This is a genomic window from Pseudomonas sp. IPO3749 (genome assembly GCF_013386605.1).
GTDB classification, from domain to species: Bacteria; Pseudomonadota; Gammaproteobacteria; order Pseudomonadales; family Pseudomonadaceae; genus Aquipseudomonas; species Aquipseudomonas azotoformans_A.
Genome location: NZ_JACARN010000009.1, coordinates 1 through 57,671, shown reverse-complemented (window position 1 = coordinate 57,671; position 57,671 = coordinate 1). Strand labels below are relative to the sequence as shown.

Annotated in this window: 47 protein-coding genes (1 of these 47 running past the window's edge); 29 read left to right on the top strand and 18 right to left on the bottom strand. The window is 59.7% G+C overall.

From position 1 onward, the window contains the following. Nucleotides 1-311, top strand: partial view of a DUF2442 domain-containing protein gene (locus HX812_RS03815; RefSeq protein WP_033897885.1) — the 3' portion only. 160 nt of this gene lie to the left of the window's left edge; 311 of the gene's 471 nt are visible here — the last part of the coding sequence; its start codon lies off the left edge, out of view; the stop codon is at nt 309-311. Here HX812_RS03815 and trmA read toward each other — a convergent pair. Continuing rightward, on the bottom strand, nt 294-1,373 hold the full coding sequence (gene trmA / locus HX812_RS03810; RefSeq protein WP_038847591.1) for a tRNA (uridine(54)-C5)-methyltransferase TrmA: 1,080 nt from the start codon (nt 1,371-1,373) through the stop codon (nt 294-296). The two genes, HX812_RS03815 and trmA, sit on opposite strands and share 18 nt — an antisense overlap. Next, nucleotides 1,370-2,665, bottom strand: coding sequence for an NCS2 family permease (locus tag HX812_RS03805; RefSeq protein WP_038847593.1), 1,296 nt, complete (start codon nt 2,663-2,665; stop codon nt 1,370-1,372). Before HX812_RS03805 ends, trmA begins: the two co-directional genes overlap by 4 nt. 173 nt (nt 2,666-2,838) lie before the next feature. Here HX812_RS03805 and HX812_RS03800 point away from each other — a divergent pair, with 173 nt between their 5' ends. The 4 genes from HX812_RS03800 to HX812_RS03785 all read left to right on the top strand — a co-directional run bounded on the left by HX812_RS03800 (nt 2,839) and on the right by HX812_RS03785 (nt 7,054). Then, on the top strand, nt 2,839-3,285 hold the full coding sequence (locus tag HX812_RS03800) for a DUF4879 domain-containing protein (RefSeq protein ID WP_038847595.1): 447 nt from the start codon (nt 2,839-2,841) through the stop codon (nt 3,283-3,285). 96 nt (nt 3,286-3,381) lie between these two features. After that, nucleotides 3,382-3,888: a (2Fe-2S)-binding protein gene (locus HX812_RS03795; protein WP_038847596.1), complete on the top strand. Its 507-nt coding sequence runs from the start codon at nt 3,382-3,384 to the stop codon at nt 3,886-3,888. Next, nucleotides 3,885-4,874, top strand: a complete 990-nt coding sequence (locus HX812_RS03790; protein ID WP_038847597.1) for a xanthine dehydrogenase family protein subunit M — start codon at nt 3,885-3,887, stop codon at nt 4,872-4,874. The genes HX812_RS03795 and HX812_RS03790 overlap by 4 nt, the downstream gene beginning before the upstream one ends. Then, nucleotides 4,871-7,054, top strand: coding sequence for a xanthine dehydrogenase family protein molybdopterin-binding subunit (locus HX812_RS03785; protein WP_038847598.1), 2,184 nt, complete (start codon nt 4,871-4,873; stop codon nt 7,052-7,054). The genes HX812_RS03790 and HX812_RS03785 overlap by 4 nt, the downstream gene beginning before the upstream one ends. On the opposite strand, the gene HX812_RS03780 is transcribed toward HX812_RS03785, so the two are convergent. Further along, nucleotides 7,051-8,292 carry an MFS transporter gene (locus HX812_RS03780; RefSeq protein WP_038847599.1) on the bottom strand — a complete coding sequence of 414 codons (1,242 nt, stop codon included), beginning with the start codon at nt 8,290-8,292 and terminating at the stop codon, nt 7,051-7,053. The two genes, HX812_RS03785 and HX812_RS03780, sit on opposite strands and share 4 nt — an antisense overlap. A gap of 318 nt (nt 8,293-8,610) precedes the next feature. Here HX812_RS03780 and HX812_RS03775 point away from each other — a divergent pair, with 318 nt between their 5' ends. The 3 genes from HX812_RS03775 to HX812_RS03765 are packed head-to-tail and all read left to right on the top strand — an operon-like array spanning nt 8,611 to nt 11,239. Then, nucleotides 8,611-10,050 (top strand): cytochrome ubiquinol oxidase subunit I, encoded by a 1,440-nt coding sequence (locus HX812_RS03775; protein WP_038847600.1) that lies wholly within the window; start codon nt 8,611-8,613, stop codon nt 10,048-10,050. 1 nt (nt 10,051) lies between these two features. Continuing rightward, nucleotides 10,052-11,059: a cytochrome d ubiquinol oxidase subunit II gene (cydB, locus tag HX812_RS03770; protein ID WP_015885994.1), complete on the top strand. Its 1,008-nt coding sequence runs from the start codon at nt 10,052-10,054 to the stop codon at nt 11,057-11,059. 12 nt (nt 11,060-11,071) lie between these two features. Continuing rightward, nucleotides 11,072-11,239, top strand: a complete 168-nt coding sequence (locus tag HX812_RS03765; RefSeq protein ID WP_010206690.1) for a DUF2474 domain-containing protein — start codon at nt 11,072-11,074, stop codon at nt 11,237-11,239. 78 nt (nt 11,240-11,317) lie between these two features. Here the strand turns inward: HX812_RS03765 and HX812_RS03760 are convergent, their stop codons facing one another. Further along, nucleotides 11,318-12,442 (bottom strand): class I SAM-dependent methyltransferase, encoded by a 1,125-nt coding sequence (locus HX812_RS03760; protein ID WP_038847602.1) that lies wholly within the window; start codon nt 12,440-12,442, stop codon nt 11,318-11,320. Between the two features lie 160 nt (nt 12,443-12,602). Further along, nucleotides 12,603-13,313: a LuxR family transcriptional regulator gene (locus HX812_RS03755; RefSeq protein ID WP_038847604.1), complete on the bottom strand. Its 711-nt coding sequence runs from the start codon at nt 13,311-13,313 to the stop codon at nt 12,603-12,605. A 382-nt stretch (nt 13,314-13,695) separates the two neighbouring features. Here HX812_RS03755 and HX812_RS03750 point away from each other — a divergent pair, with 382 nt between their 5' ends. After that, nucleotides 13,696-14,472 (top strand): ferredoxin--NADP reductase, encoded by a 777-nt coding sequence (locus HX812_RS03750; protein ID WP_038847606.1) that lies wholly within the window; start codon nt 13,696-13,698, stop codon nt 14,470-14,472. A gap of 45 nt (nt 14,473-14,517) precedes the next feature. On the opposite strand, the gene mscL is transcribed toward HX812_RS03750, so the two are convergent. Then, a complete protein-coding gene (gene mscL, locus HX812_RS03745) occupies nt 14,518-14,937 on the bottom strand; it encodes a large-conductance mechanosensitive channel protein MscL (protein ID WP_010206685.1) in 420 nt (139 codons plus the stop codon). 287 nt (nt 14,938-15,224) lie between these two features. Here mscL and katB point away from each other — a divergent pair, with 287 nt between their 5' ends. Genes katB through radA form a run of 3 tightly spaced genes read left to right on the top strand, consistent with a single transcriptional unit; the run spans nt 15,225 to nt 18,767 of the window. After that, complete coding sequence (katB, locus tag HX812_RS03740; protein WP_038847608.1) at nt 15,225-16,766, top strand: catalase KatB; 1,542 nt, start codon at nt 15,225-15,227, stop codon at nt 16,764-16,766. A gap of 58 nt (nt 16,767-16,824) precedes the next feature. Continuing rightward, nucleotides 16,825-17,364: an ankyrin repeat domain-containing protein gene (locus HX812_RS03735; protein WP_038847609.1), complete on the top strand. Its 540-nt coding sequence runs from the start codon at nt 16,825-16,827 to the stop codon at nt 17,362-17,364. 35 nt (nt 17,365-17,399) lie between these two features. After that, nucleotides 17,400-18,767: a DNA repair protein RadA gene (gene radA, locus HX812_RS03730; protein ID WP_016976768.1), complete on the top strand. Its 1,368-nt coding sequence runs from the start codon at nt 17,400-17,402 to the stop codon at nt 18,765-18,767. On the opposite strand, the gene HX812_RS03725 is transcribed toward radA, so the two are convergent. Then, nucleotides 18,756-19,121 carry a PilZ domain-containing protein gene (locus HX812_RS03725; RefSeq protein WP_016976769.1) on the bottom strand — a complete coding sequence of 122 codons (366 nt, stop codon included), beginning with the start codon at nt 19,119-19,121 and terminating at the stop codon, nt 18,756-18,758. The genes radA and HX812_RS03725 overlap by 12 nt on opposite strands. 174 nt (nt 19,122-19,295) lie before the next feature. On the opposite strand from HX812_RS03725, the gene HX812_RS03720 reads away from it, so the two are divergent. The 3 genes from HX812_RS03720 to yjiA all read left to right on the top strand — a co-directional run bounded on the left by HX812_RS03720 (nt 19,296) and on the right by yjiA (nt 22,613). Continuing rightward, a complete protein-coding gene (locus HX812_RS03720) occupies nt 19,296-21,362 on the top strand; it encodes a carbon starvation CstA family protein (RefSeq protein WP_038847612.1) in 2,067 nt (688 codons plus the stop codon). 15 nt (nt 21,363-21,377) lie between these two features. Further along, nucleotides 21,378-21,575 (top strand): YbdD/YjiX family protein, encoded by a 198-nt coding sequence (locus tag HX812_RS03715; protein WP_033901562.1) that lies wholly within the window; start codon nt 21,378-21,380, stop codon nt 21,573-21,575. Nucleotides 21,576-21,653: 78 nt separating this feature from the next. Continuing rightward, nucleotides 21,654-22,613 carry a GTPase gene (gene yjiA / locus HX812_RS03710; protein WP_038847614.1) on the top strand — a complete coding sequence of 320 codons (960 nt, stop codon included), beginning with the start codon at nt 21,654-21,656 and terminating at the stop codon, nt 22,611-22,613. A gap of 45 nt (nt 22,614-22,658) precedes the next feature. Here the strand turns inward: yjiA and glyA are convergent, their stop codons facing one another. From glyA to HX812_RS03695, 3 genes are all read right to left on the bottom strand, one after another. Next, entirely contained in the window at nt 22,659-23,912 is a 1,254-nt protein-coding gene (gene glyA / locus HX812_RS03705; RefSeq protein WP_038847616.1) for a serine hydroxymethyltransferase, read from the bottom strand. 248 nt (nt 23,913-24,160) lie between these two features. Next, entirely contained in the window at nt 24,161-28,012 is a 3,852-nt protein-coding gene (locus HX812_RS03700; RefSeq protein ID WP_177128143.1) for a bifunctional diguanylate cyclase/phosphodiesterase, read from the bottom strand. A 116-nt stretch (nt 28,013-28,128) separates the two neighbouring features. Then, nucleotides 28,129-28,740 carry a LysE family translocator gene (locus tag HX812_RS03695; RefSeq protein WP_038847620.1) on the bottom strand — a complete coding sequence of 204 codons (612 nt, stop codon included), beginning with the start codon at nt 28,738-28,740 and terminating at the stop codon, nt 28,129-28,131. 159 nt (nt 28,741-28,899) lie between these two features. On the opposite strand from HX812_RS03695, the gene ettA reads away from it, so the two are divergent. Both ettA and gdhA read left to right on the top strand, forming a co-directional pair. Then, nucleotides 28,900-30,564 carry an energy-dependent translational throttle protein EttA gene (ettA, locus tag HX812_RS03690; protein WP_033901566.1) on the top strand — a complete coding sequence of 555 codons (1,665 nt, stop codon included), beginning with the start codon at nt 28,900-28,902 and terminating at the stop codon, nt 30,562-30,564. Nucleotides 30,565-30,810: 246 nt separating this feature from the next. After that, the gene (gene gdhA, locus HX812_RS03685) at nt 30,811-32,148 is read left to right on the top strand and encodes an NADP-specific glutamate dehydrogenase (protein WP_038847622.1); all 1,338 of its coding nucleotides are present in this window, start codon (nt 30,811-30,813) and stop codon (nt 32,146-32,148) included. Here gdhA and HX812_RS03680 read toward each other — a convergent pair. The 4 genes from HX812_RS03680 to HX812_RS03665 all read right to left on the bottom strand — a co-directional run bounded on the left by HX812_RS03680 (nt 32,145) and on the right by HX812_RS03665 (nt 35,734). Then, nucleotides 32,145-32,633, bottom strand: a complete 489-nt coding sequence (locus tag HX812_RS03680) for a GreA/GreB family elongation factor (RefSeq protein WP_038847624.1) — start codon at nt 32,631-32,633, stop codon at nt 32,145-32,147. The genes gdhA and HX812_RS03680 overlap by 4 nt on opposite strands. A 70-nt stretch (nt 32,634-32,703) precedes the next feature. Next, entirely contained in the window at nt 32,704-33,060 is a 357-nt protein-coding gene (locus tag HX812_RS03675) for a hypothetical protein (RefSeq protein ID WP_038847626.1), read from the bottom strand. Nucleotides 33,061-33,298: 238 nt separating this feature from the next. Then, entirely contained in the window at nt 33,299-35,152 is a 1,854-nt protein-coding gene (locus HX812_RS03670) for a DUF4105 domain-containing protein (RefSeq protein ID WP_038847628.1), read from the bottom strand. 93 nt (nt 35,153-35,245) lie between these two features. Further along, on the bottom strand, nt 35,246-35,734 hold the full coding sequence (locus HX812_RS03665; RefSeq protein ID WP_015885974.1) for a DUF3015 domain-containing protein: 489 nt from the start codon (nt 35,732-35,734) through the stop codon (nt 35,246-35,248). A gap of 267 nt (nt 35,735-36,001) precedes the next feature. Here HX812_RS03665 and HX812_RS03660 point away from each other — a divergent pair, with 267 nt between their 5' ends. Next, on the top strand, nt 36,002-38,440 hold the full coding sequence (locus HX812_RS03660; RefSeq protein ID WP_010206665.1) for a Lon protease family protein: 2,439 nt from the start codon (nt 36,002-36,004) through the stop codon (nt 38,438-38,440). Between the two features lie 342 nt (nt 38,441-38,782). Next, on the top strand, nt 38,783-39,091 hold the full coding sequence (locus HX812_RS03655) for a hypothetical protein (RefSeq protein ID WP_033901571.1): 309 nt from the start codon (nt 38,783-38,785) through the stop codon (nt 39,089-39,091). A gap of 3 nt (nt 39,092-39,094) precedes the next feature. Here HX812_RS03655 and HX812_RS03650 read toward each other — a convergent pair whose 3' ends face one another. After that, on the bottom strand, nt 39,095-40,918 hold the full coding sequence (locus tag HX812_RS03650) for a hypothetical protein (RefSeq protein ID WP_080642400.1): 1,824 nt from the start codon (nt 40,916-40,918) through the stop codon (nt 39,095-39,097). A gap of 165 nt (nt 40,919-41,083) precedes the next feature. Between HX812_RS03650 and HX812_RS03645 the strand changes: the two genes are divergently transcribed. Next, nucleotides 41,084-41,572, top strand: coding sequence for a TIGR00645 family protein (locus HX812_RS03645; protein WP_005791582.1), 489 nt, complete (start codon nt 41,084-41,086; stop codon nt 41,570-41,572). A gap of 15 nt (nt 41,573-41,587) precedes the next feature. Here the strand turns inward: HX812_RS03645 and HX812_RS03640 are convergent, their stop codons facing one another. Both HX812_RS03640 and HX812_RS03635 read right to left on the bottom strand, forming a co-directional pair. Further along, complete coding sequence (locus HX812_RS03640; RefSeq protein ID WP_038847630.1) at nt 41,588-43,021, bottom strand: glycosyltransferase family 39 protein; 1,434 nt, start codon at nt 43,019-43,021, stop codon at nt 41,588-41,590. Nucleotides 43,022-43,145: 124 nt separating this feature from the next. Next, entirely contained in the window at nt 43,146-44,171 is a 1,026-nt protein-coding gene (locus tag HX812_RS03635; protein ID WP_038847633.1) for a hypothetical protein, read from the bottom strand. A gap of 166 nt (nt 44,172-44,337) precedes the next feature. Here HX812_RS03635 and HX812_RS03630 point away from each other — a divergent pair, with 166 nt between their 5' ends. The 4 genes from HX812_RS03630 (at nt 44,338) to HX812_RS03615 (ending at nt 50,100) form a co-directional block, all read left to right on the top strand. Beyond that, on the top strand, nt 44,338-44,847 hold the full coding sequence (locus HX812_RS03630) for a sigma-70 family RNA polymerase sigma factor (RefSeq protein ID WP_038847635.1): 510 nt from the start codon (nt 44,338-44,340) through the stop codon (nt 44,845-44,847). Then, the gene (locus HX812_RS03625) at nt 44,844-45,812 is read left to right on the top strand and encodes a DUF4880 domain-containing protein (protein ID WP_038847636.1); all 969 of its coding nucleotides are present in this window, start codon (nt 44,844-44,846) and stop codon (nt 45,810-45,812) included. Before HX812_RS03630 ends, HX812_RS03625 begins: the two co-directional genes overlap by 4 nt. A gap of 109 nt (nt 45,813-45,921) precedes the next feature. After that, nucleotides 45,922-48,330 (top strand): TonB-dependent siderophore receptor, encoded by a 2,409-nt coding sequence (locus HX812_RS03620; protein ID WP_038847638.1) that lies wholly within the window; start codon nt 45,922-45,924, stop codon nt 48,328-48,330. Nucleotides 48,331-48,630: 300 nt separating this feature from the next. Continuing rightward, a complete protein-coding gene (locus tag HX812_RS03615; protein ID WP_038847642.1) occupies nt 48,631-50,100 on the top strand; it encodes a hypothetical protein in 1,470 nt (489 codons plus the stop codon). A gap of 54 nt (nt 50,101-50,154) precedes the next feature. On the opposite strand, the gene HX812_RS03610 is transcribed toward HX812_RS03615, so the two are convergent. After that, the gene (locus HX812_RS03610; protein ID WP_038847644.1) at nt 50,155-51,030 is read right to left on the bottom strand and encodes a WYL domain-containing protein; all 876 of its coding nucleotides are present in this window, start codon (nt 51,028-51,030) and stop codon (nt 50,155-50,157) included. A gap of 119 nt (nt 51,031-51,149) precedes the next feature. Here HX812_RS03610 and HX812_RS03605 point away from each other — a divergent pair, with 119 nt between their 5' ends. The 5 genes from HX812_RS03605 to HX812_RS03585 all read left to right on the top strand — a co-directional run bounded on the left by HX812_RS03605 (nt 51,150) and on the right by HX812_RS03585 (nt 56,759). Further along, nucleotides 51,150-51,407: a hypothetical protein gene (locus HX812_RS03605; protein WP_038847645.1), complete on the top strand. Its 258-nt coding sequence runs from the start codon at nt 51,150-51,152 to the stop codon at nt 51,405-51,407. 32 nt (nt 51,408-51,439) lie between these two features. Beyond that, complete coding sequence (locus tag HX812_RS03600) at nt 51,440-51,634, top strand: hypothetical protein (RefSeq protein WP_038847648.1); 195 nt, start codon at nt 51,440-51,442, stop codon at nt 51,632-51,634. A gap of 94 nt (nt 51,635-51,728) precedes the next feature. Continuing rightward, nucleotides 51,729-51,998 (top strand): hypothetical protein, encoded by a 270-nt coding sequence (locus HX812_RS03595; RefSeq protein WP_038847650.1) that lies wholly within the window; start codon nt 51,729-51,731, stop codon nt 51,996-51,998. Nucleotides 51,999-52,020: 22 nt separating this feature from the next. Next, on the top strand, nt 52,021-55,056 hold the full coding sequence (locus HX812_RS03590; RefSeq protein ID WP_038847652.1) for a DUF726 domain-containing protein: 3,036 nt from the start codon (nt 52,021-52,023) through the stop codon (nt 55,054-55,056). Beyond that, complete coding sequence (locus HX812_RS03585; RefSeq protein WP_038847654.1) at nt 55,056-56,759, top strand: LeoA/HP0731 family dynamin-like GTPase; 1,704 nt, start codon at nt 55,056-55,058, stop codon at nt 56,757-56,759. The genes HX812_RS03590 and HX812_RS03585 overlap by 1 nt, the downstream gene beginning before the upstream one ends. Nucleotides 56,760-57,671 lie beyond the last annotated feature (912 nt).

Genomic DNA, 57,671 nt, shown 5'->3' with positions numbered 1-57,671 from the left:
GCAGTCGTGTTGTACTGCCAGTGGCTGGTCTGCCCGAGTTCGAGGGGTTTTCCCTGGAGGACTTTGCGCAACTGGAAGTTGGCTTTGGCGGCAAGGCGCTGTGCTGTGAGGCCCAGGACCTGGACGTTTCAGTCACGGGCCTGATCGCCACCAGCAAACCGCTGATGGACCTGGCCACCAGCCTGGTGGCCTCGCGCAACGGCCGCAAAAGCAGCGCCGCCAAAGCAGCCGCCGCCCGTGCCAATGGCAAGAAGGGCGGGCGGCCGCGCAAGAAGGAACCGGAAGACGTTGAGTTACCGCCGGGTCAATAACACCCCGGACTCCATATGGTGCGTCCACGGGAACTGGTCAAACATCGCACACTGGGTGATCTTGTGCGTGTCATGCAGTTGCGCAATGTTCGCCGCCAACGTCTCCGGGTTGCAGGAGATGTACAGGATGTTGTCGAAGCGCCGGGTCAACTCGCAGGTGTCCGGGTCCATGCCGGCGCGCGGCGGGTCGACGAAGACGCTGCCGAATTCATAGCTTTTCAGGTCGATGCCGTGCAGGCGACGGAACGGACGCACTTCGTTCAGCGCTTCGGTGAGTTCTTCGGCTGAGAGGCGCACCAGGGTGACGTTATCCACCGCGTTTTCATCGAGGTTGCTCAGCGCCGCATTCACCGAGGTCTTGCTGATTTCGGTGGCCAGTACTTTGCGTACACGCGTAGCCAGCGGCAGGGTGAAGTTGCCGTTGCCGCAATACAGCTCCAGCAGATCATCCGGGCGATCACCCAGGGCTTCATAAGCCCAGTTGAGCATCTTCTGGTTCACCGTGCCGTTGGGCTGGGTGAAGGCGCCTTCGGGTTGGCGATAGCTGAAGGTGCGGCCGCCCACGTCGAGTTTTTCCACCACGTAGTCATGGCCGATCACATCGCGCTTGCCCTTGGAGCGGCCGATGATGCTGACATTCAAGTCAGCCGCCAGTTGGTTGGCGGCGGTGTGCCAATGCTCGTCCAGCGGGCGGTGATAGCACAGGGTGATCATCGCATCGCCGGCCAAGGTGGTGAGGAACTCCACCTGGAACAGCTTGTGGCTCAGGGCTGCACTGGCTTGCCAGGCGGCCTTGAGTTGCGGCATCAACTGGTTGATGCGCAGGCTGGCGATGGGGAATTCTTCGATCAGGATCGGCGTGCGCTTGTCGTCCTGGGAAAACATCGCGTAGTGGCGCTCACCGCCCTCGCGCCACAGGCGGAACTCCGCGCGCAGACGGAAGTGCTGCAGCGGCGAGTCGAAGACCTGCGGCGCTGGCGCGTCGAACGGGGCCAGCAGGTCACGCAAGCGCGTGACCTTGTCTTGCAGTTGAGCGGTGTAGCTTGCGGCGTCAAAAGTCATGCGTTGAACCAGCCCAGCTTGATCACAAACAGAATCGACAGAATCACCAGTGCCGGGTTCAGCTCACGGTAGCGGCCCGAAAGCAGCTTGATGGCGGTCCAGGCGATGAAACCGAAGGCGATGCCGTTGGCGATGGAATAGGTGAAAGGCATCGCCAGGGCGGTGATCACCACCGGCGCTGCAACGGTAATGTCGTCCCAGTCGATTTCAGCCAGGCCCTGTGTCATCAGCACCGCCACGAACAGCAGTGCCGGCGCAGTGGCGAAGGCCGGCACGCTGGCGGCCAGCGGCGAGAAGAACAGTGCCAGCAGGAACAGGATCGCGACCACGATGGCAGTCAAGCCGGTACGGCCACCGGCGCTCACGCCCGCAGCCGATTCGATGTAGCTGGTGGTGGTCGACGTACCCAGCAGCGAGCCGGCCATGGCGGCGGTACTGTCGGCAATCAGCGCACGGCCCATTTTTGGCATATGGCCGTCCTTGCCCATCAGGCCCGCACGCTTGGCCACGCCGATCAGGGTGCCGGAGTTGTCGAACAGGTCAACGAACAGGAAGGCGAAGATCACGCTGACCAGGCCGATGTCCAGCGCGCCTTTGATATCCAGCTGCAGGAAGGTCGGGGCCAGGGAAGGCGGCATCGAGACAACGCCGCCGAAGGGGGTGACGCCCAGCAGGATCGAGACGATGGTCACCGCCAGGATGCCGATCAGTACGGCACCGCGTACCGCCAGGGCTTCCAGGGCGACGATCAGGATAAAGCCGAACGTAGCCAGGATCGGCGCGGGTTTTTTCAGGTCGCCCAGGCCCACCAGGGTGTTGGGGTTGCCGACCACGATGCCGGCGTTGTGCAGGGCGATCAACGCCAGGAACAGGCCGATACCGGCGGCAATCGCCGAACGCAGCGGCAGTGGGATGGCGTTGATGATCCATTCACGAATACGGAAGATCGACAGCAGGAAAAACAGCACCGCCGAGATAAACACCGCACCCAGCGCCACCTGCCAGGTGTGGCCCATGTGCAGGACCACGGTGTAGGTAAAGAAGGCGTTGAGGCCCATGCCCGGCGCGAGGGCGATCGGGTAGTTGGCGATCAGGCCCATCACGGTCGAACCGATGGCAGCGGCCAGGCAGGTCGCGACGAACACCGCGCCCTTGTCCATGCCGGTCTCGCCGAGGATGCTCGGGTTCACGAACAGAATGTAGGCCATGGCCAGGAATGTCGTGATGCCCGCGAGAATCTCGGTGCGCACGTTGGTGTTGTGTGCCTTGAGTTGAAACAGCTTTTCCAGCATGCCGGCTCCCTGTGACGCTCTGTGGCGTCGTGATTTGTTGACCTCTAAGTCAAAGCACAAACTGCGCCAAGCGCCTGTGGTTTCAGAGAGGATCGGAAAAAGCGGCGCATCATACCAGCAGCCGAGGCCTTGAGGCATACTGCGCCGACGTTTAAACGAAGGTCACTTGCCGCATGAAAAACCCCAGCCCGTGGAGTCTAGCCCTGATCCCCTGTATCGGCCTGTTGCTCGGCGCAGCACCGGCCTGGGGCGCGACTGCACCGCCGTTGAGCGAAGTGCGTGTGTTCCAGGTCGAGTCGTCAGCGTGTAAGGAAAGCATCCCCGAGCGCGCGCAGAGCACACAGATGTGTACGCACCGTGGGCCTACCAAGGTTTCCGTGATGGAGGTGGGCCTGGGTAACAACCCCATGGGCCGCTTCGATGGCGCCGAATTGAATGGGCAACGCACGGCGGTTTGTCAGGTCGGCAACATCAGCGAAGTGTGCAACGGCGTGGGCACACTGATGGGCTACATCTATGTGTTTGACCTGAATGTCGAGGCCCAAGGCTGGTTCCAGTACAGCAATTCCTCGATCAACCCGCCGCAAAATACCCTGACCACGCAGCTCAATATCCGCTGATCAATCAGCTTGAACGCTCAATACCCTGGGAAGTCGTACCCCTTAAGACGGCGACTTTCCTAACGCCGCGGATGTACACCAACCCGTGAGGTGTTTATGAGCGCGACCCCAAATGGCGCGACGGCCCAGCCGTTCGTCAGCCACTCGATACGCCTGCGCCTCAACGGCCAGGACCGCCAGCTGGATGTGTTGCCCTGGACCACGCTGCTTGACCTGTTGCGTGAACAGCTCGACCTGGTCGGCAGCAAAAAAGGCTGCGACCACGGCCAATGCGGTGCCTGCACGGTGCTGCGCGACGGCAAGCGCATCAATGCCTGCCTGACCCTGGCGGTGATGTGCGACGGCGCCGAGCTGACCACCATCGAAGGCCTGGCCGACGGCGACCAACTGCACCCGATGCAGCAAGCCTTCATCACACACGACGCCTTCCAATGCGGTTACTGCACCCCCGGCCAGATCTGCTCGGCGGTCGGCTTGGCCAATGAAGGCCGCGCCCACGACCCTGCCCAGATCCAGGAGCTGATGAGCGGCAACCTGTGTCGCTGCGGCGCCTACAGCAATATCCGCGATGCCATTGCAGACGTCGTGGGAGGTGAGCGATGAATCCCTTCCACTACAGCAAGCCGGCCGATGTGCAGGAAGCGGTGCACCTGAGCAGTGCCGCCTCGCGTTTTATCGCTGGTGGTACCAACCTGCTGGACCTGATGAAAGAAAACATCAGCCGCCCCGAGCATCTCATCGACATCACAGGGCTGCCGTTAAATGAGGTTCAGGCAACTGCCGAGGGCGGACTGCTGATCGGCGCCCTGGTGAGCAACGCCGACCTGGCCTGGCACCCGCTGATCGAACAGCGTTACCCGCTGCTGTCCCAGGCCATCCTCGCTGGCGCCTCGCCGCAGCTGCGCAATATGGCCAGTACCGGCGGCAATCTGTTGCAGCGCACCCGCTGCTACTACTTTTATGACGCCACTGTGCCGTGCAATAAGCGCGAGCCCGGCAGCGGCTGCCCGGCACGCACGGGGTTGAATCGCATTCATGCCATCCTCGGCGCCAGTGAACAGTGCGTCGCGACCCATCCTTCCGATATGTGCGTGGCGTTGGCGGCGTTGGAAGCGCGGGTGCATGTCGAAGGTCGTGCAGGCGCTCGTGTTATCGAGTTTGCCGACTTCCATCGCCTGCCCGGCGATGCGCCGCAGCGTGACAACCAGTTGGCTGACGATGAGCTGATCACCGCCATCGAACTGCCCGCCGACAACCTGGCGAGCCACAGCAACTACCTGAAAATCCGCGACCGCGCCTCCTATGCGTTCGCCCTGGTGTCCGTTGCTGCTGCCCTTGAATTGGACGGCGAGCGCATCGTCGACGCGCGCCTGGCCTTGGGGGGCGTGGCCCATAAACCCTGGCGGGACCGCGCAGTGGAAGCCGCGTTGATCGGCCAACTCGTCAGCCGCGAAACCTTCAGCCACGCCGCCGACGCGCTGCTGCAAGACGCAGAACCCCTGGAACACAACGGCTTCAAGATCAAGCTGGCACGCCGGGGGATTATTCGTGCCCTGAGTGATGCGGCTGTCGCAGGAGAGCGCCCATGACCGCTATCGGCAAACCCTTGGACCGGGTCGACGGTCTGCTCAAGGTCACAGGTAAAGCGCGTTATGCCGGTGAGTTTCCCGAGGAAGGCCTGCTGCACGGCAGCGTGGTCTCCAGTACCGTCGCCAAAGGTCGTGTGCTGCGCATCGATGCCTCCAAGGCGCTGGCGCTGCCGGGCGTGGTGGAAGTGATCCATCACCTCAATCGCCCCACAATCGCCAGCTACGATGACGCGTTCCAGGATGCCGACGCCGCCGACGGCTCGCCGTTTCGTCCGCTCTACAACGATCGCGTGCTGTACAGCGGCCAGCCTCTGGCCCTAGTTATCGCCGACAACCTTGAACTGGCGCGGCATGCGGGTTCACTGGTGGACATCGAGTACGAAACCGAAGCCTTCGAAACCGACCTGCTGGCCATGCAGGATCAAGCTCACGCCTCGCCGCAAACCCCGCCCGAACCGCGTGGCAACTTCCAGGCCGAATGGACCGCTGCCGCCGTCAGCCTGGATGTGCACTACAGCACGCCCATCGAACACCACAACCCAATGGAGCCCCACGCCAGTACGGTGCTGTATCAGCCGGACGGCACCCTGCATATCCATGACAAGACCCAGGGCCCGCAGAATTGCCAGGCGTATGTGCAAAAAGTCTTCGGCCTGGATAAAAGCCAGGTGCGCATCTTCGCCGCGTTCGTCGGCGGCGCGTTTGGTTCCGGGCTGCGTCCGCAGTACCAATTGCCGCTGGCTGTGATGGCCTCGTTGGCGCTCAAGCGTTCGGTGCGGGTCACGCTGACGCGCCAGCAGATGTTCACGTTCGGCTATCGCCCGCGCACCTTGCAGCGCCTGCAACTGGGCGCCGCCGCCAACGGGCGCTTGCTGGCGTTGGGGCACACCGCCATTGGTCAGACTTCGCGCTTCGAAGACTTCAGCGAACACGTCGTGGAATGGAGCGGCATGCTCTACCACTGCGACAACGTGCAGCTTACTTATAAGTTGGTGCCCTTGGACGTGTTCACGCCGCTGGACATGCGTGCGCCCGGCGCAGCGCTCGGCGTGATCGGCCTGGAGTGCGCCATGGATGAACTGGCCTGCGCGCTAGGCATCGACCCGGTGCAACTGCGGCTGATCAACTACGCCGAGCGCAACCAGAACGAAGACAAGCCCTGGTCGAGCAAAGCCCTGCGCGAGTGTTACCGCGAAGGCGCCGAGCGTTTTGGCTGGAGCCAGCGCAACCCGGAACCACGCAGCATGCGCGACGGCCGCCAGTTGATCGGTTGGGGCATGGCCGGCGGCGTGTGGGAAGCCATGCAGATGAAGGCCAGCGCCAAGGCGCGCCTCGATGCGCAGGGCAAGCTGACCGTCAGCAGCGCCACCACCGATATCGGCACCGGTACCTACACGGTGATGACCCAGATTGCGGCCCAGGCCAGCGGTGTGGCGGTCGAAGACGTGACGTTTCTGCTGGGTGATTCATCATTGCCCACCGCGCCGTTGCAGGGCGGTTCATTCACCGTGTCCTCCGTCGGCACTGCCGTGCAGCAAGCCTGCGAGGCCTTGAATGCCAAGCTGCTGAACATCGCCCGGCAGACTTACCCGGTGTTCAAGAACGCCGAAGCCGTGCGCTTCGAAGAGGGCCAACTGCATACCGGCGACGTGAGTGTGTCGCTGGCACAGTTGGTCAAGGACAGCGGCGAAGACGCGCTGCAAGTGCAGGTCGACAGTGAGCCCGACAAAAAACGCGAGGGCTACAGCACCGCCACCCACTCAGCGGTCTTCGTCGAAGTGCAGGTGGATGAAGACCTGGGCACCATCAAGGTTCGTCGGGTAGTCAGCGCGATTGCCGCCGGGCGAGTGGTCAACCCGAAGATGGCCCGCAGCCAGATCCTCGGCGGGGTGGTGTGGGGCATCGGCATGGCATTGCATGAAGAAACCCAGATCGACCATCAGTTGGGGCGCTATATGAACCATAGCCTGGCGGAGTACCATATTCCGGTTAACGCCGATATCGGCGACATTGATGTGGTGTTTGTCGAAGAACACGACGAGATCGTCAACGCCCTGGGGTCCAAGGGCGTCGGTGAGATTGGTATCGTCGGGGTCGCAGCGGCGGTGGCCAATGCGATTTATCACGCCACCGGCAAGCGGGTGCGGGAATTTCCCATCACCCTCGACAAGGTGCTCTAGACCTTCGCAGGTTCCTCCACGGGCACATGCATGCGGTCACGGTTGGCCAGGGTCGGGAACAGCTTGATCCAGACCCCGGTCACCACCAGCGTACCGATCCCGCCCATGACCACGGCGGGCACGGTGCCGAACCAGTGGGCGGTAATCCCGGATTCGAACTCGCCCAACTGGTTGGACGCGCCGATAAACAGGCCGTTGACCGCACTGACCCGCCCGCGCATTTCATCCGGCGTCTCCAACTGAACGAAGGACGCGCGGATCACCATGCTGATCATGTCCGCCGCGCCCAGCACCACCAGCACCGCCAGTGAGAACCAGAACGAGGTCGATAGGCCAAAGGCGATGGTCGCCACGCCGAACACGCCGACGGCGGTGAACATCACACGGCCCACATGGCGGTCCACTGAAAAGCGCGCGAGCCACAGTGACATCAACAACGCGCCCACCGCCGGGGCCGAACGCAGCAGGCCCAGGCCCCAGGCGCCCGTCAGCAGGATGTCTTTGGCAAACACCGGCAGCAACGCGGTGGCGCCACCCAGCAGCACGGCGAACAGGTCAAGGGAGATGGCGCCGAGGATGTCCGGGCGGCTGCGGATGAAGCGGATGCCGGCGAGCAGGGAGTCCAGGGTCGCCTTGCCTTTGTTGAGTGGCGTCTGGCGGGCGGGCAAATTCAGGGTCAGCACGCAGGCGATAAGGTACAGCACCACCGTGGGGCCATAGACCCACACGCTGCCAAACGCGTAGAGCAATCCGCCGAGGGCCGGGGCGACGATGGTTGCCAGTTGCTGGGCCGACTGCGACGAGGCCACCGCTCGCGGGAATAGTGCGCTGGGCACGATGCTGGGCAGCATCGCCTGGGTGGTCGGCATTTCAAACGAACGCGCGGCACCGAGCAGGAAGGCGAGGATGAAGATCATCTCGCGGGTCACATTGCCGGTCAGCCCGCCGATGGCCAGGCTTAGGGCGATCAACGCCTGCACAGTCTGGCAGATGGCGGCGACCTTGCGCCGTTCATAGCGGTCGGCCACATGCCCGGTGTGCAGCATGAACAATACACGCGGCACGAATTCCACCAGGCCGACCAGGCCCAGGTCCAGCACATTGCCGGTCAGTTGATAGAGGTTCCAACCGATGGCCACGGTAAGCATCTGAAAGCCGCTGGCGGTGAAGATACGCGCCAGCCAGAACGCGATGAAAGGGCGGTGGTGACGCAACAGCAACGCGGGTTCACTAGGCATCGGGGGTTCAGGTCAGGGCCGGAGGGAACGCCGAGATTATCATCAAGTTGTAACAGATAGTTGCAAGAACTGATCTGAGGCAGTCTGTCACGCGGCAAAAGACCACGCCGTCCTACATCGAAAATGGGACTACTCTTTCACCAATGCTTGATCCAGATCAATGTCCGCCCGGGCATCGACCTGGCGGCCGCAAGGCCAGATTCCCTACGCGTGTGGTTAAAAAAAGAAACGAATTGAAATTCGCCAGACTCCATATCCGTGGGGGCAGTGGGTGCAGGCTCCCGCCAGCAGCCGGTATTACCTGACAGAGGAAGACTTATGTTCGGTTTGGAGGCGCTAGATCTCGCCCGAATTCAATTTGCGTTCACCATCTCTTTCCACATCCTGTTCCCGGCGATCACCATCGGCCTGGCCAGTTACCTCGCGGTGCTGGAAGGCTTGTGGCTCAAGACGCACAACGACACTTACCGTGACCTCTACCACTTCTGGTCGAAGATCTTTGCCGTCAACTTCGGCATGGGCGTGGTCTCCGGGTTGGTCATGGCCTACCAGTTCGGCACCAACTGGAGCCGCTTCTCGGACTTCGCCGGCGCCGTCACCGGGCCGCTTCTGACGTACGAAGTGCTCACGGCCTTCTTCCTCGAGGCCGGTTTCCTGGGCGTGATGCTGTTCGGCTGGAACAAGGTGGGGCGCAACCTGCACTTCTTCTCCACCGTGATGGTGGCTGTGGGCACCTTGATTTCCACGTTCTGGATCCTCTCGTCCAACAGCTGGATGCAGACGCCCCAGGGCTTTGAAATCATTGATGGCCGCGTGATCCCGACCGATTGGTTCGCCGTGGTCTTCAACCCCTCGTTCCCTTATCGCCTGGCGCACATGGCCACGGCGGCGTTCGTAGCAACTGCGTTCTTCGTCGGCTCCTCGGCGGCCTGGCACTTGTTGCGCGGCAAGGACAACCCGGCGATCCGCAAAATGCTTTCGATGGCGATGTGGATGGCGCTGATCGTCGCGCCTATCCAGGCCGTGATCGGTGACTTCCACGGCCTGAATACGTTGAAGCACCAGCCGGCGAAAATCGCCGCGATTGAAGGTCACTGGGAAAACATCGGCAACGAACCGACGCCGTTGATCCTGTTCGGCTGGCCAGACATGAAAGAGGAAAGGACCAAGTACGCCGTCGAGATCCCGTACCTGGGCAGCCTGATCCTCACTCACTCCCTGGACAAACAGGTGCCGGCGCTCAAGGAGTTCCCGCCTGAGGACCGCCCCAATTCGACTATCGTGTTCTGGTCATTCCGGGTCATGGTCGGCCTCGGCTTCCTGATGATCTTCACCGGCCTGTTCAGCCTCTGGCTGCGCCGGGGCGACAAGATGTATACGTCCAAACCGTTCCTGTACCTGGCGTTGTGGATGGGGCCTTCGGGCTTGATCGCGATTCTTGCTGGCTGGTTCACCACCGAGATTGGCCGTCAGCCGTGGGTGGTCTACGGCTTGATGCGCACGGCGGATGCGTCTTCCGGGCATAGCCTGGCGCAGATGACGATCACCCTGGTGTTGTTCGTGGTGGTGTACTTCGCGCTGTTCGGCGCAGGCCTGGGCTACATGATGCGCCTGGTGCGCAAAGGCCCTGTGACCCACGAAAGCACCGAGCCAACCCACGGTGGCCCTGGCCAGAAACGCACACCGGCCCGTCCGTTGTCCGCTGCCGATGATGGCACCGACAACGAGCACGACGACATCCAGCACAAGGGGAATTGAGATGGGTATTGATCTTCCGCTGATCTGGGCCGTGATCATCATCTTCGGCATCATGATGTACGTGGTCATGGACGGCTTCGACCTGGGTATCGGCATCCTGTTTCCGTTTATCCCCGGCAAGACCGACCGTGACGTGATGATGAACACCGTGGCCCCGGTCTGGGACGGTAACGAAACCTGGCTGGTACTAGGCGGCGCAGCATTGTTCGGTGCGTTCCCGCTGGCCTATTCGGTGGTGTTGTCGGCGCTGTACCTGCCGCTGATCCTGATGCTGATCGGGCTGATCTTCCGTGGCGTGGCGTTCGAGTTCCGCTTCAAGGCCAAGGACCATAAGCGTCACCTGTGGGACAAGGCGTTTATCGGCGGCTCGCTGGCAGCGACGTTCTTCCAGGGCGTGGCACTGGGGGCGTTTATCGACGGCATTCCCGTGGTGAATCGCCAGTTTGCCGGTGGTTCACTGGACTGGGCCACGCCGTTCACGATGTTCTGCGGCGTGGCGCTGATCGTGGCCTATGCCTTGCTGGGCTGCACCTGGCTGATCATGAAAACCGAAGGCCCGTTGCAGGAAAAGATGCACAACCTGGCGCGGCCATTGGCCTTTGTGGTGCTGGCGGTGATCGGCATCGTGAGCATCTGGACGCCACTGACCCACCCGGAAATCGCCTCGCGCTGGTTCACCCTGCCGAACCTGTTCTGGTTCTTGCCGGTGCCGATCCTGGTATTGGTGACCATGTACGGGCTGATCCGCGCGGTCGCACGTAATGCGCACTACACGCCGTTCCTGCTGACACTGGTGCTGATTTTCCTGGGCTACAGCGGTTTGGGCATCAGCCTGTGGCCGAACATCATCCCGCCGTCCGTGTCGATCTGGGACGCCGCGGCGCCGCCGCAGAGTCAGGGCTTCATGCTGGTCGGCACCTTGTTCATCATCCCGTTCATCCTGGGCTACACCTTCTGGAGCTACTACGTGTTCCGCGGCAAGGTCACCCACGAAGACGGTTATCACTAGGAGGGTCGTGCCATGTCCGGCAAACCTTCGTTGCACGAGATCGAACAGGCCGAGAAGCAGCCGTTGTGGCGGCGCCTGGGGTGGCTGGCGATGATCTGGACCGGCAGTGTGCTGGCCCTGTTCGTCGTGGCCAGCCTGATGCGCATGTTCATGAATGCGGCAGGCCTGACCACGCACTGACATCCCGATCCGGGCCTTGCGGCCCGGTTTTTCAACCCTGCTTTTCGCGAGAGAAGCAGGGTTTTTTATTTGCGGGCTTTATTTACGGGCTTTGAGGATCACGAATTTTGGCGTGGTGGCGACTTGCTCGACACCCCGGAACAACCGCGCCAGCTTGGTGTGATACCCCAGGTGGCGATTGCCGACGATATAGAGGGCACCGCCGACCACCAGCGCTTCACGTGCCTGCTGGAACATGCGCCAGGCGAGGAAGTCACCGACCACCTGTTGCTGGTGGAAGGGCGGGTTGCACAGCACCACGTCCAGCGAACCGGGCTCCTGGCCAGCCAGGCCATCGGCGGCACGTATGATGACATCGCGATCACCGAGGGCGGCTTGCCAGTTTTCGGCCGCCGATTGCACCGCCATATAGGACTCGTCCAACAGGGTGTAGTGGGCGTCGGGGTTTTGCAGGGCGCTGGCAATCGCCAATACGCCGTTGCCGCAACCCAGGTCAGCCACACGGGCGTTGCCCAGGTTTTTCGGCAGGTGGGGCAGGAACGCACGGGTGCCGATGTCCAGGCTTTCGCGGCAGAACACGTTGGCGTGGTTCAGCAGTTCGATTGCCGGCGTATCCAGGGTGTAGCGGGTGGGGTACGGCGAAATGGCTGCTGGGCGGTCTTCAACAGTGGCGATCAGCAGTCGCGCTTTTTTCACTGCGAGCGACGCCTGCATCGGTCCGATATAGCGCTCCAGCAACTCGCCTGCCGCCCGTGGCAGATGCTTGATCATTGCCCCGGCGATGACTTGGGCTCCTGGCGCGAGTTGGCCTTGCAGGCGGATGAGTTGTTCTTCCAGCAGCGCCAGGGTTTTAGGCACGCGGATCAACACACAGTCAAAAGGGCCTGCCGGAACCTGGCTGGCGGGGATGAATGCCACTGCATCAAACGCCTTGCCGTTACGTACCAGATTTTTCTCCAGGCCCTGGGCCGCCAGGAACGAGTCACCGCTGGACGCGACCTGCACCTGCCCCTGAAGGCTGGCGGCCAGGGCGCCGAAGCTGTCATTGAGCACCAGCACGCGGGTTACATTCGTCGGTTTCTGTTCGGCCAGATGATTGAGCAGGTATTCGTCGGCGGCATCGAAGGCTTGCAGCGGATCGTTATGTTGCTCTGGCTGGCGGATCAGATCGAGCTGGGCGAAGGGGCTTTCGAGCAGGGGCATGGCGGGGGAGGCTCTGGGTCAACGATGGGTGGGTCGGCAGTCATGGGCCGAACCGTCTGAGTGTACTGCGCGCGGCACCTGGGGGGCTGCTCAACACTCAGAATGGGTCGTAAATGTTACGTTTTTTTCAAATGGAATACATGCGGTGTTTCTTGGGCGGTTAAATAATCCCTTCTTGCGCTGCACGAAGCACGGCGGCGATCTTGTTGTTGACGCCCAGCTTCTTGAGGCAACTGCACACATGAAAACCTACTGTCCGTTCGGACAAGCACAGGATGGCCGCGATGTCCGCCGCTGTCTTGCCCATGCCCGACCACATGAGCACTTCTATTTCCCGTGGGGTCAATTTGCTGGTGGGGTTGACGCTTTGGCCCTCGGCATACTTTTGCGCCAGTACCGCGTGCATCGCATGACAGAGCCACAGCAGCATGCCCGCCTTTTCGTACAGTTCCTCCGGACTCACTTCGCCCTTGTCGCGGCTGAGGGTCAACATGCTGAACACGCCCCGGAAATCATGCACGGTGAGGGTTACCGCCCTGTGCACCCCCACGGTTTGGGCTAAAGACCAAAGGCTTGGTATCTCTTTGAATAATTTCTCCTCCCAGACAATCGGCAATAAACTTGCTTTGCAGTGTTTAACAATGGGATCAACTTCAAAGAATTTTGCGTCGTCGTAGATTTTTTTCCACTCGTTTGAGTGGTTGGTGAATTCAATTGGCTTGATTTGGTTTTTGGGTAGTTGGGAACTCATCTTGAAAGAACAGTGTTTGAAACCCAGTTCATATGTCTTGTTGGTCACCATTTCAAACACACTGGTGACCTCATTTTCACCTTCCAGCTTGGGAAGGCGCGTGGTTTGCCATTTGAGCATAGGTCACTCTCCATGGGGTTCTCCTTGACTTGGGGTACGTCCTGAACCCCCAAAACTGCACGAAAATCAGTGTAGGACAACGGCTACACAGCGAGAGGAAAATTTTGCTCTTGCGAACTGATGTTTAATAGTTTTTTGCAAATCTGTTCGTTAGCTCTTTAACGGGTTAGTTGGAAAAGTAGCGGTTTATTAGTGAGTTGTAGACCTTGTAACGATCGACTAACAGCGTCTTCACACATTCAGGTGGAGGCTAATAGCGAATGAGTTGGCGTTGCGACTATATAGCCACTACTGCGAATGTTGGGCGATGCCACTACCAATCGCAGGTGTTTCCGCACGCGACTTTGAGGGACACTAGGGCACCTGTAGAACGGAGCCCCCCATGACGGCCAGCGCTGAGAAATTTACCCGCCAGACCTTGCTCGACGTGCAATCGCTGACCCCCAGCCTGTTTACCCTGCGCACTACCCGCGATGCGGGCTTTCGTTTCACGGCGGGGCAGTTTGTGCGTTTGGGGGTTACCAAGGCGGACGGCAGCACCGTATGGCGCGCCTATTCGCTGGTGTCCTCACCGTTTGATGAGCATCTGGACTTCTTCTCGATCGTCGTCCCTGGCGGTGAATTCACCAGCGAGTTGAGCCGCCTGCGGGTCGGCGATACCTTGATGGTGGAGCGCCAGGCCACGGGGTTCCTGACCTTGAATCGCTTCGTCGATGGCCGCGATTTGTGGATGCTGGGGACTGGCACCGGGGTGGCGCCGTTTTTGTCGATCCTGCAGGACTTCGAGGTCTGGGAGAAATTCGAACGCATCATCCTCGTGTACAGCGCACGGGAAGCCAAGGAGCTCGCGTATCAAACGCTGATCAATGAGCTGGGTGAACGTGAATACTTGGCCGAGTACGCACACAAACTCACCTACGTTCCCATCGTCACCCGTGAGCAGCATCCCGGCGCGTTGAATGGGCGCATCACCACGCTGATCGAAAATGGCGAGCTTGAGCGCGCAGCCGGCGTCGAGTTGACCCCGGAACATTCCCGCGTGCTGATCTGCGGTAACCCGCAGATGGTCGATGACACGCGCCAGTTGCTCAAGCAGCGTGACATGAACCTGAGCTTGAGCCGTCGCCCCGGCCAAGTCGCGGTGGAAAACTACTGGTAATAAAAAAGGCGCCTCTAGCAGGCGCCTTTTTTCTCAAGCCGGTCTTTACAGGCGCGGCTTGTCGTTCTGTGCCTTGAGCAGATCACGGATCTCACCCAGCAACACTTCTTCCTTGGTCGGCGTTGGCGGCAGGCTTGGCGCCACGGCCTCTTCACGCTTCAGGCGGTTGATCGCCTTCACACCCATGAAGATTGCAAACGCGACGATCACAAAGTCGATGACGCTCTGGATGAACTTGCCGTAAGCCAGCACCACCGCAGGCACATCGCCCTGTGCCGCCTTGAGCGTTATCGCCAGGTCACCGAAGTCCACGCCACCGATCAACAGACCGATTGGCGGCATCACCACGTCGCCTACAAACGAGGAAACAATTTTGCCGAAGGCGGCGCCGATGATGATACCGACGGCCATGTCGACCACATTACCTTTGACCGCGAAGGCCTTGAACTCACTGATCACGCCCATAGGTTATTCCTTGTTACAGATGAGAAGGGTGGGACTCAGTGTAAGTCAGTCGTAGCGGGCTTGCCCGACACAACCGTTAACACTGTTAGTTTTTATCGACACATTAAAACGCAAATAGTTTGCAAAGTGCCATCAATCGCGCGCGAAATACGCCTGATATCAGTGACTTAACAGATTATTTTATTAATCGGGTTGTTGTGGCTTTTCTATTTATCTTCTGACTCTTGGGTCACTAGCCTCTGGCAAGCACAACTGAATGTGCATTAAAAAAACCAGAGGAAACCTCGATGAAGAATCCAATGAGCCGCGGGCCTGTTTCAGCGCGATACGCGCTGGTACTGGCGACCGCCAGCCTGCTTTCCCTGTCCGTACACGCTGCCAACCTGACCCGCGATAACGGTGCTGCGGTGGGTGACAACCAGAACTCGCAGACCGCCGGCGCCAATGGCCCAGTGTTGCTGCAAGACGTGCAGTTGATCCAGAAGCTGCAGCGCTTCGACCGCGAGCGCATCCCCGAGCGCGTGGTGCACGCCCGTGGCACCGGTGCCCACGGTACGTTCACCGTCACCGACACCCTCAGCGACCTGACCAAGGCCAAGGTGTTCGCGGCCGGCGAAGCCACCCCGGTGTTCGTGCGCTTCTCCGCCGTGGTCCACGGTAACCACTCCCCGGAAACCCTGCGCGACCCGCGTGGTTTCGCCACCAAGTTCTACACCGCTGATGGCAACTGGGACCTGGTGGGCAACAACTTCCCGACGTTCTTTATCCGCGATGCCATCAAGTTCCCGGACATGGTCCACGCTTTCAAACCGGACCCGCGTACCAACCTGGATGACGATTCCCGTCGCTTCGACTTCTTCTCCCATGTGCCCGAGTCCACGCGCACGCTGACCGAGCTGTATTCCGACTCCGGCACTCCGGCCAGCTATCGGGAAATGGACGGCAACGGCGTGCATGCCTACAAGCTGATCAACGCCAAGGGTGAGGTGCACTACGTCAAGTTCCACTGGAAGAGCCTGCAAGGCATCAAGAACCTTGATCCCAAGCAGGTCACCGAAGTGCAGGGCCGCGACTACAGCCACATGACCAACGACCTGGTCACCCATATCAACAAGGGCGATTTCCCCAAGTGGGACCTGTACGTGCAGGTGCTCAAGCCTGAGGACCTGGCCAAGTTCGACTTCGATCCATTGGATGCGACCAAGATCTGGCCAAATGTGCCTGAGCGCAAAGTCGGGCAGATGGTGCTGAACCGCAACCCCGCCAACGTGTTCCAGGAAACCGAGCAAGTGGCCATGGCCCCGGCCAACCTGGTGCCGGGCATCGAGCCGTCTGAGGATCGCCTGCTGCAAGGCCGCGTATTCTCCTACGCCGACACCCAGATGTACCGCCTGGGCGCCAATGCCCTGCAATTGCCGATCAACGCCCCACGGGTGACCGTCAACAACGGTAACCAGGACGGTGCGATGAACTTCGGCAAGACCACCACCGGCGTGAACTACCAGCCAAGCCGTCTGCTGCCACGGGACGAGCCGCAAACCGCGCGCTACAGCCAGTCGGCGCTATCGGGCAGCACCCAGCAGGCGAAGATCCAGCGCGAGCAGAACTTCAAGCAGGCCGGTGATCTGTACCGCTCGTTCACCAAGAAAGAGCGCCAGGACTTGATCGAGAACTTTGGTGGCTCGCTGGCGACCACCGATGACGAGAGCAAACACATCATCCTGTCGTTCCTGTACAAGGCCGACCCGGAATACGGCACTGGCGTGGCCAAGGTTGCCAAGGGTGACCTGGCGCGCGTGAAGGCGCTGGCGGACAAACTGACTGACTGATCCGTTGGTTCTGGTCGGCGCCCTTGATAAGGCGTCGACCTTTGGCAGGAGAATACCCATGCGAGTTTCTATCGGATTGCTGATGGCCATGCTGGCCTTTGTCGCCCATGCCGAGTCTCCCGACCCGGTCGCGCTCAAGGCCCAGTTGCAGGACTACTATTTCGACGCCGCCCGCCGAGGCGACCTCGACATGCTCAACACCTTCATCGACTCCGGCTATAGCCTCAACACCCAGGACGACAAGGGCTACACCGCGTTGATCCTCGCCGCCTATCACGGCCAGGGCCCGTTTGTGGAGCGTCTGCTCAGCGCGGGTGCCGACGCCTGTGTGCAGGACAAACGTGGCAACACGGCGCTGATGGGCGCGATCTTCAAGGGCGAGTTGAAAATTGCCCAGCGCCTGCTGGCGACCGACTGCAACCCCGATCAACGCAACGGCGCCGGGCAGACGGCGGCCATGTACGCCGGGCTGTTCAAGCGCGTCGAGTTGCTCGATGAATTGAAGGCCAAGGGCGCCGACCTCAACGCTGAAGACCCGATCGGCAACAGCGCTTCACGATTGGCCAGCGGTGAAATCCGGACCCCGGCGTCGCGCTGAGCTATCATCGCGGTTTTTCGGTTGGAGGTTCTCAAATGGCAAAGGCCAAGCGCATGTACGGCTGCACGGAGTGCGGCGCGACCTTTCCCAAGTGGGCCGGCCAGTGCACCGAGTGCGGTGCGTGGAACACCCTGACTGAAACCATGATCGAAAGCGGCGGCGCTGCGGCCCCCACCGGCCGTGCCGGCTGGACCGGGCAACAGGCGCAGATCAAGACGCTGGCCGAAGTCAGCGTCGAAGAAATCCCGCGTTTCTCCACCGCCTCCGGTGAATTGGACCGTGTGCTGGGCGGCGGTCTGGTGGACGGCTCGGTAGTGCTGATTGGCGGCGATCCGGGCATCGGCAAATCGACGATCCTGCTGCAAACCCTGTGCAGTATCGCCAGCCGCATGCCGGCGCTGTATGTCACCGGCGAGGAATCCCAGCAACAAGTGGCCATGCGCGCCCGTCGCCTGGGGCTGCCCCAGGATCAACTACGGGTGATGACCGAGACCTGCATCGAAAGCATCATTGCCACGGCGCGTATCGAAAAGCCCAAGGTCATGGTGATCGACTCGATCCAGACGATCTTCACCGAGCAATTGCAGTCGGCGCCCGGTGGCGTATCCCAGGTGCGTGAAAGTGCGGCGCTGTTGGTGCGGTATGCCAAGCAGAGCGGTACGGCGATCTTCCTGGTGGGCCACGTGACCAAAGAGGGCGCACTGGCCGGGCCACGGGTGTTGGAGCACATGGTCGACACCGTGTTGTATTTCGAAGGTGAATCCGATGGCCGTCTGCGTTTGCTGCGGGCGGTGAAGAACCGTTTCGGCGCGGTCAACGAACTGGGCGTGTTCGCAATGACGGACCGGGGGCTTAAAGAAGTCTCCAACCCTTCAGCGATTTTTCTCACTCGCGCCCAGGAAGAAGTTCCCGGCAGTGTGGTGATGGCAACGTGGGAAGGCACTCGCCCGATGCTGGTGGAAGTGCAGGCGTTGGTGGATGACAGCCATCTGGCCAACCCGCGCCGCGTGACGTTGGGCCTGGATCAGAACCGCCTGGCGATGTTGCTCGCCGTATTGCACCGTCACGGCGGCATCCCGACCCACGACCAGGACGTGTTCCTTAACGTGGTCGGCGGGGTCAAGGTGCTGGAGACCGCATCCGACCTGGCGTTGATGGCGGCAGTCATGTCCAGCCTGCGTAACCGACCGTTGCCCCATGACTTGCTGGTGTTCGGTGAGGTGGGCCTGTCGGGCGAGGTGCGTCCGGTGCCCAGCGGCCAGGAACGCTTGAAGGAGGCCGCCAAGCACGGCTTCAAACGCGCGATCGTGCCCAAAGGCAATGCGCCGAAGGAGTCGCCGCCGGGGATAAAGATCATTGGCGTGACGCGACTGGAACAGGCATTGGATGCACTATTCGAGTAGGGCGCCCAGCTCGCGCTCCAACTCTTGCTGATCACCCAGGTTCAACTCGATCAGCCGCCGCAAATGGCTGATCGAGTCCAGGTCGATGTGCTGGCACACAAACCCAAGCTGCCCGTGATCGTCATGGGCCAGCTTTACCTGCATCTTTATATGCGCCCGTGGGTCCAGCCGGATGTCCACGTCAAATAGCCGCTTGCCATTACCCCGCCAGTCGTCAGGGCGCTCCACCAGCAAGCCCCGCAGCGATAAATCCAGCAGTTGCACCGGCCAATTCCAGCTGTCCTGGGCAATGGTCGTCTTGGCATCAAAGGCGATGCGACGGAAACGGCGGCGGTCAGACGGTTGTTCGGTCATGGTGAAACCCTCTGGAGATACGGGGATTGTAGCCCTGCGCCATCATTGGTCCGGTATTTCTGCTTTTTTTGTGCGCAGGAGGCTCTAGACCAACGTAGGGGGGTGGCCTTTGAGGCCAACAGCGCTAAACTCGGGATGGCTGTCCTTTCTGTCCACCCTGGCTGGAATATAAAAATGAAAAATAATAATAGCCTGCTACGCCACCTACCCTGGCTGGTGCTGGCAATCGTAGGAGCGTGCGCCCTGGGCGTAGTGGCTTTGCGCCGCGGCGAGGCGATCAACGCCTTGTGGATTGTGGTCGCTGCTGTGGCCATCTACCTGGTTGCGTACCGTTACTACAGTCTGTTCATCGCTAACAACGTGATGCAACTCGATCCACGGCGGGCCACCCCCGCAGTGCTCAATAATGACGGTCTGGACTATGTGCCGACCAACAAACACATCCTGTTCGGTCACCACTTTGCGGCGATTGCCGGTGCAGGCCCGCTGGTCGGCCCGGTGCTGGCGGCGCAAATGGGCTACCTACCCGGCACGCTCTGGCTGATTGCCGGCGTGGTGCTGGCCGGTGCGGTGCAGGACTTCATGGTCCTGTTCCTGTCCACCCGTCGCAACGGCCGTTCCCTGGGGGACATGGTTCGCGAAGAGATGGGCCGTATCCCAGGGACCATCGCGCTGTTCGGCTGCTTCCTGATCATGATCATCATCCTTGCGGTGCTGGCGCTGATCGTGGTCAAGGCCCTGGCCGAGAGCCCATGGGGCATCTTCACGGTGATGGCGACCATCCCGATTGCGATGTTCATGGGCATCTACATGCGCTACATCCGCCCGGGCCGCATTGGTGAAATCTCGATCATCGGCGTGCTGTTGCTGCTCGGTTCGATCTGGCTGGGCGGGCAGATTGCCGCTGACCCGGTCTGGGCCAAGGCCTTCACCTTCACCGGCATTCAAATTACCTGGATGCTGATCGGCTACGGTTTCGTCGCTGCAGTGTTGCCGGTGTGGCTGATCCTGGCGCCGCGTGACTACCTCTCCACCTTCCTGAAAATCGGCACCATCATCGCCCTGGCGATCGGCATTCTGGTCACCATGCCCGACCTGAAAATGCCGGCATTGACCCAGTTCATCGACGGCACCGGCCCGGTGTGGAAGGGCGGCCTGTTCCCGTTCCTGTTCATCACCATTGCCTGTGGCGCGGTCTCGGGTTTCCACGCGCTGATCTCCTCGGGCACCACGCCCAAGTTGCTGGATAACGAAACCAACGCCCGCTACATCGGTTACGGCGGCATGTTGATGGAATCGTTCGTCGCCATCATGGCCATGGTTGCCGCTTCGGTGATCGAGCCTGGCGTGTACTTCGCCATGAACAGCCCGGCCGCCGTGGTGGGCAGTGATGTGGTGACTGTGGCGCAAACTGTCAGCAGCTGGGGCTTTGCCATTACCCCGGAAGCACTGACGGCCGTCGCCCATGACATTGGTGAAACCACCATCCTGGCGCGTGCCGGCGGTGCACCGACCCTGGCGGTCGGTATCGCGCAGATCCTGCACAGTGTGCTGCCGGGTGAAAACACCATGGCGTTCTGGTACCACTTTGCGATCCTGTTCGAAGCGCTGTTCATCCTCACGGCCGTGGACGCGGGCACCCGTGCCGGTCGCTTCATGCTGCAAGACCTGCTGGGTTCCTTCGTGCCGGCGCTGAAACGCACCGAGTCCTGGACCGCCAACCTGATCGCGACCGCCGGTTGCGTGGCGATGTGGGGTTACCTGCTGTACCAAGGCGTGATCGACCCACTGGGCGGCATCAACACCTTGTGGCCGCTGTTCGGTATCTCCAACCAGATGCTGGCAGGTATCGCACTGATGCTGGCTACCGTTGTGCTGATCAAAATGAAACGCCAACGCTACATCTGGGTGACCATGCTGCCGGCTGTCTGGCTGCTGATCTGCACCACCACTGCGGGCTTCATCAAGCTGTTCGACGCCAACCCGGCGATCGGCTTCCTGTCGCTGGCGAAGAAGTACAGTGATGCATTGGCCAATGGTCAGATCCTCGCCCCGGCGAAGAACATCGACCAGATGCAGCACGTGATCTGGAACGCCTACACCAACGCAACGCTGACGGCGCTGTTCCTGTTCGTGGTGTTCAGCATCCTGTTCTATGCGCTCAAGGTCGGCGTCGCCGCCTGGGGCAACAAAGAACGTACGGATAAAGAAGCCCCGTTCCAGGCTGTTCCGGACGCGTAATCGAGGATTGCAACCATGTTCAATGACATCAATCGCCTCGGTAAATACCTCGGTCAGGCCGCGCGCCTGATGGTCGGCATGCCCGACTACGATACGTACGTCGAGCATATGCAAACCAAACACCCGGACAAGCCGATGATGGACTACAAGGCGTTCTTCCGGGAACGCCAGGAAGCCCGTTACGGCGGCAAGGGTGGGCCCAAGTGCTGTTGACCTGCTAGGCAGGCCCCTGTGGGAGCCCATACCAATGGGCTCCCATTTTTATTTCTGTTTATTGAAGGAGAACTGCTTTTGTCCTCTCCCATTCCGGTCACCGTCCTCAGCGGCTTCCTCGGCGCCGGCAAGACCACCTTGCTGCGCCACCTGCTCAAGGCCGAGCACGGCCTGAAGATCGCCGTGATCGAAAACGAATTCAGTGACGCCGGTATCGACACCCAGCTATTGGGCGCCGAGCCGGTGCAAGTCATGACCCTGTCCAACGGCTGCGTGTGTTGCACCATCCACACCGACCTGACCAAAGCCCTGTACCTGCTGCTGGAGCGCCTGGACAGCGGCGAAATCACGTTCGACCGCCTGGTGATCGAGTGCACCGGCCTGGCCGACCCGGCCCCAGTGGCCCAAACCTTTTTCATCGACGAGGAACTGCGCGAGCGCTATATCCTCGACGGCATCATCACCCTGGTGGACGCCGCCCACGCCGAGCACCACCTGACCCAGACCATCGCCCAGGCCCAGATCGGCTTTGCCGACCGCCTGCTGGTGAGCAAGCGCGACCTAGTGGATGACGCCAGCTTCGATGCGCTGAGCGAGCGTTTGACCCGCATCAACCGCCGTGCGCCGATTCGTGTGGTGGACCACGGCAACATTGATCTTGCCGAGCTGCTCGACGTACGCGGCTTCAACCTCAACGCTGGCATGAGCCTGCGCCCGGTGAGTGCTGCGCCGTCCATCGACCGTATCTCCAGCCTGGTGTTGCGCACCGACCAGCCGCTGGATATCGACCGGCTGAGCGAGTTCATGAACGAACTGCTCGAAGACCACGGCAAGCAACTGTTGCGCTACAAGGGCGTGCTGAACATTGCCGGTGAAGACCGGCGCATGGTCTTCCAGGGCGTGCTCAAACTCTACGGCTTTGATTGGGACACGGAGTGGGAAGAGGGCGAAGCGCGGGAGAGTGTGATTGTGTTTATTGCCGATGAATTGCCGGAAGACAAGATTCGCGAAGGTTTCCAGCGCGTCTATCAGGCATAAAAAAGCCCGGCTCATGAGCCGGGCTTTTCATTCAAGCAACTGCCATCAAGCGCCGTACACCGGCAGCTTTTTGCAGATGGCCTTGACCTTCTCACGCACCGCGTCGATCACGGCTTCGTTGGAAAGATCTGCCAGGATGTCGCAGATCCAGCCAGCCAGTTCCTTGCACTCTGCTTCCTTGAAGCCGCGAGTGGTCACTGCCGGAGTACCGAAGCGCAGGCCGGAGGTGACGAACGGCGAACGTGGGTCGTTCGGCACGGAGTTCTTGTTCACGGTGATGAAGGCTTTGCCCAGGGCAGCGTCAGCATCTTTACCGGAAATGTCCTGCTTGATCAGCGACAGCAGGAACAGGTGGTTTTCAGTACCACCGGAGACTACGTCGAAGCCACGCTCGATGAACACGCTGGCCATGGTCTGGGCATTCTTGACCACTTGTTGCTGGTAGGTCTTGAACTCAGGCTGCAGGGCTTCCTTGAAGCAGATCGCTTTGGCGGCGATCACGTGCTCCAGCGGGCCGCCTTGGGCGCCTGGGAAGACAGCGGAATTCAGTTTCTTCTCGATGTCGGCGTTGGCGCGAGCCAGGATCAGGCCGCCACGTGGACCGCGCAGGGTCTTGTGGGTCGTGGTGGTCACGACGTCAGCGTAAGGCACCGGGTTCGGGTAGACGCCAGCGGCGACCAGACCGGCCACGTGGGCCATGTCGACGAACAGGTAAGCGCCGACTTTGTCCGCGATAGCGCGGAAACGTGGGAAGTCCAGGATCTGCGAGTAGGCAGAGAAACCGGCCACGATCATTTTTGGCTTGTGCTCGACCGCCAGGCGCTCGACTTCGTCGTAGTCGATCAGGCCGTTGGCATCGATACCGTATTGAACGGCGTTGTACAGTTTGCCGGAGGAGGAAACGCTGGCGCCGTGGGTCAGGTGACCGCCGTGGGCCAGGCTCATGCCCAGGATGGTGTCGCCGCCTTGCAGCAGGGCCAGGTAGACGGCGCTGTTGGCTTGGGAGCCGGCGTGCGGCTGGACGTTGGCGTAATCGGCGCCGAACAGTTCTTTGGCACGGTCGATAGCCAGCTGTTCAACCACGTCGACGTACTCGCAACCGCCGTAGTAGCGCTTGCCTGGGTAACCTTCGGCGTACTTGTTGGTCAAGACCGAACCTTGAGCCTCCATCACCGCTGGGCTGGTGTAGTTTTCCGAAGCGATCAGCTCAATGTGCTCTTCCTGGCGCACGGCTTCTTGCTCCATGGCGGCGAAGAGATCGGCGTCGTACTTGGCAATAGTCAAATCACGGCTGAACATGGCGGTCCTCAAGGATCGGGGGCAGAAAAGGAGGGCATTCTAACTCAATGGGTTTTAGATGGCATATGAAAGGACATCATGTCGCGGATAAGCGGGGCTCATCTGGGGATAAGCGGTGCTTGTTGTAGCTGTTGTGGCGAGGGAGCTTGGTCCCGCTGGACTGCGCAGCAGTCCCAAAAAAGAGGGGCCGCTTCGCGCCCCAGCGGGAGCAAGCTCCCTCGCCACAGGGAAGTCAGCCCACTAGAGGATCAATCGAACATGAACAGCGCATCATTGCTGAACTGCGCCTCGAACCGATTCGCCGGCATCGGCCGCCCGAACAGGTAGCCTTGCACTTCATCGCAACCATGCTCACGCAGGAAGTCCAGCTGCTCATGGGTTTCCACACCCTCGGCGATCACCGCCAGGTTCAGGCTGTGGGCCATGGCGATAATGGCGCGGGCGATCTGGGCGTCTTGCTCGCCTGACGGCAGGCCATCAACGAAGGTGCGGTCGATTTTCAGCACGTCGATCGGGAATTGCTTGAGGTAGTTGAGCGACGAATAACCGGTACCGAAGTCGTCAACCGCAATACTCAGGCCCAGGTTTTTCAGGCTGTCGAGGATTTGCATGGCCTCGTTGACCTCACGCATCAGGATACTTTCGGTCAACTCCAGCTCCAGGCACGCCGGCGGCAGGCCAGTGTCCTTGAGGATGGTGGCGATACGGGTGCCCAACTGGCCGTCGGAGAACTGCCGCGCCGAGATGTTCACCGAGACTTTCGGCACGCGCACCTTGTTCTGGTGCCAGGTCTTGAGCTGGCGACAGGCTTCGCTGATCACCCAATCGCCCACGTCCACCACCAGGCCCAATTCCTCCAGCACCGGGATGAAATCCCCCGGCGGCACCAGGCCGCGACGTGGGTGACGCCAGCGCAGCAGGGCTTCGGCGCCGGTCAGGCGTTTGCCGTCGCCGCTGAACTGCGGTTGGTAATAGAGTACGAATTCATTCTGGTCCAGGGCGTGGCGCAGGTCGCTTTCCAACTCCAGGCGTTCCAGGGCGCTGGCGTTCATGTCGGCCTGGTAGAACTGGAAGTTGTTCTTGCCGCGTTCCTTGGCGTGATACATCGCGGTGTCGGCGTTTTTCATCAACTGGCTCAGCTCGTTGCCGTCCTGAGGGCTCAGGGCGATGCCGATACTGGCGGTGACAAAAAACTCGCGGCCCTCCAGTACAAAGGGTTTCACCAGGCTGGCGAGGATCTGCTCGGCCACATGAATCGCGCGGTTCAGCGCCAATTCACGGTTGACCCTGGGTTGCAGGAGCAAGGTGAACTCGTCGCCGCCCATGCGCGCCACGGTGTCGTCTTCGGCCACGCAACCCAGCAGGCGCGTGGCCATTTCCTTGAGCATGCGGTCGCCGGCGGCGTGGCCCAGGGAATCGTTGATCGGTTTGAAACGGTCGAGGTCGAGGAACATCAGCACCACCCACGACTTCTGCCGTTCGGCCGACTGCAACGCGGTGTGCAGGCGATCCTGGAACAGCGTGCGGTTGGGCAGGTGGGTCAGGGCGTCGTAGTAGGCCAGGCGGTGGATGCGCTGCTCGCTGGCCTTGCGCTCGCTGATGTCACTGAAGAAACACACATAGCTGGCCAAGTCGCCTTCATCGTCGAACACGGCGGTAATGCCCACCCACGCCGGGTAATGCTCGCCGTTGCGGCGCTTGAGCCACACTTCGCCTTCCCAGGTGCTGTGCTGGTGCAGTTGCTTGAGCACGTAGCGCAGGTGGGCTTCCTGCTGTTCGTCGACGGTGAGCATGTTCGGCAACTGGTCGAGCACATCGCTGACCGCATAGCCGCTGACCCGGCTGAACGCCTCGTTGGCCTGCACGATATAGCCGGCAGGGTCAGTGATCAGGATCGCCGAGGTCGAGTGTTCGAATACCGTGGCCGCCATGCGCAGGTCTTTCTCGGCGCGGCGTTGCTGGCTGATGTCGCGGCCCACGCCAAGGATGCCCTCGAACGCGCCGTGTTCGTCCCACACCAGCACCAGGCGCAGCTCGATCGGCACTTTGCGACCGTCTGCGCGCAAGCAGTCGAACAGGAACAGTTGAGTCTGGATCTCATCACGCAGCCGGTTCAGCGCCTCAGGATCGCCCAGCGAGCGGCTGACCTGTTCCACCAGGCTGTAAATGCCGGTCAGTTGCTGCGGGTTGGCGATGATCGACTGCCAGCCGTTCTTGAACACCCAGTCCACGTCATAACCCAGCACGGCGTTGACCGAAGGGCTGATGTAGTTGAGGGCCAACTGGCTGTCGGTGGAGCAGATCACGTCGCTGATGCTTTCGGCCAGCATGCGGTAGCGCTGTTCGCTGTCACGCAGGGATTCGCTGGCCTCGATCTGGTCGGTGATGTCCTTGGCCACGCCGATGATACGGGTGATCTGCGCCGTCTTGTCGCGGGCCAGGGCCTGCTCGCGGATATCAAAGCGCCGCCATTGGTTATTGCGGTGACGGAAGCGCAGTTGGCATTGCAATTGGGTGGTGTAGCCGATCTGGCGCTGCTGCTGGCGCAGGTCGTGGTAATGCTCGGCGTCTTCGGGGTGCAGCAGGATTTCCCAGAAGTACTCGCCCATTTGCTGCAGTTCGGCCTTGTTGTAGCCGAGGGTGTGGCCCAGGTGATGGTTGCTGAAGATCATGCGCTGGCTGATCACGTCCTGCACATACAGGTGGTCGGGGACGGTGCGTACCACGTCGGACCAGAAGCTCTCGCGCTCCACCAGTGACAACTCGATCAACTTGCGGCTGGTGATATCGCTGATGCTGAGGATCACTGCCTTGAAATCGTCCTGCTGTTCCGGCAGACGCATTACCAGCCACAGGTATTGCTCGTTGCCGGCCACGTCCTTGAGCTGGATTTCCAGTTCCAACTGGTTCTGCTGGGTCAGCACCGCCTCAAGAATCTGGTAGCCGATGGACGTGGCATTGCGCGGGCAGTCATCGATCAGGCGCTCCCAGGCTTCTTCGCAGGAACCCACATTCAGCAAGCGCACCGCCACCTGGTTGACCTCGGTGATGCGCAGTTCCTTGAGCAGTTGCTGGCGCTCGTTAGGGTTGTCCTGCAGCCAGGCGTGCAGTTGCTCGCGGGTCTCCAGCCGGGTCTTGTCGAAGAAGGCATTCAGGCCCGACAGGTCGAGCACGCACAAGGCCACGCCGGTGCCTTCGAAAATGTCCTGGTAGCGCCGGCGGCCTTCATGCACCTGGCGCTGGCGGCGACGCATGTTCAACAGCACGATCACTGGGATCAGCGAGAACGCCAGGCCCAGCAGGCATTTACCGATGAACGCCGGCAGCAGTTGTTCCAGCACCGCCGTCCGGTCGAACAGCCCGCGCAGTTGCCAGTCGCTTTTGCTCAGGGGCGTGACCAGTACGCTTTTATTCAGCTCGTCCGGCGTCAACGCAGACGCCCACTGCGCGGGCATGCCGCTGTCCCGGCTGACAACGCGGTGGTTGACGCGATTCTCGATGACCCACAGCGGGCGCTGGCCCTGGCCGTCCTGGCGGGTGAGGTTGCTCAGGTAATTGGGGGCCAGGCGCAGCGCCCAATACATCCGCGAGCCGCCGCTGGGTTGGTGCAGCAACAGATAGATAATCGTGCCGTCGTTGCTGTTGCTCAGGTAATAGGATTGGGCGTGGCTGCGTTGCACCAGTTCTGCCAGCCAGGCAGCGTCCTGGCTGTCGGTGGCGCTGTCACTGATCATCGCGCCGCTGGGGGCGAGCAGGGCGACACTGCGAAGCTCCGGCAGCGAGCGTTGCAAGGTGCGCATCAGGGCCTGTTGCTGTTCGCTGTCACGCGGTGGCTCGACCATCGGCAGCAGGTTCAGGGCGATTTTTGCGCTGAGGGCCATGTTCAGGCTGATCTGTTCAGCCAGGTCGGCACTGTAGTCGATGGTGTATTGCTGCTGGTTTTTCTGGTTTTGCTGGAGCTGGTCGAGCAACTGCCAGAACAATAACGCGAGCAGCATAAGGACGAGCGTCGCCAATGCGCCTTTGAGGGTGCCGTGCAGGGGCGCTCCCGGCGCTATATGAGCGGCGCGCAGGGGAGTTGGCGGCGTGACTTTGGACAAGCTGTGATCCTGCGGTTTGGCTGGACTGGCGCGCGACGTGCACTATAAGCCGGACGCCCGGAGGGCGGCTAGCATGCCTTGAGTTGTGGCAAAGTGCCAGCCCCGCCTGGCGGGTGCTAAAGAGCCTTGCCGGCGTGGATCAGGCTGTCCGCCAGCCGCGTCAGGATCGCCAGCGTGAACAGGCTGATAACCACAGAGGCCGTGCGGTTGATGGCGTGCGGCGTCAACCACGCATACCCGCCGCGTTTGATACGGGCCCCCAGCAGCACCCAGGCACAGCCCACCGGTATCACCACGGCGGTGAACTGCGCGACGAAATGCACGTACAGGTTTAACTCTGCGAACGTCTGCATCGGGACGATAAACGACACGATCAGTAATCCCTTGGGGTTGATCAGCGTGAGCAAAAAGAAGCTAAGCGTGGAGACTCGCGCCTCGGGCTCGGTGTGGAGTGTTTCGTCGGGATGGCACCACAAGAGGTAGCAAGTCCTGATCAAATAACAGACCGAAGCAAACTGCACGAGCTTCAGGCCCCAGGGCGCGTTGTCGCCGATATGGCTGAGCAGGTAGCCCCAAAACGAGATCTGCGTGAGGTAGGCCAGGCATTCCAGCAGGCTCAGCGGCCAGGCGCTCCGGAATCCCACGAGTAACCCCGAACGCAGCAGCAGCGTGTTGGTAGGCCCCGGCATTAATAGCAGTAGCCCGAGTGCGGATAGGACGCCAAGCATGAAGGGTGTCTCCTGGAACCCCTGAGGGTTTTGGCCGGCTAATCTAACAGATAGGCTTCGATACGCTCGGTCACTTAGGTTAACCTTGAGGATTCGCAACACTATGTACAGCGCCATGACGCTACGTAGGCCTGTTCTTACTTTTATGAGGTCCACATTTTGGCTCAATACGTCTTCACCATGCATCGGCTGGGCAAAGTTGTCCCTCCGAAGCGGGAAATCCTGAAAAACATTTCGCTGTCCTTCTTCCCAGGCGCCAAGATCGGCGTGCTCGGCCTGAACGGTTCGGGTAAATCCACCCTGTTGAAAATCATGGCCGGCGTCGACACCGAGTTCGAAGGCGAAGCCCGCCCGATGCCTGACCTGAACATCGGCTACCTGCCGCAAGAGCCGATCCTGGACCCGACCAAGACCGTGCGTGAAGTGGTGGAAGAAGCCGTCAGCGTGATCAAGAACGCCCAGGCGCGCCTGGACGAGGTCTACGCGGCGTACGCTGAAGAAGATGCCGACTTCGACAAACTGGCCGCCGAACAGGCCAAGCTCGAAGCCATCCTGCAAGCCAGCGATGGTCACAACCTGGAGCGCCAGCTGGAAGTCGCCGCCGATGCACTGCGCCTGCCGGCGTGGGACGCCAAGGTCGAACACCTGTCCGGTGGTGAAAAACGTCGTGTGGCCCTGTGCCGCCTGCTGCTGTCGGCCCCCGACATGCTGCTGCTCGACGAACCTACCAACCACTTGGACGCCGATTCTGTCGCCTGGCTGGAACACTTCCTACACGACTTCCCAGGCACCGTGGTCGCGATCACGCACGACCGGTACTTCCTGGACAACGTGGCCGGCTGGATCCTCGAGCTCGACCGTGGCGCCGGTATCCCTTACGAGGGCAACTACTCCGGTTGGCTGGAAGCCAAGTCCGACCGTCTGGCCGCCGAATCCAAGCAGCAATCGGCCCATGAAAAGGCCATGAAAGAAGAACTGGAGTGGGTGCGCAAAGGCGCCAAGGCCCGCCAGTCCAAATCCAAGGCACGTCTGCAACGCTTTGAAGAAATGCAATCCCAGGAATTCCAGAAGCGTTCGGAAACCAACGAGATCTACATCCCGGCCGGCCCGCGCCTGGGTGACAAGGTCATCGAGTTCAAGAACGTTTCCAAAGGCTATGGCGACCGCGTGCTGATCGACAACCTGTCGTTCTCCATGCCAAAAGGCGCGATCGTCGGCGTTATCGGTGGCAACGGTGCGGGTAAATCCACGCTGTTCCGCATGTTGATGGGCAAGGAAACCCCGGATTCGGGCACCATCGAAGTCGGCGAAACCGTGCAACTTGCTTGCGTTGATCAGAGCCGTGAAGACCTGGATGGCAGCAAGACTGTGTTCCAGCAGATTTCCGACGGTTCCGACCAGATCCGCATTGGCAACTATGAAATCCCGTCGCGTACCTACGTCGGTCGTTTCAACTTCAAGGGCGGCGACCAGCAGAAGTTCGTCAAGGACCTGTCCGGTGGTGAGCGCGGTCGCTTGCACCTGGCCCTGACCCTGAAAGAGGGCGGCAACGTCCTGCTGCTCGACGAACCGTCCAACGACCTCGACGTTGAAACCCTGCGTTCCCTGGAAGAAGCCCTGCTGGACTTCCCGGGCGCCGCCATTGTGATCTCTCACGATCGGTGGTTCCTTGACCGCGTCGCGACCCACATCCTGGCGTACGAAGACGACTCGCAAGCGGTGTTCTTCGAAGGTAACTACACCGAGTACGAAGCGGACCGTAAAAAGCGCTTGGGCGACGCTGCTGCCCAGCCGCACCGTGTGCGTCACAAAAAACTGGCCTGATTCGTGTTGGTGGTTTGAAAGAGCGGAGCCTTCGGGCTCCGCTTTTTTTGCCTGGAATTTGATGGTGCGCGCGGTTCGGGCTTGCTCCCTGAAAAGGTGCATAAAAGCCCCTGAAACTGGATACAGTTATATAAAACGCACCATTTAAATTCACAAAGGCGACATTTTGCCCTGTCGCAGTGCGGAATGAATTGATAAAGTCCGGCTCAATCTCCGTTAACAACTAAAAATTTGCCGAGACTTTTCATGATCGAATCCGTCGAATCCTTCCTTGCCCGCCTCAAGAAACGCGACCCCGACCAGCCGGAATTCCACCAAGCTGTGGAAGAAGTCCTACGCAGCCTGTGGCCGTTTCTTGAAGCCAACCCCCACTACCTGACCTCGGGCATCCTGGAGCGCATCTGCGAGCCGGAACGCGCGATTACCTTCCGGGTGTCGTGGGTGGATGATCATGGCAAGGTCCAGGTCAATCGCGGTTTCCGCATCCAGATGAACAGCGCCATTGGCCCTTACAAAGGCGGCCTGCGCTTCCATCCATCGGTGAACCTGGGCGTGTTGAAGTTCCTCGCCTTCGAGCAGACCTTCAAGAACTCCCTGACCTCGCTGCCCATGGGCGGCGGCAAAGGCGGCTCGGACTTCGACCCCAAGGGCAAGAGCGACGCTGAAGTCATGCGCTTCTGCCAGGCCTTTATGAGCGAGCTGTATCGCCACATCGGCGCGGACGTGGACGTGCCGGCCGGCGATATCGGCGTCGGCGCCCGTGAAATCGGCTTTATGTTTGGCCAGTACAAGCGCCTGAGCAACCAGTTCACCTCCGTGCTGACCGGCAAGGGCATGACCTACGGCGGCAGCCTGATCCGCCCTGAAGCCACCGGTTTCGGCTGCGTGTACTTCGCCGAGGAAATGCTCAAGCGCAACGGCCAGAAGGTTGAAGGCAAGCGCGTGGCGGTGTCGGGTTCGGGCAACGTGGCGCAATACGCGGCGCGCAAGGTCATGGACCTGGGCGGCAAGGTGATTTCCCTGTCCGACTCCGAAGGCACCCTTTACGCCGAAAGCGGTTTGACCGAAGAGCAATGGTCGGCCCTGCTGGAACTGAAAAACGTCCAGCGCGGCCGCATCAGCGAACTGGCCGAGCGTTTCGGCCTGGAGTTCCGCAAAGGCCAGACTCCATGGGAACTGGCTTGCGACATCGCGTTGCCCTGCGCCACCCAGAACGAACTGGATGCCGACGCCGCCCGCGCTTTGCTGCGCAATGGCTGCATCTGCGTGGCCGAAGGCGCCAACATGCCGACCACGCTCGAGGCTGTGGATATCTTTATCGAGGCGGGCACCCTGTTCGCGCCGGGTAAAGCTTCTAACGCTGGCGGCGTGGCCGTAAGTGGCCTGGAAATGTCGCAGAACGCCATGCGCCTGCTGTGGACCGCCGGTGAAGTGGACAGCAAGCTGCATAACATCATGCAATCGATCCACCATGCGTGCGTGCACTACGGCGAAGAAAACGGCCGGATCAACTACGTGAAAGGCGCGAACATCGCCGGCTTCGTCAAAGTCGCCGACGCGATGCTGGCCCAAGGCATCGTCTAAGCCTCGGGTTCGATCCGCAGCACTTCGATCAACTGATCGCCGACGGGGCGCTGCCACAGCACCTCGTCACCCACCTGGGCGCCCAGCAAGGCGCGGCCCAGGGGCGAACCCCAGTTGATCAAGCCTGCGCCCGCATCGGCCTGGTCTTCACCGACCAACTGGATGCGTTGTTGTTCGTCCTGCTCATTGGCGAAGGTCACCCAACTGCCGATCTGCACCTTGTTGGTGGAGGTGGCCGGCGCGACCACCTGGGCGCTTTGCACCCGCTGGTTGAAGTAGCGCAGATCCCGCTCAAGGTCCGCCTGACGCTGTTTATCGCCCTTGGCAGATTCGAGACTGTATTCGTGCTGCAACTGCGCAACCTTGGCCTGCAATTGCGCCAAACCTTGCGCAGTCAGGCGATTGGGCTGCTCGCTCACCTGACGTTCCACTGGCTGATCAGCCTGGGCGGCAGCGTTGTCCTCGTTTACAAAAGCTCGGCTCATGACGTTCTCCCTCTCTGGAGTTTGGGCCATGGTCGCCGCGCTTTAGTTTCGCTGGATGTCTGGAAATGACCTATTGCGAACGATAGGCCCTGGCGGCGTCGCGGTTTTTCTCCTGCTGCCAGGCGCGCTCGCGGTCATCCCAGTGGTTGTCCTTGTAGTCACGCAACTCTTCGTTCTCGCGCATGGCCTTGCACTGACGGAAACCGTCCTCCCAGCCTTCGGAGTATTCACGGTCCTTCAGATAACGCGGCACATTCTTGCGAAACTCCCCGCTGATCACCCCAGCGGCCTGGCGACCGCTGCTGCAACCGTCATCAAAACCATCGGCAAACGCCGGTGGATAACCCTTGGCCAGCAACTCCTGATGGGTGGATTGGCAACCGGCCAACCACGCTACTGCACACAGCATTACCGCATACCGCCACATGGCGTACTCCCTGGCCGTTTCACGGCTGATGGGGAGAAGTCTAGATAGAGAATTGTCGGGGAGGTGTGAAAGGGAGGTGAGAAGGGTGTTGGGCTGCGGTGAGTGTCTCAATAGACGCGCGCCAAGTGTGGGAGGGGGCTTGCCCCCGATGGCAGTGTGTCAGTTAGTACATCTGATTCTGACACTCCGCTATCGGGAGCAAGCCCCCTCCCACATTTTGATCTCGGCCAGGTTTTAGTTAGTAGTGATACCACTTCACCTCAAGCATCACTTCATTCACCGGCGTCGACAAGTGGCTGTACTCACGCTGTGCGCTCAGGCGCAGTCCCAGGTTGCGCGATAATTCCCACTGCTGATTCAGGCTGATGCTACGGCGCACTTCGCCATTGGTGAAGAAATCACCCTTGGCTTCCAGGCTCAGGTTACCCAGCGGGTTTTTCCACAGTACGCCGGTGTTGAACCCGGCCGCGGGGGAGATGGCTTCGTTGAAGTCATTGTTGTGCTCCACGCGCACGGTGCCGAGGGCGAAGCCGAGCATGTCGTCGCTCAGTTGCCAAGTGCCGCCGGCGCCGCCGTTGACGTGGGCGACCAGGGTTTCGTCGTCGTGTTTGCCCGGTACGCGTTCCAGGCCGCCGGTAACTTGCCATGACCATGGTTGCAACAAGGCGTTGCGTGGGGTCAGGGAGCGGATGGTGGCCAGGTCCAGTTGCTGCAGTTGCCAGTGGTTGCCTTCGTACTGGCGCAGTTTCATCTGCAGGATTTCGATCTGTGCGCCCAGGGGGAAACCTTCGGCGTTGTCGTTGAGGTCGTGGTAGGCCATGCGCAGGCCGTATTCACCGAAGGCCTTGTCGCCACGGGTGCCGATACCGGCTTGCCAAGTGCGTGATTCATGGCCGTTTTCCGGCAGGCCGGGTGGAGTGATCTTGAGGTCGGGCGCCGGGTTCTGGTTGATCGCGCGTAGCAGTTCAAAGCTGCGCTGGGAGCGGGCGGTGTCGCGTTCCAGACCATTGGCGCGGTAGCGGCCGAGGCGGTAGGCGGCGTCGATGATCAGGGCCTGGCGATCTTTAGCGATGGCCTTGAAGGCGGGGTCCTGCAATTGCTTCTGGTCGTCGCTGACCTTCAATACCCATTGCTGCTCGTCGCTGTCCAGCGGCTTGGCGCGCTCCAGCAGCTCGCGCTCACGGGAGGGGCGGTAATCGATCCTCTCTACCAGACCTGCGTCTTTCACGGCCTTTACGGTGTCGGTCGGGATGGCGGTGAGCGGAAATTGTTCGGTCAGGCGCAGGCCGGGACGCGCCACTTGCAGCAGTTCCAGCAAGCGATAGGAGCAGTTTTCGTCAAAGAAGAAGTAGTCGAACTGGATCTGCTTTAGCTCCCACACGTGCTCGACCATGCGCTCAGTCTCGACTTGCGTGAGGTTGAGGCGGTATTCCCACAGGTCGCGGTTCTCAAGGCTGCGGTACTCCGACAGCTTTTCTTGGTAAGGCACCAGGGCGAACAGGCCTGGATAACCGCCCATCAGGCCTTTCCAGGCGTAAAGAATGCTGTTGTCGGAGCCTTCGATGTAGGCGCCGAAGTTGATCGCATAGCTGAGCAGGGCAGTGTTGTTGCTTTGCACGTCGGCCTGGTCTATGCGCAGCAACGTGTGGCCGAACATCGACGACGGGCTGTTGAGGTAGGCCGCCGGGAAGATCATCACCGCGCTATGGGGGGCGACGTCCTTGAACCATTGCTTGAATTCTGTGCAGTCCACGGCAGGCAGGTCAGTGAGGTGCAACTGATCCTTGAGCCAGCGGGTCCGAGCGGGGTAAACGCATTGGGCGTGTTTTTCACCCAGGCTGGCCGGTGCGTAGAGCGCATCAACGGTGGCCTTGAGTTCGGCGTCCGGGTGGTGGGCGCCATCGGGTGCGAGGAAGAACTTTTTGTCGCTGACGTAACTGCGCCAGCCACTGATCTTGCCGGCTTCGTAATGGCCCAGCGAAAGCCAGAACGGATCATTGGCCAATTGCTGCAAACGTTGATCATCAAGGTGCGGGGCCGCGTACAGCGGGGCGCAGGCGAAGAGTGCCATCCAGGCAAAGCGTTTGAGCATAGGGGCAACTTAAGTCGGATATAAAAAAGACCCAAAGGGGAGGCGGGTCCAAAAAATAGTGCCCGCGCCTGGGTAGGCGCGGGTCGGTCGAGCTTAAGCCTGGGTTGCGTATTTCGCCAGACGGGCATCGCTTTTCAGTACGGCAATGGTGTTGTTGTGCACGTCGTCAGCGGTCACGTCAGCCTTGCTGAAGATCTGCTGGAAGTGCTCGTGGGTCACGGCCGCGAAGTGCTCGCGATCTTCCGGTGCCACACCCAGTACCACGGCGTAGGTGGTCAGCGCTTCGCCGTTACCCTTGGCCATGTCTTCGGACAGCTCGTTCATCATGCCATTCATGGCAATCCAGGACTTGCCGCCGTAGGTCAGGGCGCTGTTGGTGCTGCAACCGTTGGTGCCCGAGGTCATGCCGAAGGTGGCGTTACCCGACGTACCGTTGGTGGTGGAAGCCAGGAAGTGAGCTGGCGTGCCGCGCTGGCCTTCGAACAACATGTTGCCCCAACCGCAGTTCGGGCCACCTGGTGCTTCTGCCATTGCATTGAGGGAGACGACGGTGAAGAGAGTACCGAGAAGGATCCGTTTCATAGCTTTGTTCTCTTTGTGTGCAAACCAATGGACAAGGGTTCAGGCGCGTCGCAGCGCCCTAGGGGCCAGTTATTAGTCCAACCCGCGCAGTTTGGAGTTTAGGCACGTTCCAAGGGTTCCGTGCATTTTTATAAAACAATCAGCGTTGTCGCGATTTTTTTGTAGGACGCATCCCCTGTCTATGCTTTCCCGAAAGCGCGCCTTGCCATGGTGCGTAACCGGGAGCCAGAATGCCGTTATCTGCCCCGCCTGATGTAAGGAAGCCCGATGCCTGATCCTGTTGCTGCCAGCTTGCGTCTAGCGCCCGAAGCGCTGACTCGCCCTTTCTCCGCTGAACAGTTCAGCTTCTCGACCACCAATGATTTGGAGCCCTTTCGCGGTGTGCTTGGCCAGGAACGTGCGGTTGAAGCCTTGCAGTTCGGTGTGGCCATGCCACGCCCCGGTTACAACGTGTTTGTCATGGGCGAGCCGGGTACCGGCCGCTTTTCGTTCGTCAAGCGCTACCTGAAAGCCGAAGGCAAGCGCCTGCAGACCCCGGCGGATTGGGTCTATGTGAATAATTTCGATGAGCCTCGCGAACCCCGTGCCCTGGAATTACCGGGCGGCGCTGCGGCGGCGTTCATCAACGACATCAACGGTTTGGTCGACAACCTCGTCGCCACCTTTCCGGCGGTCTTCGAACACCCGACGTATCAACAGCGCAAAAGCGCCATCGACCGCGCCTTCAACCAGCGCTACGACAAGGCCTTGGACGTGATCGAACGCCTGGCCCTGGAAAAGGACGTGGCGCTCTACCGTGACAGCACCAACATCGCCTTCACGCCGATGCTCGACGGCAAGGCGCTGGACGAGGCTGAGTTCTCGCAGTTGCCGGAAGCCGATCGCGAGCGTTTCCACACCGACATTTCCGAGCTGGAAGAGCGCCTCAACGAAGAACTGGCCAGCCTGCCGCAGTGGAAGCGTGAGTCGAACAACCAACTGCGTCAGTTCAACGAAGAAACCATTACCCTGGCGCTGCAGCCGTTGCTTGCACCGCTGTCGGAAAAGTACGCAGAAAACGCCGCTGTCTGCGGTTACCTGCAAGCCATGCAGGTGTACCTGCTCAAGACCGTGGTCGAGCAATTGGTGGACGACGCCAAGACCGACGCCCAGGCGCGCAAGCTGCTGGAAGAACAGTACTGCCCAAGCCTGGTGGTGGGCCATCCGGTCAACGGTGGCGCCCCGGTGGTGTTTGAACCGCACCCGACCTACGACAACCTGTTCGGCCGCATCGAATACAGCACCGACCAGGGCGCGCTCTACACCACTTATCGCCAGCTGCGTCCGGGCGCGCTGCACCGTGCCAACGGCGGTTTCCTGATCCTGGAAGCCGAAAAAATGCTCAGCGAGCCGTTTGTGTGGGACGCGCTCAAGCGTTCCCTGCAGTCGCGCAAACTGAAGATGGAATCACCGCTGGGCGAACTGGGCCGCCTGGCCACCGTGACCCTCAACCCGCAGATGATCCCGTTGCAGGTCAAGGTGATCATCATCGGTTCGCGTCAGCTGTACTACGCGTTGCAGGACGCCGATCCGGATTTCCAGGAGATGTTCCGCGTATTGGTGGACTTCGACGAAGACATCCCGATGGTCGACGAAAGCCTGGAGCAGTTTGCCCAGTTGCTCAAAACCCGCACCTCGGAAGAAGGCATGGCGCCGCTGACGTCGGATGCGGTGGCGCGGTTGGCCACTTACAGCGCGCGGCTGGCAGAGCATCAGGGCCGTTTGTCGGCGCGTATTGGTGATTTGTTCCAGCTGGTCAGCGAGGCGGATTTCATTCGCCACCTGGCGGGCGACGAGATGACCGATGCCGGCCATATCGAGCGCGCCCTCAAGGCCAAGGCGACGCGCACTGGGCGCGTGTCGGCGCGGATTCTCGACGACATGCTCGCCGGGGTCATCCTCATCGACACGGCCGGTGCGGCGGTGGGCAAGTGCAACGGGCTGACGGTGCTGGAAGTCGGTGACTCGGCCTTTGGCGTACCGGCGCGGATTTCCGCCACGGTGTATCCGGGCGGCAGCGGTATTGTCGACATCGAGCGTGAGGTCAACCTCGGCCAGCCGATCCACTCCAAGGGCGTGATGATCCTCACCGGTTACCTGGGCAGCCGCTATGCCCAGGAATTCCCGCTGGCGATCTCGGCGAGTATCGCGCTGGAGCAATCCTACGGCTATGTGGACGGCGACAGTGCGTCCCTGGGCGAGGCGTGCACCTTGATCTCGGCGTTGTCGAAAACGCCGCTCAAGCAGTGCTTTGCCATCACCGGCTCGATCAACCAGTTTGGTGAAGTGCAGGCGGTGGGCGGGGTCAACGAGAAGATCGAAGGTTTCTTCCGCCTGTGTGAAGCGCGCGGTTTGACCGGCGAGCAGGGGGCGATCATTCCCCAGGCCAACGTTGCCACGTTGATGCTCGATGAGAAGGTGTTGCAGGCCGTGCGCGCCGGGCAGTTCCACATCTATGCCGTGCGCCAGGCCGACGAAGCGCTGAGCCTGCTGGTGGGCGAGGATGCGGGTGAGCCGGATGCCGAGGGGCAATTCCCGGAAGGCACGGTGAACGCGCGCGTAGTCGAGCGGTTGCGCGCGATTGCCGAGATGATCAGCGAAGAGGATCTGAAGGAGGCGGAGAAGGAGCTGGCCCAGCAGGCGCTGGCCGAAGCCAAGCCGACTTGATGTGTAGTGAGCGGGCTTGCCNNGCGAAGCAGCCCCAAAACCAAACAATTCAATCTCACTGGCACACCGCAGCGGTCCTATTGGGGCTGCTGCGCAGCCCAACGCGGGGCAAGCCCGCTCACCACAACAAGCCCATAGCCACAAAAAGCCCGCTCACCACAATATGAGCAGAACCGTCACAAATTTGGCGCAGTTGAAGGGCCAACGCCCGTTGGTCTCTACAACCTTGGTTTGTCGTAGTTTTCTTCTATTCTGTGCTCAAGGGATATCCACAGGAGTCGCTGGATAGAAACAGCCTCGCCCAGGCGCAGGTTGAACACCGATCTACCGAGGGTCGCCGCCATGCCGCGCAACCTTTGCCTTACCCGCCAGTGCTTCGGCCTGGTCACCCGTATCGAATGTTCCATTCGCCCTCTTGCGGGGGATAACGGGATGTGGACGTTATTGTTTGCCGCCGGAATGACCGGTGAACAGCCTTCCACCATCAAGTCCCAAGGCCCGTTTCCAGGGCCCTTCGTGGCGGAAAATATGCTGGAGTCCATCGTCGACAGCCTGACGCAGCACGGCTACGAGACGGCGGCTGACCCGCAGATCTGGTGCCTGCACATGCAGGCCCATCTGCGAGCGCTGAACGGGAACACCCAGCACTGACCGCTATTTGCTCTCGGGCTTGTCCAGCTTGACCTCGAAGCCGTATTGCACGGTGCTCAGGTCGGTGCGCTGGTAGCTTTCCAGGGTGGTCGGCTGGCCGTAGAAGTAATGCACGTCAAACATCGCCGTACCGTATTCCTCGGCGCGGTGGCTGACGCCGAGGATTTCCTTGAGGTAATTGCCGCTGGCGTCCTTGGCGTAGAAGCGCCAGCTGTCGGCAGGGAAGGCCTTCTGGTCGACAATCAGCGCGTTGTCTTTGAGTTCGAGCCCTTTGGGCAGCTTGTTCGCGTCAATCTCGTTTTTATCGATGGTCGCCAGGAACAGCGGAATCGAGCCCACCACAAAGGCCGGGTTTTCCGGGAACAGGTTCAGGTCATAGGTCAGGGTGCCACGTGCCGGGTTCAGTTCGAAGGCCTCGGTCGGCAATTCGATCGGCTCGCCACGCTCGCCTTTTTCGTCGGCGGTGAAGAAGGTCACCGGTGATTCGCTGCTGTTGCGCTCGCTGCCCACCAGGTCGTCATTGAAGGTGAACGGGTGGTCGAACACGATGTGCGCCGCGCTGGCGTCCTCGACCGACTGGCTGATGGTCACGCTGTTTTTCAGCTGGTCTTCGGTCATGCTCGCGTCTTTGAGCCAACTGGCGGCGCTGTCGTCATACACGGTGACTGGCATCGGCAGGGCCTGTACGGTTTTCTGCAGGCTGTTCTTGTCGAAGCGCAACACCGGCAGGTCGAGGTCTTTGCGGGTGCGCGTGGCAGTGGAGAAATCCAGCACGTTGACCTGCAGGTTGTCGATCACACCATTGAAGTACACCTTGGCGTAATGGCTGCCCTGCTTGTGTTCGAAAGCTTTCTGTTCATCGGTCAGCTGTTTTTCGAACGCCTGCGACCAGGCCTTCTGCTTTTGCATCTCGGCCAGCTGTTTCTCGTAGAACGCGACTTGGGCGCTGCTTTCGTTGATCGAGCCCGAGCGCGTGAGAAATTGCCCGGTGGTGTCCCGCGCCTGCACCAGCAACGGATTAGGCGATTCGTCGCCCACTTCCGGCGCCAGTGGCTGGCTGTTGGTCAGCTCGATCTCGGCGTAGTTTTTTTCCAGCAAGACCAGATTGAGGGTGATGTTGCCTTCGGTGCGCTTGTGGCCCACGTCCTTTTTCGACAGGTCAAAGGTCAGCACCTTGCCCGGCGCGACCACTTCAACCGTGCCCTTGAGGCTGACAGGCTGAGGCTGGCTCTTGTTTTCCGTCTCGATGCCGTCGATGAACGGGTAGGTCACCGTCAGGTCATCGGGGTTGGTCAGGTTGGAACTGCTGGGGCTCAGTTGGATGCCCGGATCGGTTTCCGACCATTCCGGCTGGAAGGGGATGACCTTGTTGTTGCTCAGGGTCACCGACTGCCATTCCAGCCCGTGGGGGAAAGGGAATTGGTCGGGGACGTTGAAGTTGAAGGGGAAAACCGGCTGCAGGTCGGTCAGATAGTCGGAGTGGGAGGTCTTGCGCAGCACGAACAGGCCATTGATGTAGGTGTCCACCAGCGCCTGGGGCGTGGCGTAGTGCTTAAGCAGGGCCAGGGTGTCCTCGCCGTATTCGGCCTCGATGGGCTTGGTGGCGAGTTTGACCCGCGCCCGCTCCAGCAACAGCAGCGAACCGCCGAGGTCAGCGACGGCGTCGCGTAGCTTGGGGTCCTGGATGCTATCGAGGGATTGTTCGAACTTGGCGGTTTTCTCTTCGAGGGTGGTCTGCTTCTGCTCGTCGCTGGGGGAGCAGCCGCCAGTCAGCAGCAATGCCGCGCACAGGCCGATACTGGCCAAAGGGGATCGCACATCCATCATCTGAGTTTTTCCTGTCCGACGTCATCGAGCCGAGTTGTTATTGGGCTCGACACTAGCAGAAAAATTCTCTTACAGATGCCGCACAGGTCAGTTTTCCAGCGATTACAGGTGTCTTGTGGCGGCTGGTATACTCGCCGCCATTTTAAACAAGCTGTGTGAGATCCCATGGAACGCTTCATCGAAAATACTATGTACGCCTCACGCTGGCTGCTGGCGCCGATCTACCTGGGGCTGTCCCTGGGCCTGCTGATCCTGGCGCTGAAGTTTTTCCAGGAAATCATTCACGTCATTCCCAATATCTTCACGATGCTGGAAGCTGAAGTGATCCTGTTGCTGTTGTCGTTGATCGACATGGCGCTGGTCGGTGGCTTGTTAGTGATGGTGATGATCTCCGGCTACGAGAACTTCGTCTCGCAGTTGGATATCGATGAGAACAAAGAAAAGCTCAACTGGCTGGGCACCATGGACTCTTCGTCGTTGAAGATGAAAGTGGCGGCCTCCATCGTGGCGATTTCGTCCATCCACTTGCTGCGTATCTTCATGGACGCCAAGAACGTCGATCCGCAACACCTGATGTGGTACGTGATCATCCACATGACCTTCGTGGTCTCGGCGTTTGCCATGGGTTACCTGGACAAGCTCACCAAGCACTGATGCCCCGCGCCGGCCTTACTGCTCGACGAAGTAGTAAGGCTGGCGATTGATCGACATCTGCTTGATCACCTTCACCGGGGTGGCCAGGTCGTTGGTATGGTCCAGCAACGCAATGTTGCCGGGCTTGGCGCCGAGGTAGCGATGCAACTCGGCCTCGGTTTGCAGGATCGGCAAATAGGCCTGCAGGTAGAACACGCTGGCCCCGGCGATGCGCTCGTTGGGCTGGAACAACACCACTTCCTTACCTTCGTCTCTGAATGCCTGGACCTGGCTGATCACCGGTACGAACGACTGGCGCACATCGGCTTTGGGCGCGAACCAGAAGGCGGCGATCAAGTAGCAACCCACGGCCAGGGTAAACACCCCGCCCACCACGGTTCTGTGATGTTTATGCAGCGCGGGTTTGTGGGTTTTCAGCCAGTCCAGCAACACCCGTGCATATTCTGCGGCCAGGACGGCGGCGGCGGGGGTGAGTGCCATCAGGTAAACGGTGCGTTTGCTCGACGCCAGGGTCAGCAGGGTGAACTGCGCCACCAACCAGATGCTGAAAAACAGATGGTAGCGGTTGCGCACCAGGCTTTTGCGAAAGTGCCACAGGCCCAGATACACCAAGATATTCCAGGGCAGGAACGCCTCGGGCAGCTTGGCGATGTAGTAGTAGAACGGCTCGTAATGCCCGGCCTCGACAAACGAGCCGCTGAAACGGCCGACGCTGTTGGTCAGCAACACTTCGGCCACCGCCTGCATGCCGCCGCGCTGGAACAGGAACCCTAGCCAGATCACCAGCGGCACCAGCGCCAGCAAGGTAAACAGCGCAGGCTTGAGCCAGTTGCCAATCTGCAGGCGTTTGTCCATCAGGCTGGTGCTGGCCAGGTACGCGAAAATCACAATGCCCGGCATCGCCAGGCCCAGCACGCCTTTGCTGAGGGTGGCGATCACCATCCCGGCGGTAAACAGTGCCCATGCGCCGGTGCTGGAGCCTTGGCGATCGGGCCGCACGGCCTGGTAGAACGCCAGCAGCGCGGTGGTCACGCCGAGGGTGAGCAGCGAATCCTCACCCACGCCACGCGCATTGCTCCAATAGCTGGCCATGGTCGCCAGGATCAACGCCGCGCTGAACGCCAGCGTCTGCGGTCGCCCGAACCTGCGCAGCATCGTGTAAAGCAGCATCACGCTGAACAGACCTGCAAATGCCGAAGCCAAGCGGACGGCCCAGGTGGTGCCGCCGAACAGGCGAATCGCCCCAGCGTCGATCCACAGGCTCAAAGGCGGTTTTTCCAGGAATGGCTCACGAAACAACTGAGGCACTACCCAGTTATTGTCCAAGTGCATGGCCATGGCGATCCCGGCGACCCGGGCTTCGGTGGAGCCTTGCAGCTCATGGTTGCCCAAGGCAAAGAAGAACAACAGACCAGCCAGCAGGAGCAGCAGGGGAGCAGGACGCGTCATGGAGTGTGGCTACCAGGGCAGGAGGACCGTCCGGGGGAACGGTCATTGCAATGGGCTAGTATCCGTGGGCGTTTCTGAATATTTCGTGAACGAGTGTGGGATTTTTGTAAGGCTGAATGCTTGCTTAGGGTGCTTTCAAGCTGGGCACAGCAGCTTTGCCTTGGGCCGTCAGCACCGGTTCCAATTGTTCCCACGTGAAGCTCAGTTCGTTGTCACAGCCATCGCCTTGGGCGGGTGTGGAGAGTTGCAGGCCCTGGGTGTTGAAGCTCAAGTCGAAGGTGGAGTAACTGGTCACGGCTGGGCACCCTTCGTCGACGGTGGTTTGTTTGGCCAACCAGGCGCTGAAGGTGGCGGGCAGTTTGACCTGGCCCGAGTAGGGCGTGTCCCATTGCTCACGGCCGCCCAGCCAGGTCCAGGGGTCGACCTTTTCACCGGATTGCAGGTTCCAACTGTGCAGGCCCCAACTGATCCCCCCGCGCCCGTAACCCGCTGACCAGCGATAGAAACGCACGGTGATCCAGTGCGATGACCAGTAGAACGGTTCCACCGTGATCTCGCTGGTGCTGGTGCTGCCGCTTTGGTCCAGTGAGTTACGCCGCTCTCTATAAAAATCGGTCTGGCCATCCGGATTGATGGCCATGCGTGCGAGATCCCGGTTGATCTTATCGATGGCTTCCCCATCGCCCTCGAGTTTCAGGATCACCTGCCCGCCTTGGGTCTTCACCTGATAGGCGTGTTCGGCGAAGGTCTTCTTCTCGACCTTCACCGCAGGCGGTGTGGCTTCCAGCGGATTGTTATAGGTGTCGCTGGCGCAGCTGTCCGTGTCCGCGCGTTTGAGCATCAGCGCCAGGCTTTTGCCGCCAATGGCTTTGCTCCAGCTGCCGGTCAACGTGTCGCCTTGCGGATCGTCCAACTGCCAGAAACCGGTTTGCCCTTCTTCCACCCAGGGCTCGCTGGCGTTGGCTTGGGTCAACTGAATGGGCGTGAGAATGCGTTGGTAGTAATAGCTGCCATTGGCGCCGTGGGCACCGTTGAAACAGACGGTAATGGCGGATTTGCCCAAGGTGCCCGTCCAGACACCGGCCAGGTCGGCGGCGGTGGCAAGCAGAGGAGCGCAGGCGAGGGCGAGAGCGGCGAGTGGCTTGAACACGGGTATCGGACTTCCGGATGTCTGATAGAGGAGAGCAGGGTAATGGGAAGTGCGGGGGAGTCCAAGAGGGCAGGTGCCACGCTCAGTAAGAAACTCCTAACCTGTCTCTAATGAGAAGTATTATCATGTGTGACTTTTCGCAGCCGTCCCCCTGGATATCACACCGATGGCCTCATCTTCTTCTGCCCATCAGGTCGTGGGCGAGCTCTATGCCCAGCATCACAGCTGGGTAGTGCAGTTGCTGCGGCGCAAGTTGGGCGGGCAGGAGCAGGCCCTGGACCTGGCGCAGGATACCTTTGTGCGGATCTTGAGCAGCGGCACCGTGCCGGTTTTCCGTGAGCCGCGTGCGTATCTCACGACGGTCGCGAGCCGTTTGTGTGGGCAGTATTTCCGTCGTCAGGCGCTGGAGCGTGCCTATGAGCAGTCGCTGACAGTCCTGGAGCCCGAGCACATGCCTTCGCCGGAAACCCGCTTGCTGGTACTCGAAGCGCTGGATGCCGTAGGCCAGGTGCTGGATGGGTTGGGCAGCAAGGTGCGCGAGATTTTCCTGCTGTCGCAGCTGGATGGCCTGACTTATCCACAGATCGCCGAACGCATGGACCTCAGCGTGAATGTGGTGCAAAAAGCCATGCTCAAAGCCTATCGCCATTGCTACCTGGCGGTGTACGCGGCATGAACCGCTTCAAGTCTGCCAACGATCAACCCTTGGACGAATGCGTGCTGGACCAGGCCTTGAACTGGATGGTCGCCCTGCAATCGGGCACCTGCGGCGCTGCTGAGCAGCATGCCTGCCAGCAATGGCGCAACGAGAACCCGCAACATGAACTGGCTTGGCAGCGTTTGGCCGGGCTCAGCCGCGATATGCGCCTCAACACCCAGGCGCTGCCTGCGTCCAATGCCCGACAATTGCTACGGGCACGCAGTGTTCCGTCGCGGCGCACGGTCCTCAAGGGGTTCGCTGGCTTGAGCGTAGCCACCGCGCTGGGTCTGAGCGTGCGCGAGCGGGTGCTGTTGCCGGAGCTGTTCAGCGATTACCACACCGCTACTGGGGAGCGACGGCATCTGCGCCTGGCCGATAACGGCGAGTTGCAATTGGATACCCGCACTGCTGTGGATATCCGTGGTGCCCACCTGGCACTCAACCTCGGCAGGTTGTTGTTAAGCACTGGGGCAAGCGCTGGCACCGCGGTCCAGACGGCCAATGGCTGGATACGCCCGGCGGCGCTGTCGCGGATGATCATCAGCCACGACTTGCCCCGCCAGCAGGGTACGCAGGTGCAGATGCTGTCGGGCAGCGCTTCCATCGAACCTTCGCACGGCGCGAGCCTCCTGCTCGGCATGGGCCACAAATTGAGTTTCGACCGTCTGCAGGGCGGGCCGCTCGCCGCCGTGCCATCCAGCGCCGACGCCTGGACCCAAGGCCTGTTGATCGCCGAGCGCATGCCACTGCGCGAGGTGCTTGAGCAACTCGATCGCTACCGACGCGGCGTACTGCGCTGCGATCCCGTCGTGGCGGGTTTGCAGGTATCGGGTTCGTTCTCGCTGGACCATCCCGAGGCCAGCCTGGACCTGCTGGCCAAAGTGTTGCCCGTTCGTGTGCAACGGGTGTTTGGCTACCTGGCCACGGTCGTGCCGGCCTGACCTGAAATTATTTTTACATCGCGTGGCAGTTTTTTGAGTCTCGAGCATCAAGACGGGTAAGACGCAGAAAAAAGCGTCCACCCAACCCTTTCACGACAGGACAGTCTTTATGCTCAGCCGCGTCAGCGCTTTGCGCACCGTTATCCTCGGTTTATCGGTGGCAACCGCCAGCCACAGCGTCATGGCCGCCACGGCGGCGCCCGCCCAGGAACAATCCCAGCCCCGGGCGTATGACATTTCGCCCGGCAGTCTTGACCGTGTGTTGGGTGCGTTTGGGCAGCAAGCGGGTGTGATGATCGGTATCGATTCCGCGCTGGCTGCCGGCATTCAGAGCAAGGGTTTGAAGGGCAGTTTCTCTGTGGATGAAGGCCTTGAGCGCCTGCTGGCCCCAGCGAATTTACAGGCAGAGCGTGAGCCGGGCGGCTATCGCGTGGTGGCCAAACCGGTCTCACAGGACGGCAAAATGGAGTTGCAGACCACTCAGGTCAACGCCAACCAACTGGGCACTGTCACCGAAGGCACGGGCTCGTACACCCCAGGCACCATTGCCACGGCCACGCGCCTGGTGCTGACGCCACGGGAGACTCCGCAATCGATCTCGGTGGTCACCCGCCAGGTCATGGATGACTTCGGCCTCAAGTCGATTGACGACGTAATGCGCCACACACCGGGCATCACCGTGTCGACCTACGACACCGAACGCACCAACTATTACTCGCGCGGTTTCTCCATCGAGAACTTCCAGTACGACGGCATACCGACCCTGCGTGATGCTCAATACTCAGCGGGCCAGACCATGACGGACATGGCGATCTACGACCGCGTCGAAGTGCTGAAGGGCGCTACCGGCCTGCTGACCGGTGCCGGCGGCCCTGGCGGCACCATCAACCTGATCCGCAAGAAGCCGACTTCCGAGTTCAAGAGCAGCATCGAACTGGGTGCGGGCTCCTGGGATAACTACCGTTCGCAGGTCGACGTCAGCGGCCCCCTGACCGACACCGGTAACGTGCGCGGTCGCGCAGTGGCCGCCTATCAGGACAAAAAATCGTTCCTGGATCACTACTCGCGCAAGACCAGCGTGCTCTACGGCATCCTCGAAGTCGACCTGACCCCGGACACCCTGCTGACCCTGGGCGCCGACTACCAGGACAGCGACCCCAAAGGTTCCAGCTGGACCGGCACCCGCACCATCTTCGACGCCACCGGCAACAAACTCGACCTGCCGCGCTCGTTCAACAACGGGCCAAAATGGGGCTCATGGCAACAATACAGCCACACCGTATTCGCCACCCTGGAACACAGCTTCGACAACGGCTGGGTCACCAAAGGCCAGTACAACCATCAGGTCAACGGCTATGACGCACCACTGGGCTACATCTCCCAGGATTCCGCGACAGCCAGTTCGATCTATGCCGCCAAATACACCGGCGACACCACCAGCGACAGCCTGGATGTGTATGCGTCGGGGCCGTTTGAGCTGTTCGGGCGTGAGCATGAACTGGTGATCGGCCAGTCCGTTTCCAGCTCACGGTGGAAGGGTAAGGACTACCGTAACCCCGTCTACTTCGACAACTCCTATGACTTTTACAACTGGCACGGCGAGGCGATTGAGCCAGCATGGGGCAAGGCCTCCCGCTTCAGTGATGAAATCACCCGCCAGACCGGCACCTATGTCACCGGGCGCTTCAGTCTGACCGACGCGCTGCACCTGTTGCTGGGCACGCGGGTTGCCAACTATCAAGTCACCGGCACCAGCGACACCGAAGAAAGCGGCAAAGTAGCGCCGTACGCCGGCCTGACGTACGACCTCAACGAGAACTTCACCGCCTACGCCAGCTACACCGAAATCTTCAAGCCGCAGACCCAGTACCGCGATCGAACCAACACCATGCTTCAACCCGACGAGGGCAAAAACTACGAGATAGGCCTCAAGGGCGAATTCTTCAATGGCCGCCTGAATGCCAGCCTCGCCTACTTTGAAGTACACGAGACCAATCGCCCAATCGCCGATACCGCCTGGAATTCGCAGCCCGCCGTCGATTACGCGTACATGGGCACCGAGAGCAAAACCAAAGGCTACGAGGCTGAAATCTCCGGCGAACTTGCTCCAGGCTGGCAGTTGCAGGCCGGCTACACCCACAAGATCGCCCGCGATGCTGATGGTAAGAAAGTGGCGACCTGGGAGCCAGAGGATCAGGTCACCCTCTACACCAGCTACAAACTCCAAGGCCGCCTGGACAAACTCACCCTCGGTGGTGGCACACGCTGGCAGAGCGCGGGCTGGCAGACCGTGCGCAACTGGGGTTATCCAGGTGGCGGTCGCTCAGAAAAATTTACCCAGGACCCATACTGGCTGGTGGACGTGATGGCGCGTTATCAGTTGACCCAGAACCTGTCGGCCACGCTGAACGTCAACAACCTGTTCGACAAGAAGTACTTCACCAATATCGGGTTCTATGACTCGGCGTATTACGGTGACCCACGCAACGTGATGGTCACGACGCGTTGGGATTTCTGAGGCAGATGACAGCAAAAGGCCGAGTTAACTCGGCCTTTTTTTTGTTATTGGAATGCTGGTGTGTCTTGGGTGAGGACCAGTACTCGCTCTACCAACAGTTCGCTCAGCACGATCAATTGCTGGCTGGCCAGCAGCTTGTGGCGGCTGGCACCTTCGCCACCCAGCGCGAGACAAGCCCGCTCACTACAGTGACCTCAAAAAATATGGAGATACCAATGCCTATAGACGCACCTATCCTCGACGTAACCTGTTGTATTGCTTAAGGTGTGGCCATTCGACATTACCCATTCGGTGGTCCGCATGAAGCGCGCAGAATTCCTTGCACAACCTGAAGTGGTGGATTTTCTTGCATGGTTGCAAGTTAACTTGCCGGTGCTTTCGTTCAATCTGCGCTTTAAAGCCAGTAACTTCGTGCCCGGTGGTTTGATCGCCCAGGTTCAGGGTTTCGAGCAAGTGATCAAGCACTATCGCTGGAAGGCGAGCTGGCAGGATACGCACCAGAACAATGTCGATTCACAGACCTGGACACAGACCCTACGCTCCCTCGGACAACTGCGCGAATGGCTAACAAGTGCCGTCACTGCGTGTGATGATGTGCAAGCCCTCGCAGCCTGTTTGCAGGTGCTTCGCTGGGGCGGTGTACAGGGTGCGATTCCCTTTTTGCAGCGGCTGGCTGCCGAAGGTCGCCTGACGAATTATTTGCGCAACATGGCCGGGCTTATGGCGCTTGATACTGACCACGACCTGGAGGATCTCAACGCCGAAAGCGTGCAGCGTTTTGATGCGGGCCTGACCAAGATTCACGCATTGCTTGATGTGTCTGGATCGCCAATTTACGACAGTCGCGTCGGCGCTGCGATGGGGATGTTGTATTCACTGTTTCGCGAGCAATGGACCGGCAAGGGAAAACCCTTGTTAGCGTTCCCTTCCGGAGGTGCTCGTGGTAACCAGTTGCGTAACCCGGGGGCGTTTGTGAATGGGTTGGCGGCGCCACAATTTTCATCGATCAATTATGAGACGTGGGCGCGCTGGCAGGTTCGTCTGGGTTGGATTATCCGAGCCTTGCTTGAACGCACGAGCTGGTTTACTGAGCACGGTGCTTTACCCGCTCGCTGCCACGCCTTTGAGGCCAGCTTGTTCATGCTTGGCTATGACCTGCGCTGTTTTGGCGTGCCGCCCACGCCATTGGAACCTGTGACTCAAGCGCAGCACAGCGAGCGTGAAAGCACGGGCTGGGTACCGACGGGGCATCCCTTCAGCCAGGTCATCCAGGATTACCTCATGTTTCGCCGCAGCGGTGCAGAGGACAATAAAGCGTCATTTGTTGACTGGCTGTCGACTCACCCACGTGACGCCAAGACGATCTCGCGCGCGACTGCACAAGGTTACTGCTTTGCGTTTTCCATGCAGGAGTTCGACCTGTTCGGTCGCCCCATCGAAACCCTTGAACGCATCGTTGACGGTGGCAAGGACGGCTTGTGCGCGGCACTGGGATATAAGGAACTGGGGCCGTTCACCTTGGCGGATGAGCGGGTCAATGTGTGCCTGGTGGATGTGCTGATCACCGGGAAGGCGTATCAGCAGGCGACGAGCGCGCAGGCGCGCGTCGAGTTCATCCTGAGCGCCGGCTACGCCGGGACCGAGAACGCCGCAAGAACGCTGATGGCCCTGGGGCGCAACGTAGGCAACCACTTCGGCCTGCTCGATGCAGAGCATTTGCCGACGCCTGTGTTCGAGCAGTTTTTTCACAGCTGTTCGCTCGACGCCTGACGTGCATACGGCCGAGTGCGTCCGTACGCGAGCAGAAGGTGCGGCGCACCGCCCTCAATCATGCATGAGCCAGGGCCTCAACTCCTTGAGATTGGTAACCACGATCTGCTGTGCCTCTGGGTTGGTGGCCTGGTTTCTCGGGTCGACCTGATAGCGTCGTAATACATACTTCACCAATGCTTTGCGACTGGCGACAACCAGTTGCCCATCCGTCATGCCGAAGTCGGTTTCGATGATCGCCTGCTGCGCCGCGTTCAAGCGGCCATCGGGTGCAAAGATGATCGGTACTTCGGTGTTCCAGTCTTCGTCCAGCTCACGTGTGTTCTGCGACTCGTCGAGCAGGTCCGGCTCGCCGCGCAGGCGGCTCAATACAAAGTCGCGATACTGGCGGTTCTTCTCACAGTAGGCGCGCACATGCCAGCGCATCCCGGTGTACACCAGGGTATGTGGGGCAATCAGGCGGACTTCCACGTTCGGGGTGTTGAGCGAAACGTATTCGGTTTCCAGGCGCAAACCGTCGCGACAAGCCGCGAGCAAGGGCCGCAGGATTTCTGGCCGAATCGGTCGGTCCGGCACTTCCAGCACCTTGGTGTGAGCGTAGGCCAGGGCCAATCCGTCGATGTGCGGCGCCCGTTCATTGTTCTGGTAAAGCAGGTGCAGATAAGCGCTGGCGCTGTCATCGATGAACAGCGGTTTGAACTGTTTGCTCGGTACATAGCCCTTGCGTTGCTTGTCATATGTCAAGTTTCGGGGCGCATGTTCATTGATGTAGGTGTTGATGTCCTTGGAGGCCTGCTGACGGCTGATGCCGAAGCTCTGGATCAAGTGCCCCGTGGTCAGCCGACCTTCCCACCAGGCAACGGTCTCGATCAAACGATAGCGAAGTGCCAGGTCCCAACGGACTTGTTCGATGGATTGCTTGCGTTTCATACCCGCTCCATGTGTGTGAATACTTTACCTGTATAAGTCTACATTCTAGACCTGTCGTTAAACACTACATATCGTGTGACTGTCTTCGGAATACATCGAAGGCATGAAGGGATGTGAGCATGAGTATGTCGGAAGCGGTTTCGACGGGGGCATTGGCGGTGATGGGGATCATCCTGCTGGTGCTGATACAGCAGTGTTTGAAGCTTAGCGAGCTTTGGAAAATGGTCGACCATTATCAGAAAGATCTGCGTTGGGCGCAGATCTGGGAAGTAGAAAACCGCGAGTTGCGTTCGGCGCTGCGGGCCGAAAGAGAACACGTCGCGCAGTTGCAGCGACAGCTGGTGATTTTGCAGGCAATGCTCCCGTTAGAGGAATAAGCCGTGGGGCGGGTATTCAGGAGAACGTATTGATGCCGATAAAACCCAAACCCTTCACGTTTGTGTGTGAAGACTGCAAGTGGAAGAAAACCGTCGCCCCGCGCAGTGATGCATTGATGCCCGGTGATTGGTTTGCGATCTGTCCGAAGTGCGGCAGTACGGCGCTGAAAATGCGCGCGGCAGGGTGGCTTGAGGCGGCGGCAGCGGAGTGGTGCGCGCGCCGCTAGCTGCAGCGGATGGTGGCGTTGTGGCATTATTTGTGGCTGTCTGGGTGTGCCACCGCCGCATCAAGCACATCCGTTGAATCAAGGAGGAAGGGGTATGGGCCTTATAGTCGGTACTGTGTTGGTTTTTGTGGTGCTTGCGGTACTCGCCAGCCTGATTGAGCGAGGCGCCGCTTCGCGGATGTTGCGTCCTTATATCGGCTTGCTGCTGATTTCCAGTGTGATCGCCGGTATGGGTTTATTACTGGGCTTTTTGTCCACAGATGTGCAGGGGTTTTTTTACATAGCAGCCAAAGTATTGGCTGTGTTGGTCGGCGTAGCGCTATGTGCGCATTTGATCATCATCATCGCCAAGCGATGGTTGTAGTGGCAGGGATAGCGAGAACTCGATGAGCAGACTATTTACGTTCAGCAGCTTACAAAATAAAAGCCACGGATCGAATGAAGCGAATATCTTCGTTCACGGTTACAGCGCCGGCCATAGTGTCGAAGACCGGCAAACCTTGCTGGCAAGCATTCCTGAATCCATTCGCAACCACACGAACATTTTCGCCTTTTGGCCGTCCAGCCATTTTGCCCGCTTCAATCGGACGTCAAAAACACTGCTTCACGCCACAAGCCGGGTGTCATTGCCGGTTGGCGCCGCAGCCGCGGCTGTCGATCGTGGCTCGCACTTTTGGAAAATCCGTTCGCGAGCCGAGGAAATGGGCGAGTCACTACTCGACCAATTAAGTGGTTACCTGCGTGACCACCACCTGGGCATCGATACCGTCAACCTGATCGGGCATTCGCTCGGTGGGCGTCTGGTCATCAGTAGCTTGAAAAAACTTGTCGCCGCGCGGTCTCACTCACTCGCGGTGAATGATGTTTTGCTGATGGCTGCTGCGGTCACCGTGGAGCCTTCTGAGGCGCATCAGATGCGCGGCGTGCTCAAAGGACGCCTGATCAATGCCTACTCCAAATCTGATTGGACGTTGTTGATGAACGCAGGCGAGGTTTGCCTGGGTCGCAACGAGGTTGAGCATTTCGAAAATATCCAGATCACTGGCTTTGCGCACGGTGACTACTGGAAACAACTCCCTGAGGTGCTGACCCAGGTACGGTTCAAAACCACGGAGCAAGATCAAGGTTTAGAGGTGCTGGAGGGGGCCCTGGCTGCTACCACTCCACCATCTGAACCACCTCATTTACAGGACGTAAGCACCATGACGCTTGACCTCAAGACCCCTGGCGATATTTATCAACACATCAATGATGAGCTGGCGAGCATTACCCTTTCGCTGAACACCCAGTCGACCGACCCAGCGCTGAATCTGGCGCAACAAGATGCGCGAGAATTGCTGAATGAACAGCAAGTCACGCTGACCGCGCAGCTCAAGGCGCTTCAAGAAAACGCCGAATGGAAAACCTTCACTATTGCGGTGTATGGCGAAACCGGTGCCGGCAAATCAACCCTTATTGAAACCTTGCGGATTCTGTTGCAAGAGCCCACCAAGGTCGTCCATCAAAAGGCATTCCGCGAGCTACAAAAAAAATACGAACTGAGCGAAGCGAACCTTCAGCACCTGCAGCAGTTGCTCGAACAGACAGACGTTCAGCTCGCCGGTCTGGTTCAACAGCTTAACGGCACTATCGAACACCATAGCCGCCTGCACAGCGATGCGCTCGATGCCATCAATGGCCTGCAGGCGCTAATCGTCGAACGCAAGGAAACTGCCTCGCTCTGGCAAAAGTTGGTTCGTCTGTTCAAGCCAATACCGGAGGAGGCGCAACTGGTGCTCGCCGAGCAGCAGTTGCCAGTGCTGGTTGCCGCCCGTGACAGTGCCATCGAACCGTTACGTGCCCAACATGGCGAGGCGGAGCAGGGTAAACACCAGTTGGCACAACAATGCGTGCAACAAGCGCAGGATAGTGAAAGCGCCCTGGCAGAACTGCAAACCCTCGGCGACGGAGAGATCATTGGCGACGGCCGTGCCGATTTCACCCGCCAAACCCAACGCTACGATCTGGAGTTGAACGGCCAACCATTCGCTTTGCTGGATGTGCCCGGTATCGAGGGTAACGAAGGGCTGGTGGTCAGCCAGATCGAAAAAGCCGTGCAGACGGCTCACGCCGTGCTTTATGTCACTAACCAGGCGGCTCCACCCCAAACCGGTGATGCACAGCGCAAAGGCACGTTGGAAAAAATCAAGGAACACCTTGGCGCGCAAACCGAGGTCTGGACGATTTTCAACAAGAAAATTACCAACCCCAAACACTCGCTTACCGACCGACCGCTCATCTCCGAAGACGAAGCTGTGAGTTTGGAAGGGCTGAACGAGAAGATGCGCGAGCAGCTTGGTGCCAACTACCGCGAGGTGTTTCCCCTCTCGGCACTGCCTGCGTTTTTGGCCTCAACCGATCACTTTGCCCCCCACTCGCAAAATGCCACTCGGCGCACCAAGATTCTCGCGGACTTCAACGCTGAAGAACTGTTGGAAAAAACCCGTTTGCGCGCGTTTTTATACCTGCTCAACGGTAAGTTACTCGATGGCAGCGACGCCAAGATAACCCGAGCTAATTTCCATAAGGCCAAGGATGCATTGGACCAGACGGTGACAGCGCTGGAGGCGCTCAAGGGCAGGTTCAGCCAGTTATTGGAGAACCTGCGTGTCGACGGTCACAGTGCTCAAGTGCAATTGAAGGGTAGCTTCAAATCCCTGAAAAAACGTCTGGAGTCAGCCGGTGAAACGGAGATTGATCAGTTTGTCAGCCGCGTGCGAAATGCGATGTACAAACGCATCGATACCGACATCAGCAATGATGAGTTCAAGCAAGGGTTTCGCGGCACCATCGATGCTCAGCAAAAGAAGCTGAGTGATGAGTTACCGCAGGTTATCGCGAAGGAGGTCGAGCGGTTCCAAAAGGAGGCCGAAGACATTCTTGCTCGCTTCGAAGAGCAAGCGCGCGAGTTGACGGGTATCTACGCGAAACTTGGCAGTACCAAGCTCGATAGCCAGTTCAATCTCAAGATCAAGATCGACAACGGTGTCAAAGTCGGCAGCTTGCTGATTGGCGTGGCGGGCACTATTGCAGCGGCGTTCTTTACCGGTGGTACCAGTTTGCTGGTGCTGGCCCCCGCGCTCGCGGGGCTCGCAGTATCGGCTTACAAGGCTGTTCGCAGCGCATTCAGCTCTGACTACAGGAAGTCCCAGCAGCGCGACGCTATTGATAGCAACCTGCGCGAAGCAACAGGTGAATTACGTACTTTGCTCCACGACGGTTTGAAAACCTCCCTGGCAGACATGGAGAAGAAAATTCGCGTGCTGGAGCAGGCACTTGAAGCCCCCATCACCCAGACCGCTGGCCTGGTACTGCTATTGGGTCAATCGACTGATCAACTGACTGCCCTTTCTCGCCAAATCGACAACGCAGGAACCCTGTAATGGAAAACACCCTCGATACATTCAAGGCTCAGCAAGCGCTCTCGGTAGACCTGCTCGGCAAACTGCTCACATTTCTCGATCAGGGCGAAGCCGCCGGCGTAACGGTTGATCCGGTGCTCAAGGACAAACTGCAAACCGCCATCGGCAGCGTGGCCGGTGAAAAACTCAAAGTGGCCCTGATTGGTGGCTTCTCGGAAGGCAAAACGTCTATCGCCGCAGCCTGGATGGAAAAGCTGGATAAATCCAGCATGAAAATCAGCCACCAGGAGTCGTCCAACGAAGTGAAAGTCTACGAAGTGGGTGACGACTTTGTATTGATTGACACCCCAGGCTTGTTCGGTTTCAAGGAGCAGGTGAACGCCGAAACCAATGCCATCGAAAAATATAAAGACACCACCAAGAAGTACGTGAGCGAAGCCCATCTGGTGCTCTACGTTATGAACTCCACCAACCCGATCAAGGAGAGCCACCAGGACGATTTGGTCTGGCTGTTCCGAACCCTGGACCTGCTGCCCCGCACGGTATTTGTACTCAGCCGTTTTGACGAAGTCGCCGACGTTGAAGACGAGCAGGACTACCAGGCCAACCTGGCCATCAAACGTACGAACGTCACCGGGCGCCTGCGCGAGCTGGTAGGGCTAAGCAAAGCCGAAGTTGCTCAGTTGACTGTCGTGGCAGTAGCGGCGAACCCATTTGATCTAGGGTTTGATCATTGGCTGACCAACATTGGCCAGTTCAAAGCGCTGTCCCATATCGCCAGTCTGCAATCGGCAACTACCTACAAAATCCAGAACAGCGGCGGCAGCGTCGCGTTGGCTGGCGAAATGCACAACAGCGTGATTCGTGATGTGCTGAACAAGCAGCTACCAGTGGCCATCGAGAATGATCAGAAAATCTCGCTGGAGGTGAGCCGACTTCGTGAGCTGAAAAGCCGCTCGGAAGACCAGTTGGAAACTACAGGGCGAGAAATCGAGGCAGTGCGCAGAAGTTTGAGCGCTTTCGTAGAGCGCTATTTCACTGACCTGATCATGCAAGCCAAGGGTGCCAGCCTGGAGACATTTGGCGACTTTTTCGAGCGCGAAGTGGGCGCAGAGGGCATCGTGCTTGCTACGCGACTGCAGAACGAATTCAGTCGGCAAACCGAATCCATCACCCTTGATGTGGCGAAGATGCAGCTCGGCTTTGATACCGAAATCAATCATTTCAACACCAATGTCCGCGCATTCGGCAAACAGGGTGTCAATCACCTGCTTAAAGGCAACATGATCAATAACACCACCGTGTTAGCCGCACGCAACACAGTGGTCAGCGCAGGCAAGATGATAGGCATGGAGCTTGGCTCACTGCTCAAATTCAAACCCTGGGGCGCCGTGAAGTTCGCCAAGGGCGCCAATGGTGCACTCGCCTTTCTCGGCGTTGCCATGGAAGCCTGGGATAGTTGGGAGCAATACAAGCGGGAAGAGGCGTTCCGTACTTCCATCGCGAAGATGGTTGAAGACTTCGAGAAGCAGCGCAAGGAGCTAATAGGCCTGATCAACGCCGAGCAATTCAAAGAGCAATTCTTCGGCAAGTATCTGGAGCTCAAAGAAAGTGTTTCCATGCTCCAGAACAGCCTGAAAGACAGCAGTGAACGCCAGCAGCGATTCCAGGCATGGCGTGTTGAGGCAGAAAACATTGAGGCGCAGTTCAAGGCGCTGAATTGAATGCGGTGAAGCGGTAAGCGTGATCGGTGTAGGTGCGGTGGTTGCGCATCTACTGATCCGGGCGGGGCTGGCGGGTGACTGCCAACTCTCCGGGTGCCTGAATCTCTTTATTTACTGAATCCCAGGCACAAAAAAAGACGTCCGTGGACGTCTTTTTTTGATCATTTGGTGGAGCCGGGGGGATTGAAAATATATGCATAACCTCTTGTTTTAAATTAGTTTATTGATAGGGTTGTTCTTAAGTGCCCCCATAAATGCCCCCGTGCACGTATTTCCGATGAGCGGCTTTTTGAGGAGTTGAACTGGCGTCCTGAATTTCGTTTTGCGACCGGGCGACGCCAGCCACCCACCAGGGAGCATTCAATAGAGTCGGTCGTGTACAGCATAACCTCGGTTATGTGGCCAGGAGGGTTTGATGTCCAGCTCAGACCGTGTGCTGGGTAGATGTCAGGTCACGCGGTTGGGTTTTCTCCGCGGTAGCGCACCATGGGCTCATCTAGGACGATTTGAGCTGAGGTGCGGTATGAGACACTCGATGGTTACCTGCCACAACTGTGGCAAAGCGATGGTTCCGAGAGCGTCATATAGCCGTGGTTTCTGGGGGTATTCGCCTTCGTCCAATCATTGCCCCTTTTGCCTGAGTGAGAACTGGCACGGCGGAAATCCAGGGTTAGGGGCTCGGCTGTTCGCTTTGGTTGGCCTGGCTCTCGGTGTTCTGGCCTGCGTGTTGGTGGGAGCTCTTCTGTTCAAGGTGCAGTGGTGGCTTGGTATCGAAGGACGGTGGCCTCTATTGACGCTGGGCACATGTGCTGTGTCGGTTAGCGCGGGATACCATTTTTACAACTGGTTTGTTGATTGCTGACCGGTGATCATGCTGTGGGAGGCAGCAATCGGCCCAGAGTGTGTAAAAAC

Coding starts and splice junctions, on each gene's coding strand:
- HX812_RS03665 (WP_015885974.1), bottom strand. CDS start 35,734: ATGAAACGGATCCTTCTCGGTACTCTCTTCACCGTCGTCTCCCTCAAT.
- HX812_RS03715 (WP_033901562.1), top strand. CDS start 21,378: ATGTTCAATGACATCAATCGCCTCGGTAAATACCTCGGTCAGGCCGCG.
- HX812_RS03670 (WP_038847628.1), bottom strand. CDS start 35,152: ATGCTCAAACGCTTTGCCTGGATGGCACTCTTCGCCTGCGCCCCGCTG.
- HX812_RS03795 (WP_038847596.1), top strand. CDS start 3,382: ATGAGCGCGACCCCAAATGGCGCGACGGCCCAGCCGTTCGTCAGCCAC.
- HX812_RS03750 (WP_038847606.1), top strand. CDS start 13,696: ATGACGGCCAGCGCTGAGAAATTTACCCGCCAGACCTTGCTCGACGTG.
- HX812_RS03605 (WP_038847645.1), top strand. CDS start 51,150: ATGAGTATGTCGGAAGCGGTTTCGACGGGGGCATTGGCGGTGATGGGG.
- HX812_RS03785 (WP_038847598.1), top strand. CDS start 4,871: ATGACCGCTATCGGCAAACCCTTGGACCGGGTCGACGGTCTGCTCAAG.
- HX812_RS03625 (WP_038847636.1), top strand. CDS start 44,844: ATGAACCGCTTCAAGTCTGCCAACGATCAACCCTTGGACGAATGCGTG.
- HX812_RS03590 (WP_038847652.1), top strand. CDS start 52,021: ATGAGCAGACTATTTACGTTCAGCAGCTTACAAAATAAAAGCCACGGA.
- glyA (WP_038847616.1), bottom strand. CDS start 23,912: ATGTTCAGCCGTGATTTGACTATTGCCAAGTACGACGCCGATCTCTTC.
- HX812_RS03765 (WP_010206690.1), top strand. CDS start 11,072: ATGTCCGGCAAACCTTCGTTGCACGAGATCGAACAGGCCGAGAAGCAG.
- HX812_RS03780 (WP_038847599.1), bottom strand. CDS start 8,292: ATGCCTAGTGAACCCGCGTTGCTGTTGCGTCACCACCGCCCTTTCATC.
- HX812_RS03800 (WP_038847595.1), top strand. CDS start 2,839: ATGAAAAACCCCAGCCCGTGGAGTCTAGCCCTGATCCCCTGTATCGGC.
- HX812_RS03655 (WP_033901571.1), top strand. CDS start 38,783: ATGCCGCGCAACCTTTGCCTTACCCGCCAGTGCTTCGGCCTGGTCACC.
- trmA (WP_038847591.1), bottom strand. CDS start 1,373: ATGACTTTTGACGCCGCAAGCTACACCGCTCAACTGCAAGACAAGGTC.
- HX812_RS03650 (WP_080642400.1), bottom strand. CDS start 40,918: ATGATGGATGTGCGATCCCCTTTGGCCAGTATCGGCCTGTGCGCGGCA.
- HX812_RS03805 (WP_038847593.1), bottom strand. CDS start 2,665: ATGCTGGAAAAGCTGTTTCAACTCAAGGCACACAACACCAACGTGCGC.
- HX812_RS03600 (WP_038847648.1), top strand. CDS start 51,440: ATGCCGATAAAACCCAAACCCTTCACGTTTGTGTGTGAAGACTGCAAG.
- cydB (WP_015885994.1), top strand. CDS start 10,052: ATGGGTATTGATCTTCCGCTGATCTGGGCCGTGATCATCATCTTCGGC.
- HX812_RS03720 (WP_038847612.1), top strand. CDS start 19,296: ATGAAAAATAATAATAGCCTGCTACGCCACCTACCCTGGCTGGTGCTG.
- mscL (WP_010206685.1), bottom strand. CDS start 14,937: ATGGGCGTGATCAGTGAGTTCAAGGCCTTCGCGGTCAAAGGTAATGTG.
- HX812_RS03775 (WP_038847600.1), top strand. CDS start 8,611: ATGTTCGGTTTGGAGGCGCTAGATCTCGCCCGAATTCAATTTGCGTTC.
- HX812_RS03660 (WP_010206665.1), top strand. CDS start 36,002: ATGCCTGATCCTGTTGCTGCCAGCTTGCGTCTAGCGCCCGAAGCGCTG.
- HX812_RS03695 (WP_038847620.1), bottom strand. CDS start 28,740: ATGCTTGGCGTCCTATCCGCACTCGGGCTACTGCTATTAATGCCGGGG.
- HX812_RS03760 (WP_038847602.1), bottom strand. CDS start 12,442: ATGCCCCTGCTCGAAAGCCCCTTCGCCCAGCTCGATCTGATCCGCCAG.
- HX812_RS03735 (WP_038847609.1), top strand. CDS start 16,825: ATGCGAGTTTCTATCGGATTGCTGATGGCCATGCTGGCCTTTGTCGCC.
- HX812_RS03640 (WP_038847630.1), bottom strand. CDS start 43,021: ATGACGCGTCCTGCTCCCCTGCTGCTCCTGCTGGCTGGTCTGTTGTTC.
- gdhA (WP_038847622.1), top strand. CDS start 30,811: ATGATCGAATCCGTCGAATCCTTCCTTGCCCGCCTCAAGAAACGCGAC.
- HX812_RS03725 (WP_016976769.1), bottom strand. CDS start 19,121: ATGACCGAACAACCGTCTGACCGCCGCCGTTTCCGTCGCATCGCCTTT.
- HX812_RS03680 (WP_038847624.1), bottom strand. CDS start 32,633: ATGAGCCGAGCTTTTGTAAACGAGGACAACGCTGCCGCCCAGGCTGAT.
- HX812_RS03790 (WP_038847597.1), top strand. CDS start 3,885: ATGAATCCCTTCCACTACAGCAAGCCGGCCGATGTGCAGGAAGCGGTG.
- HX812_RS03630 (WP_038847635.1), top strand. CDS start 44,338: ATGGCCTCATCTTCTTCTGCCCATCAGGTCGTGGGCGAGCTCTATGCC.
- HX812_RS03615 (WP_038847642.1), top strand. CDS start 48,631: ATGAAGCGCGCAGAATTCCTTGCACAACCTGAAGTGGTGGATTTTCTT.
- HX812_RS03595 (WP_038847650.1), top strand. CDS start 51,729: ATGGGCCTTATAGTCGGTACTGTGTTGGTTTTTGTGGTGCTTGCGGTA.
- HX812_RS03620 (WP_038847638.1), top strand. CDS start 45,922: ATGCTCAGCCGCGTCAGCGCTTTGCGCACCGTTATCCTCGGTTTATCG.
- HX812_RS03645 (WP_005791582.1), top strand. CDS start 41,084: ATGGAACGCTTCATCGAAAATACTATGTACGCCTCACGCTGGCTGCTG.
- HX812_RS03585 (WP_038847654.1), top strand. CDS start 55,056: ATGGAAAACACCCTCGATACATTCAAGGCTCAGCAAGCGCTCTCGGTA.
- radA (WP_016976768.1), top strand. CDS start 17,400: ATGGCAAAGGCCAAGCGCATGTACGGCTGCACGGAGTGCGGCGCGACC.
- HX812_RS03610 (WP_038847644.1), bottom strand. CDS start 51,030: ATGAAACGCAAGCAATCCATCGAACAAGTCCGTTGGGACCTGGCACTT.
- HX812_RS03755 (WP_038847604.1), bottom strand. CDS start 13,313: ATGCTCAAATGGCAAACCACGCGCCTTCCCAAGCTGGAAGGTGAAAAT.
- katB (WP_038847608.1), top strand. CDS start 15,225: ATGAAGAATCCAATGAGCCGCGGGCCTGTTTCAGCGCGATACGCGCTG.
- HX812_RS03675 (WP_038847626.1), bottom strand. CDS start 33,060: ATGTGGCGGTATGCGGTAATGCTGTGTGCAGTAGCGTGGTTGGCCGGT.